Below are 57,671 nucleotides of genomic sequence, written 5' to 3' on the forward strand. Positions count from 1 at the left end.
AGCATTAATTAAAATGCATGATTATGGATCTTTTGTTACTACTCCTATCGATGAACAAATTTTCGAAGGCGAACAGTATCTCAACAATGGGAACGTGAAATTGCATTTCACAATTTCAAAAGAACATGAAGGATTGTTTAACGAATATGTGGAAGAAGCAACTAAGGGAAAAGAACATATTAATATAACTTATTCGTTTCAAAAGCCAGAAACGAATACAATGGCTGTTGATATGGGTAATAAGCCTTTTCTTATAGAAAATGGAGAAGTTTTATACCGTCCAGGTGGACATGGCTCTTTGATTGAAAATTTGAATGACTTAGATGCAGATATTATCTTTATCAAAAATATTGATAATGTGTGTCATAGAAGCCGTATAGAAGAAACCATTGACTCTAAAAAGCAATTAGCAAGTATTGGTCTAGAAATTAAAAAGCAGATTGATCAGTATATTGAGAGTCTATTAACAAATGATTATAATCTTGAAGAAATTAAAGCTTTCATGAATGACACTTTGAATATCACATTAAAAAGTGAGTGGACAAAAGAAAAAGCTTTACGATTTTTAGATAGACCGCTTAGAGTATGTGGAGTCGTTGAAAACTCAGGAGAACCTGGTGGAGGTCCCTTTATAGTGGACAACGGAGATTATCTTGATTTACAAATATGTGAAACTTCAGAGATTGATTTAAACGATGAAGAAAAAGTCGAAATTTTAAACGCTTCTCAATACTTTAATCCAGTTGACTTAGTTTGCTTTGTTAAGGATCATAAAGGTGCTAAGTATGATTTAACAGAATTTGTAAACGAAGATCGATATTTCATTACTGAAAAGACACATAATGGTAGAGAGTTAAAAGCCTTAGAACATCCAGGGCTTTGGAATGGCGCAATGCACCATTGGAATACATTGTTTGTAGAAGTCCCTTCGTCTACCTTTAATCCGGTTAAGACAGTTAATGATTTATTGAGAGAAGGACATAGAGCATGTAATACGTGATATACCTTATTTAAAATTATGAATAGGATCCGATAATAAAAGTGGTATAAAAAAAACGATAACGAGGAGATAACATGAAAATCAAATTAGTAAAATATATTACTGTTGCAGCTTTGTCATTTAATACAATTTCACTACTATCTGAAAATAGTTCGGTCAATGCGGCAGAACAATCTGTAGTTAGAATTAGTGGAGAAACCAGATATCAAACAGCTACCAATATTAGTCAAGCTGGTTTTAAAAAGTCAGGGACAGTCTTTATTGCAAATGCAATGAACTTTGCGGATGCATTATCTGGAGGTCCATTAGCTTTTCAAAAAGATGCTCCTATTTTACTGGCTAATGGAAGTAGCTTGAGACCTGAAACACTTAACGAAATTAAGCGACTAGGAGCTAGTAAAGCCGTTATCTTAGGTGGAGAAGCTGCTATCTCTAAATCAATTGAAAATGAACTGAAAAAATTAGGTTTGAGTACTCAACGCTTAGCAGGAGATACTCGTTTTGAAACTGCGGAAGTTATTGCAGAAGAGTTAAGTAAAAATACTGATTCTACAGAAGCAGTTGTAGTAGATGGTTATAATTTTGCGGATGCAATGTCAGTAGGACCTTTTGCTGCAAGAAAAGGTATGCCAATATTTTTAACTAGACCAGCTAAATTACCTGATGAAGCTCGTTTGAGAAAATACAATAAAACATATATTATCGGCGGAGAAACAGCCGTATCAAAAAGTGTTCAAAATAAATTGAATAGTCCTACTCGTATTTCTGGAAGTAATAGATTTCAGACTAATTTGGAAGTAATGAATTATTTTGGAGTTGAGAAAGAAACGTTATCAATTGCTACAGGTATGAATTTTGCAGATGCATTAACAGGCTCTGTGCTAGCCGCAAAAAATAATGCAGCCGTAATGTTAGTGAGAGATAATGGTAGAGATGGCTTTGATGAATACTTGACTAAAAACAAATTCAAAAGTTTTTCAATTATTGGTGGAGAAACTGCAGTATCCAAAGGTGTTCAGTCAAAATTGTCAGCTTTTATAGAAGAGTTGGAATTAAATAGAGAAATTCCTGAGAATCTTTCTAATATTATAAATAACATTTTGGAAAGCTCAACACTAGATTATAAAGTAACAGACAATAGAAAGTACACCGGATCAGTCAACTTTGAATTTGATACACCTTATGGTTACTCTGATAATGTTGAAGATAATAGTACAATTGATCGATTCACTAAAGAATTAGACAATAGAGGCATTAGATGGGTATTCCCAAGAGACAAAGCTGGAGTAGATGAACTTAGACATTCAGTGGAAGTATTGCTTGAGGATTATACAGCACCACTTAATTTAGAGGCATTTGAAAAGACAGTGAAATCAATGGTAGAGAATGATGTTACTTATACTCCAGCTAAAGATTTTTTAGATGGTCAATTACGCATAAGTGAAGGTCGTTCATCTAGTGATTCTAAATTTTTAGAATTTAAAATAGAAGGTATAACATTTACAGATGGAAATAGAATCTATGATGCAGTTAATAAGATACTTGATAAAAACAAACTGTTTGATAGATATCTAGAAATGGGTGATGAAACAAGCTTTGGTCCATCAACACCTACAATATATGTCCATAAATTTAGGGGTTCACGTTTATTGCCATCTGAAAAACATATAAATAATATTGATCGAATAAGCAAAAATTTTGCGAATGACTCTATATTTTTTGGAGGATATGAAATCGAGAAGTATTCAGACTACATTACTGTAGTATTTGAAGAAGGTATCGCTAATTCCGGTGAAACTTTTCTTAGTAATAGACTTCATACGTATGTATTTTCTCAAAACGATCTAGAGTTTGTTGAGAGACGAATTTTTGGAAAAGAAACATATTTCCATGTTTGGACTAAAAAGTAATAGTTCATATAATTTTCAATTTAGTTCAAATAGGGTTAATGAATTCTCGGTTCATTAATCCTATTTTTTGTGCAAAAAATACTTCGCAAGGTTTTGAAGTGGTTGTACCAAGGTGTTGTTAAAAGTAAGTTATGCTCTTAAAAGTAATACATAAACTCCGATATTAAATATGCATACAAAGAGAAAATACGGAGGAAGAATATGTATAAGACTATCTGGAAATATATAACAATAGCAACGCTATCATTCATTGGAATTATAGGAAGTACTCAAAATGGTGCAGTAAGTGCTACAGAACTTTCAACTGTGCGTATAAGTGGAGAAACAAGGTATCAAACAGCTACGAATATAAGTAAGGCTGGTTTTGATAAATCGGATACTGTTTTTATTGCCAATGCAATGAACTTTGCGGATGCCTTAGCTGGAGGACCTTTAGCCTTTCAAAAGGATGCACCTATTTTATTAGCTCATGGAAGTAGTTTAAGAGCAGAAACCATTAACGAAATCAAACGTCTAGGCGCTCGTAACGTAATTATCTTAGGGGGAGAAGCAGCTATCTCTAAATCCATTGAGAATGAATTGAAGAAATTAGGTTTGAGTACGGAGCGTCTTGCAGGAGAGACACGTTTTGATACCGCTCAAGTCATCGCTGATAAGTTGACTCGTAATAGTAATGTCAAAGAAGCAGTAGTAGTAGATGGATACAACTTTGCGGATGCCTTATCAATCGCTCCCTTTGCGGCGAAAAAAGGCATGCCGATATATTTAACTAGACCAGCTAAATTGCACAGCGAAACCCAGCTGAAGAAATACACCAAAACGTACGTTATTGGTGGAGAAACAGCAGTATCTAAAAATGTTGAAAGCAAATTAAACAATCCAACTCGATTAGCTGGTGCGGACAGATTTCAAACAAATTTAAAAGTACTAAATCACTTTAGTAATGGAACTGAGAAACTATCAATCGCTACCGGAATGAATTTTGCGGATGCATTAACAGGATCTGTTTTAGCAGCGAAAAACAATACAGGAATATTGTTGACAAAGAATTCCGAATTGAGTGATATTCAAAAAGACTCTTTAAATAAAGGTAACTATAAAAAATACACAATACTTGGAGGAGCTATTTCAGTTTCATCAAAAGTAGAATCACAATTACAAGGTGACGAACAACAGACTAGTGCACCCATGCAATTGAAAAAAGAAACTAATAATCGTGTGAAAGAAATTTTGAGTAAAGCGGATAAAGAAGCTTACGATTTAGCGAAAAACATGACAAGAAAAGAAAAAGATCAGTACGTTAACTTATCGCAAGAAGAATTACAACAACTAGCAAATGGAGTAGATTACGGTAAATTAAATGACGAGTTTGCAAAGTTAATTAATGCTCACAGAAAAAAACTAGGGTTAAGTACTTTAAAGCCAGCAGATAATTTTGTAAATGGAACAAAGCAGATTGCAAAAAGTTTAGCGGATTACGGTTACCTTGGTATAAATGGATATAAAGGACATACACTGCCAAATGGAAAACCTACGCACTCAGTTTACAGTAAAGAGTTATTAAACAAAGGTGTAGGCGAAAATATTGCCTTTAAGTACAATGCAAATAATCCCTATGAAATCGTCAGTGAAAAATTTATCGTAGAATACTTTTTTGACCAATGGATGAACTCACCAAGTCATAGAGCCAATATGGAAGATAAACTCTTTAGAGGGTTTACGATAGCGGCCCAACCAGTCACTAACGGTAAAACGAGATTAGGAACAAGAGATGCTAATGGTATTTATACAATTAACGGTCTAGCATATCCGCATTATGGAGTAGGAATTATATCGGTACTAACACTCGTCGATAATTTATAATAGAATTGGGAGCACTCTAGTAGTAATGGAGTGCTACTTTTTTATATTAAATATTATTTAAAGGTCATAAAGTGCATAACTCTAAAAGATTTCGTTTTGATATGACAATTAAATGTGTCTAAGAATCAAAAGTATATTGAAAAACTACACTTTATCATTTATTTTCAAACATAAATATCCGATAATAGTAAAGGTATAAAGAATTTGGAGGAACATTATGAAAAACCAATTATTAAAATACATAACAGTGATAGGATTGTCACTAGGAACGGTTGCAACATTGAATCAGAATACCGTTGTAAATGCTACAGAAGGAACTATTACTAGGGTTAGTGGAGAAACCAGGTATCAAACGGCTACTAATATCAGTAAAGCTGGCTTTGAAAAATCCAATACGGTTTTTATTGCGAATGTAATGAATTTTGCGGATGCACTATCTGGTGGACCATTAGCGTATCAAAATGACGCGCCCATATTACTTGCTCACGGTGGGGGCTTAAGAGAAGAGACGATAAAAGAAATTAAAAGATTAGGTGCTAAGAAAGCCGTCATTTTAGGTGGCGAAGCAGCAATCTCCCAATCGATTGAAAGTGAATTAAAAGGACTTGGCATAAGCACTGAACGTCTAGCTGGGAAAACGCGTTTTGAAACAGCTGAAGTGATTGCAACTCGAATGAATCTAAAGGTTACTTCTACTAAAGCAGTTGTTGTAGATGGTTATAATTTTGCGGATGCGTTGTCTGTAGCCCCCTTTGCAGCTAAAGAGGGTATGCCCATTTATTTGACTAGGCCATCTGCACTACCAAATGAATCTGCTTTAAAGCAATACAAAGAGACGTTTATCATTGGTGGAGACATAGCAGTCTCTAAAGATGTGGAAAATAAATTGAATAAACCAACTCGTTTAGCAGGTAAAGATCGATTCCAAACAAATTTAAAAGTTCTTAATTACTTTGGTATAGAAGGAAATCATTTATCTGTAGCTACAGGAATGACTTTCGCTGATGCATTAACAGGATCTGTACTAGCAGCGAAAAACAATACTGGGATTTTATTAACGAGAAATCCTAGTTTAAGTACTACCCAAAAAGATTACTTAGAAAACAGTCAGTATACGCATATGACAATACTAGGAGGATCCATTTCTGTTTCAACTGAAATAGAAATGCAACTAGGAAACTATCTAAAGCAACCTAGTATTAATAAGCCAGTGGATTATGTATCTGCTTCTTCAAGCGAATCCATTATCAATATTGCAAATGATCTGAAAGAGTCACCTTATTTGTATGGAGGTGCAACGCCTGTAGGATTTGATTGTTCAGGGTTTGTACAATATGTGTTCCGTCAAGCAGGGCTTAATATCACCAGAACAACGACTACTCAATTTAATCAAGTAACTAAAATCCCTCAGTCAGAAGCCAAACCCGGAGATTTGGTTTTCTTCAGTCAATCCGGATCCGTTGACCACGTAGGAATCTATCTCGGAGACGGAAAATTCATCGGTGCGCAAACTTCCACCGGAGTTGCGGAAGCTTCATTCACAACAGGATACTGGTCTAGATATCTTGCTGGATTTGGACGCTTGTAAGTTACAGTAAATAAAAAAAGGGAGGAATAACATTGGAAACACAAGATGTAAGTTTTATTATATTGTTGCTAACAACATACGCAGGGGTCGTCAATTTTTTATCCAATAATAGATTTAATTTTATACTTTTGTACTTTAAGTCTATGAATAAGGATGAGTTAAGATTTTTTAGAGATACGTTAACAATTGAAGATGAAAACACTTCGAATTTTTTAGTTATACTTGTTATAGCTTTGACAAGTTTTTTGGGTGGTCTACTATATGTAATAATTAAAGTGGATAGCAGTATAATGACTATGTTAACGGGATTCTTTTTTTCTGCAACTTTACAGCTTATTATTATATTTAGTAGAAAATATATTACAGATAAGCAGAAAAATAAAAGAGTGCTAGCTATCGTTGATAATGGGGAGACCTATTATTTTCATGCAAAATTAAAAGAAGGACAATTCTTATTTAGAAACAATTTAAATTCTAAAGAATATTATTGTAATAGCCAATATAGCAGAAATAAACTTTTTGAAAAGAAAGATGTCCTTGAGAAAGCGAACGGTTATGTAGATAGGGAAAGTTTTGAAAGAAACCACGTTATATTAATTGATAAAATGCTAGGAGACGATGTAGAAAAACTGTTTGCCGAATTAGATAAGGATATGTCAATCGTTGTAACAAATTACCTGAAATACTGTCTGGAAAATAAAGAAATACCTTCAAACGCTCAAAAGGATCAGTGAGCTCTAATTGATTGTAGCCTTTTCTCAATACGGAAGACTTTTTTGTTATTCATATTTTAGTTCTAATGGTAGGCTATCCGTTCAATATTATTTTGATATCACTTATCAAATGTTGCTTCAAGCTGACCAAAGGTAGAATGTCACGAATATGATTCAAATTGTATCGATAATACTTAATGCGGCTCTGGTTGTACTACTGTTTACATTAGGAGCTAACATTCTTATCGTTGAATCGTTTAGTTTAACGATATCCTTTATTAGACCTTTAGCTTAAACTATTATGTGAAGAGGAATTATGATATCGATAGAAGCGTTAAACCGGATGAAAATACTATTTCGCAAAAAAAGAGTGGAATTTGAAGCAGCTTTTGGGAATAGATTAGTAACTACAAGTCAGATAATTCAAAAAAGTATAAAATACATTTTTGTCCTTAATCTAATAAAAAATTTTGAATACTACTTTTAATTAAAAGATCAACTAATTAAAGATATGAATTAACCATAGGAGTGTTATTTATTAATAATTCAAGTTCTTGGATATACCAACAAGTTGTTTACGGCATAACAGAAAAATATGGTAAAGCTAATTCAAAGCTAAAATACTTAAGTTTTTTAAAGAAGAAAAGAAAATCAACCGGGCTATTACTATTATATTTTCTGTTAGTATTTGCTGCTGTTTTTTTCCTGTATTCTTGGGAAGCTTGGAAAATTGTGTTTATAGATAATGGATGGAGTATTTCAAGAGCTGTTACTTTATTTGTAATAATAGAGTTAATCTTAATCGCAATGACTTTCATTACTTTAATATTGGCTAAAAAAACCTCAGACTTGGAGCCTACTTTAATTTCTAGGGATGATATAAGTATAGTTACTACTACAAAAGAAATTTTTGACAATTTAAATATTAATAATGAAGCTAATATACAAAAAATATTAAAAGAGTGTGATAAAGTTATTGAATCTAGTAACTACAAGTTTGAAGTGAGTGTGAAATATTTTAATAATTTTTTACTATTGTTTTTCTTAACTCCAGTTGGTTTTTTGCTATCTATTGCAATATCTCAAGCTACTGACTCGGATTTAACGGATAACTTATTACCTTTGAGTACGTTCTTAGACTTCGTAGTATTGATAGCATACGTAATGCTTATAATTACTTTTCTTATACAATTTCTATTGGTTGTTGCTTATAGCGAAGCTTTTATCAATTTTTTCTATTTAGATCGTAAAAATGCAATAATAGTCAAAAAATTTGTTGGGGTTTTAGAATACAAAGGAAATGCCATCATAGAACCTAAGATGGAAAACCAAATCCAAACTCTAATCAATAAATAACCTATAAAGTTGTATGAAAAGAGTGGGAAATAACTGCATACCCGGTTCATTGCTTATATCTGCCATAATTTAATAAAGATATGGAGAGCTCATCATAATTTACGTAATCAGAAAAGAAATTAATTACAATGCAAAATTAAAATATTTTATATGGAATTACCCCATAATTTAGAGAAGAATCTAACTTTTGGGGTTTTCTCATATTTGAAATGTATATTTTTGAAATTTATAAAACCTTCGAAAACTCCCCAGGTGAATACCCCACATGTTTCTTGAACGTTCGAATAAAAGTATTTACATGCTTATAACCTACCATTTCACTAATTTCAGTCACGTTGTATTTTCCTTCTAGTAACAATTCTTTTGATTTGGCGATTTTAAGTTCTGTGATGTAGGCTTTGAAGTTTATATCTGAATTCTTTTTCAGTAATCGACTGATGTAGTTTTCCGATAATTCAAATTCAATAGATAAGTCTGTTAACGACAAGTCTTTCATGAAATTTTGATCAATATATTCTATGATACTCAAAGTAGTCGGATCAGTAGTAATTGCATGGCTAAAAATACAATCGTTAAAAAGTACTTTGAAAATTTTCTGAAAGGTACTGTAAATAACAGGAATAGATGAAGTACTTAACTGGTTAAAAAGATCGCGATTTTTATCATAGAATGTATGAAAAGATTGATCTTGATGACTCAGTATTCTTTTAATAGTATTAAAAAGTACAATTTTATATTCAGTAATCTTGAAGCTATTCAATTGTTCATCACGAAATAAGTGATCAAGAATTGATTGGCTATACGAAATGGCTTTTTCCAAATCATTATCGATCACTGCGTTAAAGAGTTTACGTTCTTCTTCAAAAGTATAAGGAAGCAATTGGCTGTCGGTGATTTCTTCTGTATCGGGAAAAATCAATTGAGTATTTGTGTATTTGAACTTATCTTGCATCATTTTAGTGACCTCAGCAAAGGCATCCTTGAATTGATTAATTGACGGAACTTCTGTGGCGACCGAAAAGGTCAAATTACGACTTAATTGACTTTCAATACTGGGAATAATAGCGTTCAACATTTTAGCAACTTTTACTTTATTTTTCTCTGAGAAAAGAATACAGAAATTTTGAAAGTCTAAAGGAATGAGTTTGTAAGTTAGAGTAGGTTTACTACTAGCGATAGCGTTCAGCATTTTACTTCTAAAGGTAAGCAAATTATCTCTAGTGAATTTAGTTTCTTCTAAAGTAATCCCTTCAATAGTTAGCAATGCTAATGTGCCACCTTCAAAATAGTCATCTAATTGAATTTCTTTTAATTGTTCGTGGAGAATAGGACTATCCAGTTCACCAGAAAATAACTCTATGAGAAAGTCAGACTGCAAAGTGTTTATCGTACTTTCCTTCGATGCTTTTAGCTCCAGATTTTCAGAATACAATTCATCGATATTTTGTTCGATAAAAGATAGCTCATTGAAACGTTCATTTTTAAGAATTTCTGGTTCGTTCTTTTTTGAATTGATCATACTTAAGATGATCTTGATAGGTCCGTAAACTTTTCGGATGGCGTAAAAACAGATCACTGCCCCCTAAAACGATTAATATAAAGATAATAAGGATAAAGCAATTCATGAAATCTTGAGTAAATAGATCAAACAAAGTCATTGATGACAATTGAATATAGTTCATGTCGCTGACTGAATCAGAAGCAATGACATAAGCTGTAAGGGAATTCTCGTCATATGAACTCAAAGACCTTTGTTCTTTATTTTCCGATGAATATTCAATCGAGTTGATCAGTGAATTCAAATCATTATCAGATCGATCAATATGCCCAACATGAATAGGTATTGTTTGGCTACCATAATGGATATAGAGATCACTATTCATTAATAAACTAGACCCGACGAGTTCATCAACTGGAAAAGTCAAAAAAGTAAGAAGTTCATTTTCAATTTGGGTATAAACTTTTCTTTCCAGTAAAGTTAAATAGTGTTCATCTTGAATTTGATGAGCCACGATCGTATAACGATATTGCTCTTCCAAATCATTGGCTAAAAAAGTTCGATACGCATTTATGTCGATATTCATCAATTTTAAATAATCAAGTATGGTGTAATAGCCATCATGTGAGACAATTTTAGAATCATCGGATTTTGTAATACCGATTTTTAGATCTGATTGAAAATTAATTTGCTGAGTATTGACCAATTCATCATAGACTGCCGGGAAATTTGCGTAAGATGAGCCGCTTTTAGTTAAATATTCTTGGATTAAAGGTTTGCTGGTCAAATTCGAAGAAAACTGCATCAAGTTGTTAAACCATTTATCTATATTATCAGCATTTGAAGTAAGCGAAATTTCATTGTCATAAGAAACTTTCTGGGCAAAATTCTGATAGTTGAAATAAGTTACACTTGCTATAATCGAAAATGTGTACATAAAAACAATTAGCGAAACAATCAATACATGCATATTGAATAGCTTTCGTTTCATACTATCCAGCTCCTTTGTATACGCTCTCATTATAAGGGAGTGTTAAAGTGAATTCAATAAATCTTTATTTCGCTATATACAATACCTATTATAGTATTCAAAATTAGCATTGGAAGTAAAAAACTAGCTATAAATGATGATTTAGACGATTTAAAAGAGAAAATGTAAGCGTTATTATTCAGTTGTGGAAATACTTTAAAGGAGGATAGGACGATTCACTATTGATGTCAATAAGCCATTATTATAGAAAAGGAGAGAGTAATATGTTGAAGAAAAAGTATGTATACTGTTCTTTACTTGTTGGTTCTATCTTATTAGCAGCGTGTGGATCTGATAATGATACTGAAACAGGAGACCAAGGTACAAGTGATTCAGGGAAAACGGAAATTGAAATAGCTTGGAGAGGTACCGGAGAAGGCGATAATGTTAGAAGGTATTTAGAAAAGTTCCAAGAAGAGTTTGAAGCAGAGAATGATGACATTGATATCGTGCTTGCCCCAGTAACGGCTAGTGAGGGAGATTACTTCTCTCGAATGGCTTTAACTATGCAGTCTTCTGAAACTGCACCAGATATTGTTTCTGAAGATACCTTTATGCTGAGTTCTGATGCGAATGCTGGTTATCTGAAAAATTTAGATGATCATGTAGCGGAGTGGGAAGAGTGGGACAATTTTATTGAAAACATTAAAGAGGGTACGACTGGTGAAGATGGAAGCACCTATGGGATTCCAACCACTACAGATTCAAGAGGAATCTGGTACAGCAAAGAAGTCTTTGAAGAAGCTGGACTTCCAGAGGATTGGCAGCCTACATCATGGGATGACATCTATGATGCGGCTGAGCAAATTGCTGATTCTGGATCAGAAGCTATACCTTTTTCAATGAACGTTGCGAAGGTTAATGGTGAAGCGACTTCAATGCAGACATTTGAAATGTTGCTTTATGGTACGGGTGAAACTCTATATGACAGTGAAACGCAAGTGTGGAATGTGAACGGGCAAGGTCTGGTTGATTCTTTAACCTTTATTGATGAAATTATGAATCAGCGTAATTTAGGTCCTTCTTTATCCATCGCACTAAATTCTAATTATGGATCTACTTTGATGCAAGATTTACTGCCTAATGCGGGAGTCGGTATGGTGTTAGATGGTAGTTGGAATATTGGTAATTATTTAGAAGGTGGCGTGGCGGAACTAGATGACCCTGAATCTGTTCTGGGATTTGCGTTGTTCCCGGGAAATGGAGCAAGCGATGATGAGTTTATAACAATGGCTGGTGGCTGGTCTTGGGCTATACCAGAGAACTCACAAAATCATGAAGAATCTTGGAGAGTGATTCAGGCTATGAGTACAATGGAATCACAAGCGAGAAGAGCGGTATTAGAAGGAACTTTAACCGTTAGAAATGATTCGGCTGAAGATGAAGCTTATCTTGAACGTCCAATGATTGAAACAGCTACTGAGGCTTTAGAGTATTCTCACTTCAGACCGAAAAGCGATTTATATCCAAATATCTCAATCGCTATCCAAGATGCTGTTGAATCCGTAGCAACTGGATCCGCTACACCAGAAGAAGCTGCTGAAAATTATAGAAATGCAGTCATCAGTAATGTAGGGGAAGAAAATACAAATTAAATCAAAAGAAAGGGCGATAGATTCTAATCGCCCTTTATCTTTAGTAAAGGAGAGAGAACAATGGCTCAAGCGAGTGTCGCTCGTAAAAACAAGAAAATTTCCGACAACATGAAAACCAGCGCATTTTTATCACCAGCTTTAATTGTCTTATTGATTTTCTTTATCACTCCAATGATATTGACTATCGTTTTTTCATTTACAAATTTGGCGCTAACGGGTAGCCAAGCTAGTAACTTAGAATTTATCGGCTTTGAAAATTTTGTTCGAATGTTTCAAGACTCAAACCTCTATAATGCTATTGCTCTTACATTAGTATTCGTACTATTCTCTGCTATATTAGGCCAGTGTTTACTGGGATTTCTCTTGGCTTTTTTTATGAAAGGGAAACATCCTTCAGTTAGAAGATTTGTAGGTATCAGTGTCATTGCAGCCTGGGTAACTCCAGAAATCGTTGTTGCATTTTGTTGGGTCGTTTTCTTAGGGGATAGTGGAACCTTAAACAATATTATCGCTTATTTTTCAAGTATTCCACCAATTGCATTTTTATTTGAATATCCCATGGTGAGTGTCGTCGTAGCGAATATATGGAGAGGAACAGCTTTCTCCATGATGGCTTTTCAAACAGCGTTAGACGACATTCCAGTAGAGATTGAAGAAGCAGCGACGATAGATGGTGCTTCTCGATGGAAAAGCGTTACTAGCATAACCATTCCTATGGTTAAAGGAACTTTTACCACTAATCTCATGTTAGTGACACTGCAAACACTTGGCGTATTTACCTTGATTTTTGCAATGACTGGAGGAGGTCCGGGTAATAGAACAATGGCGTTACCCGTATATATGTATCAACAAGCCTTTGTTAGTTATCAACTAGGTTATGGTACAGCAATATCATTAGTCATATTGCTGATAGGAGCAGTGTTCAGTTTGATCTATATGAAGTTTCTTAGAGTGAAAATATAGGAGGTAGAATAGAATGAATATCAGTAAAACAGAGAAAATTATTCATCATGTCGTCTTATTCATAACCGCTTTACTATTTATTCTACCGTTACTATGGATGCTTGTAGCATCGGTAGATACAAATGCTATACAAGCCCTTAAAATTCCGGAGCAAATTACAATGGATAATTATATGAATGTCTTTAATGATCCTATGATTCTAAGATCCTTTTTAAATGGCTTCATCCTTTCTGGTGGTCAGTCAGTGATTGTCGTTATTCTTAGCGTACTGGCAGCCTATCCTTTATCGAGGTATAGAGCAAGCTATAAAAAATCATTTTTATACTCAATTTTATTTTTAACATCCCTACCCATGACAGCAGTAATCGTACCGGTTTTTCAATTATTTCTTGTGTTGAACTTTGTCGATAAAATCTGGGCAGTTATGTTGTTTCTAGTTGGAACATCATTACCCTATGCGATTTGGATGATGAAAAATTTTATGGATTCTGTTCCAATCAGTCTTGAAGAGTCAGCTTGGATAGATGGGGCATCCGTTTATACGGGACTTAGAAAAGTTGTCGCACCCTTAATGATTCCTGGAATATTCACAGTATTTATCTTTACGTATACCGGAAGTTGGGGAAACTTTTTCATTCCTTACATCCTACTTCAATCACCAGATAAATTACCAGCATCCGTAACGATTTTTCAATTCTTTGGAAACTATGGCTTGATTGATTACGGTCAGCTAGCTGCATTCTCAGTTGTTTACACAACACCGGTTGTCGTGCTGTATTACTTGTCGCAAAGATACATGTCTAAAGGCTTCAGTTTCGGTGGGGCAGCAAAAGGATAACTATAAAGGAGTGGTCGAATGTTTTTTATTGAAGAAAAACTTAAACAAAGAGTAGAAGAGTTAAAATCCTATGTTTATTTGGATAGAAAACCGATTGAGAATTTAAAAATAAAAGAAGATTTAACAAAACAAGAAAAGTATCCTATAGAAGTAGATGAAACATGGTCTGACATTTCAACACAAGCGCATTGGGAAGGACGGGATCGTTATTTTTGGATTCAAGGAGAAGTAACCGTTCCTGAACAATCAGATGATGGGGATTTTGTCTTGTTATTTGATTTCGGGAAGTTCAATCCTGGTAATACTTCAGGTTTTGAAGCGCTGTTCTTTATCAATGGAGAACTCTATCAAGGCGTAGACGGAAATCATAAGGAAGTATTTATTGATTCAAAATTTTCCAATCAGACTATACAAATAGCCCTTAAACTATGGGGTGGATTAGAAGGGGGAGGTGCAAAAACAGAAATATACCATTTCTTTAAATACGCGGACTCAGCTATTCTTTCTAAAGATGCAGATGATTTATACTATACTTCAAAAGTTATATTGGAAACGATCGCTGTTTTAGATGAGCATAATTCTGATCGCCACAAGTTACTCAATTTACTGAATCAGACTTTTAACCAATTAAACTGGAGCGAACCAGGTCAGGGTGAATTTTACAGTTCCGTCAATCATGCAGTAGGATATTTGAATCAAGAAATATCCAAGCTTGAAAAGCACTCAGATGTAACGGTCACAGCGATTGGTCATACGCATATAGACGTTGCTTGGTTATGGAGTCTTAAACATACGAGAGAAAAATCAGCGCGTTCTTTTTCAACCGTTCTAAAACTGATGGAACAATATCCTGAATATATTTTCTTACAGACTCAACCTCAGTTGTATGAGTATGTAAAAAATGATTATCCTGAGTTATATGAAAAAATCAAAGAGAAGATTGATGAAGGTAGATGGGAAGTAGACGGTGCCATGTGGCTAGAATCAGATGCCAATATACCATCCGGAGAATCACTAGTCAGACAAATTTTATTTGGTAGTCGGTTCATCAAAAAAGAATTCAATCGAGACACAAAATATTTATGGTTACCGGATGTATTTGGCTATTCATGGGCACTACCTCAAATCCTGAAAAAATCAGGGATAGATATGTTTATGACGACTAAAATCAGTTGGAATCAGTTTAACCGGATGCCTAATGATACGTTTAAATGGAAAGGGATAGATGGAAGTGAAGTGTTAACCCATTTCATTACAACACCAGATCCTAATAACGAACAAGGCCCATTTTTCTACACTTATAATGGACTAATTGAACCTTATACGGTAAAAGGAATTTATGATGGTTACCAGGACAAGAATATTAATCAGAATCTGTTGCTAGCGTATGGATACGGAGATGGTGGTGGTGGGGTTAACAGGGAAATGTTAGAAAAAGCCAGAAGAATCAAGAAACTTCCTGGGACGCCTCATTTAAAAATGGGAAGAGCGGATGAATATTTTGAAGAACTTAAAGAGACATTTGAAAATACTGACCAATACGTGCACACTTGGGATGGAGAACTTTATCTTGAATATCATCGTGGAACGTATACTTCTCAAGCCAGCAATAAAGACTGGAATAGAAAACTTGAACTGAGTTTTAGAAATATTGAGTTTTTAAGTACGATGTTAATGACTATGAGTAATTTTGAATATCCACAAGCAACAATCAATGAAGGCTGGAAGACCATTTTACGTAACCAATTTCATGATATTATACCCGGATCATCTATCAAAGAAGTGTATAAGGATTCTGAAAAAGAATATGCAGAAGTCAATACTCATTTAGAAGAGATGACTCAACGAATTCAAAATGAAGCAACGGATACCGCCAATACGTGGACAATTTTTAACAGTGCGGCTTGGAAAAGAGATAGTGTTGTCTTTGTTGAACATGATGATACTAATAAAGGATACTTTACAGATGGGAAGGGAAATAAATTAGAATCTGTTCATACAAGTAATGGATTTGATGTTCTCGTAAAAGATATACCCGGACTTGGAAGCATGAAAATAGAATTTATTGAAACTGATGATAAAAAGGCAACCGAAAAAGGGTTTGAGTTCAGTGATCAAAAGGTCGAGAGTCCTTATTACCTAATAGAATGGAATCAATCTGGTCACTTAACTCGTGTTTATGATAAGCGATATAAGAGAGAAGTTCTCAAAGAAAGTGGTAAAGGAAATGTCCTTCAATTATTTGAGGACAAACCAATGAACTGGGACGCCTGGGACATCGATATCTTCTATAATGAGAAAAAAGAAGAATTGGTTGCGGACAAAGTCGAAGTTATCGAACACAACCATTTATATATCGATATTCTATTTACGTATACTTTTGGACAATCGAAAATCGAGCAAACGATGAGACTCTATTCTCATCAAGCAAGAATTGACTTCGATACAACAGTTGATTGGAAAGAAAGACAAAAATTATTGAAAACAGCTTTTGAAGTGGATATTCGAGCGAATGAAGCAACGTATGATATCCAGTATGGTAATGTGAAGCGGACTACACATTGGAATACGAGCTGGGATATGGCAAGGTTCGAATCTGTTGGTCACCAGTGGGTCGATTTATCAGAATTTGGCTACGGAGTCAGTTTAATGAACAACAGTAAATATGGTCATGACATTAAAGAAAATACCATGAGAATCTCTTTACTAAAAGGCGCAATCTATCCTGATCCGGAAGCAGATTTAGGTGTTCATCACTTCACTTATAGTTTATTACCTCATAAAGGAGACTTTGTAGAAGGTGAAGTTGTGAAAGAAGCTTGGGAATTAAACAATCCGTTAGATGCTTTCAAAGGAAGTTATACTTTAGCAGATCCACTGTTTGAAGTAGAAAGCGAGTATCCAGTCATGATTGATGCAATTAAAAAGACAGAAGACGGAAATGGAATCATTGTTAGACTCCATGATTATACAGGTGGGAAACAAAGAATTGTCCTAACACCAAAATTTAAATTCAAAGAAGTCGTAGAAACGAATCTGATGGAAAAAGAAGAAGAGAAGTTGGGGAGTAATCAGGGAATCATTTTAGAACTAGCTCCTTATGAAATCAAAACATTTCTATTTAAATAACTCATTCGTTAAAACCTCTCACTAATTGTGAGGGTTTTTTTTTAATAAACTACTATGCAACCTGAAAATTAAGTAGAAAGGTCAATTAATCCTAATTACTATTATATTAAGAAGTTTATCCATTTTTTCAAGTCTAGTAAATAACAATTAAACCTTGACTTATTTATGATAACGCTTTATTATGACTATAACGTAGTAACGTTATAACGTTACTACGTTATAGTCATTGTTCGCGACGGTGACACTAATATATTAAGGAGGAGTGCATTTTGGAATCTTTAGGATTAAAGATTGTTGAATTGCTTGGCGGAGAACAAAATATAGAATCAATAACCCACTGTGCAACTAGACTCAGACCTACCGTAAAAGATCAAAGTTTGGTTGATTCTAAGAAGTTAGATGACTTATCCGGGGTTATGGGTGTAATTAATACAGATTCGAGTGTTCAAATTATCATTGGAACTAATGTAGGGGAAGTTTACGAGGAAATTTTAAACAATACAGATTTGAACAGAGAAAAATCAGTAGATAAAGTTCACCAAGAAGACGTTCAAAAAGATAAGAATAATGCTAGCAAACCTCGAAATTATTTCAATCGTTTTATTGAAGTTGTAGTTAGCATTTTTTCTCCATTATTACCTTTATTTGCCGGTTCCGGATTGCTTAGAGGGTTTACAATTCTTGCTACACAAATTGGCATATTAGACCCAGAAAGTTCTACTAACTTAATCTTGACTCTGGCAGGTACAGCTGTTTTTCATTTTCTTCCTATACTAGTAGCCATTACTACAGCTAAGAAGTTCAAAACGAGTCCCTATCTTGCTGTAGCAATAATGGGTGCTCTGATTATGCCGGATTTCTTATCATTAGTAGGAGAATCTGGAACCAACTCTATAACCTTTTTAGGGCTGCAAGCACCCCTATTTGATTATACAGGCCAAGTTATCCCTGCGATTGCAACAATCTGGATTCAATCTAGAATGGAACATTTCATGAAAGACAAATTACCTTCAAGTCTACACATGGTCATTATTCCGACTGTATTATTGCTATTACTTGTTCCTTTGGTTGCAGTTGCTATTGGTCCAGTTGGAAACTACATTAGTATATGGGCAGCTAATGGTGTGAATTATATTCTTTCGCTAAACAGTATTATATCTGGAGCCATCATAGGTGGTATCTGGAACATTCTAATTTTATTAGGCGTTCACTGGGCACCAAATACAACTGTCGTTATACCAAATATAGCTTTGACTGGAGAATCCAGTATCATAGCCTATGCTGCGAATGCCAATTTTGGCATGGCAGGTGCTGCTTTAGCAGTATTTATTAGAAGTAAGAATAAGAGTCTTAGAAACTTTTCAATAACGTCTATTACTGCTGTCTTCCTGTCTGGCATTGTTGAACCCGCAATATATGGGTTAGGAGTTAAATTAAAAACACCACTAATTGCGGGTTGTGCTGGCGCTGCAATAGGTGGAGCTTTTATGGGACTATTTAACGTAGTTGGTTACGCTTTTGTATTCGGCGGGATCACAACCATACCTGCTTTTGCTGGACCAACATTATGGGCTTATGTTGCTGGGTTAATTATTTCCTTTATATCAGCATTAATCATTACATTATTGATTGGTTTTAAAGATCCAATAGAAGAAAAATTAGAAGGAGAAGATTAAAATGGAAAAACGTATTTTAGGAAGTCTAGCATATGCTGCAATGGGAGACGCTATGGGAGCAGTGACAGAAAATTTAACGTTTGAACAAATAAGAAAAAGATATAACGGTGGCATAACGACTTTCGAAAAGCCAAGTGATACAGCCTTTGCCTTGGGTAATGAACCAGGACAAGTAACGGATGATTTTTCACAAATCTATCTTATCTTAAAAGAGGTACTAGCTTCAGATAAAAAAAGTATTTCAACAGATAATATTAAGCGAGCCATTATAAAGTGGTCAGATATGCCAGTTTACTTTAATCGTTTTGCTGGTCCAACAACAAGAAGTGCAATTGCGATGTATAAAGGTGAATCAAAAGAGATGAAACCACTAGAAGGTGCGGTAACGGTTGATTATGCCTCAAAAGCTACAAATGGTGCAGCAATGAAAATAGCACCAGCAGGCTTATTAAATCCTGGGAACAAAGATAAAGCTATTCGCGATGCAATCATTATAACTCGTGTGACTCACGACAACCATTTAGCGATATCAGGAGCATCAGCCGTTGCTTCAGCGGTTAGTGAGTCACTTAAAGAAAATACTGATTTTAATGCAATTTTAGATGCTGGAGTGTATGGAGCAACAGAAGGCGAACGTTTAGGTAAAGAACTATCAAGAACAGTTGCAGGTCCTAGCGTAGTTGAAAGAATTAAGCTGGCATTTAATATTGCAGACGGAAAAGATTCAAAAGAAGAAAAACTACTCAAACTCTACCAATTGATTGGTACAGGGCTGCATGTTTCCGAAGCCGTTCCTTGCGCATTTGGAATTATCAAACTGAACATGAATGATTCCAAGCAGGCTGTATTAGATGCGGTTAATATAGGATACGATACTGATACTATAGCTACTATTGTCGGTTCAATGGTTGGCTCAATGGCGGAGAAAAATTCTGATTTTTATGATATGATTAAATTTATAGAAGAAGCGAATCAGTTTGAGATAACTAGATTGGCGAAAGAACTATCTATTCAAGTAGATTAATCATAGAAAGAGGATTTGTATGCGCGATTTATCAGATACTCAAGAACCTTTATACAAACAAGTATATAAAGAAATATTGAAGCAGATAACAGATAATCAATACAAGGAAGGGGATATTCTTCCGTCAGAAAAAGAATTTCAAGATATATACAGCGTAAGTCGAGTAACCATTAGAAGAGCAATGGAAATTCTTCAAACTAATGGTTACGTAAAAAAGAGTTCGGGAATTGGAACAGTTGTGATAAACAACAAGCATGCACTTCAATTAAAAAAAATCTCTAGCTTTAGTGAAGACAATTCAAATAGAAGTACGCTATCAAAGTTGGTATCATTTGAAATCATTGATGCACCGGCCAATGTTCAATCCAAATTATTTTTGAACAAAGAGACTAGCGTATATAAAATTGAACGTTTGAGGTACACCAATGGAGAAAAGGTAGGCTTTCAAAGATCCTACATTCCGACTAGTGAAGTAAAAATAGACCAAGAAAAATTATCTGCTTCAGATGCTTCACTCTATAAAATTTTTAAAGAAAATGACATCAAGTTAACTACTGCCAATGAAACGATTGAAGCTATGCTAGTTACACCTTTTCTTGAAGAACACTTGAACTTGGTTCCCGCCTCACCCTTACTTTATATAGAAAGAACAGCGTTTGACGAAAAAAAGGGGATCGAATTGGCAGAAATTTATTACAGAGCCGATAGGTATAAGTATCAAATACAGCTTGAAGGCTAAGTGGATTCAAAGTACAGAGACAAGTTTATAGAGCTATATCTTCTTGTTTAGAGTTTTGTCATGGCAGATGCTTGATAATACAAATTTGCAGTCAATACTAGATAGTAAACATCAAGAGAAGTTAAATGAAAGTACTCTAGCTTGCGATTTTTTATTTCGATTGTTATTTACTAAAAGATAACGGACAATTAAAAAGTGTTGGAAAGAATAGATTGTTCATTCTTTCCAACACTTTTTTTAGAATCTAATAATTCAAAAGCACAATGGCTCGTTTTTAGAGAAGAAGTTATGTTTGTAAAACTAACAAAGTTATAAAATGACTTTTAGGACCTGATTTAGATGATTACTAGCTACTTGATAACGAGCTGAGAAATACAATCGATTTGAAATTCACTTTAGACTTCAGTTCAATTAACTATTCTGTTTTTTATAAATTCCATACAACTGTGTCAAAGCCATTGGATCTTTGATGGTCGTATCTAAAAAGTGAAGAATAGCATCAACGACTTTAGTATCGTCATTGCTTTCAATCATGTCTTTCAAGGCACTGTTGTAATCGTAAAGATTATCCAGCATCCGGTGGTAATCATCAACAAACATTCTAAACTGTTCATAATCTTTCAAGGCTTCTTTTGTCATTTCATTTTTCTTATGAAGATTCATGACGTATGTTTCTTTCGATACGTTTAACTGTTTAACAAGAGATTCTATATCGCGCTTCTCTTCCTCAGTAAATTGTAAATGCATGAGTGATTCCTCCATTTTTACGATTCATTTTTCATCGTTTATATACTACAATGTGGATATCCAATAGTAAATATGAGAATCGTTATTTTATTTAAAAAAGCGAAAAAATAATGGTTCGCTAATACAAACTTCATGGATACTAAAAGTGTCTATCACGATTTTTTAAGAAAGCGAAATTTTTTACTGAGATTATATAATTTGAAGCTGCACAATCAATTACGTGATTTATTCTTTTATAAGAAGCATACTTAGTTTAAAAGGATACTATGATATACTAAACCTAAGAAAGGAGAGGTTACCTTATGGTGAAAGTAAAGATAAAAACGGTGAATTCTAATAATTCAACCCCAACAAAAACATCTGACGTTGCGGTCATGATTCGGAAAAAACGTTTTGGTCTAAGAACGGTAACTGATCTTGAACGAAAACGACCACGAAATATCAATGAAAAACGCCAATTAAAACAATGGGAAAAAGAACGTGGCGACAAAAAAAAGGAACCATTTAATTGAATAATGGGGCGCTCAGTCATCTAGGCTGAGCGTTTTTTTGACGGAACAAGTATGTAATGCAAATGCTGAACCATTTATTAGTTTGTAGATTACAGTTGTTTGAATATCTTTGTAAATCGGAATAAACTCTATCCTCAGCTGATTTACTCTGGATAAAATACACGGTACAATGGTATTTAATAATAACCAGATAAGGATGGCGATTAGATGAGATTTCATTGTTCAAAAAAATTACTAGATCTGTTAGAAAAAAGTCACAGTATGAATAATACTATGCCATTACCCATTCATCCGGTCAAAGAATCAGATGATCAAGATACGTTGTATGATTGGCATGCATCTGTTGCTGAACTTCAAGGTGCGCATGTTGCTACGTTTACAAATGATTTGACAAACTTTCCAGTGGTTGTTGGAGTGGTTGATATATATGATATACATGATATTTTCAAACAGTTTAAGATGGTTTTGTTTGAAGTGATGGATCGTCAGAAGATAGATAGAGAATTGATTCAAGAATACATAATCAAAATAGATCCACCTTTCCTGACTAAAACGGTTAGCAGGAAGAAGGCAGGTCCTTTAAGTTCTGTTACAATAGATACTACGAATAGATTATACGAAGGGTTTTGGGAAGAGTTTAATCCAGTTGACTTTACTATACATCTGTCGAACATGATAAGAGTTAAACAAGGAAAAGCGTTCGATCCAGCTGAACAGTGGCTGAGTGAGTGGAGCGAGCAGTCTGCTCAATTTTCAAAGAGTGGTGAATCCTCATCCGATTCTACGGTTATATCTCATAAAGATGAATGGATAGCATTTTATGCGGTGGTTGCAAAAATAAGAAAAGCAGCCTTTTGGCGTAAAATAGCGGATGATGAGATAATTGCTATACAAAATCCTGATACGAAAGAAGTTACTTATTGTTCTGTGACGGGTGGTGTTGGAGCGTTTTATGGCGTTGGTCTATATCAAGGAGATGCTGGTCTGAAAAGTTTGCTGAAACTTTTTGGAAGAAATGGTGCCCTTCCACGTTATAAACTAAGAACTGTTTCAAATTGCTTGTTGCTCTCTTTTATCAATCGAGCAGAAATAGATGAACATAACTTTGAAAGACTATCACAACTGGGTTTGTTCCAAAATGAGTATCATATGTTGCCAGAGTTAATGGACCAGACTCCGGGGCTTATTCCATGGCACGAAGTCAGTATTGAAGAAGTAAAATGGATGACTACAGTACTAGATCAAGTAGTAAAGGTTGCGAATAAGCTTAGAATGGGTGAACCACTTCCAAGTCTTTTGGATATGGAAGCAATTTGCCGATCGAAGCAAAAAGTAAACTGGAAAAGCGAAATCCTAACGCTTCCTGATCCTTTTGGTGAAGTAGACGAGAAAAACGACTATCCCTTTAAAAATGATATTGTGCTCTATCAGCTTAAACATACATCTAAATCAAAACTAGCGATACAAGTAGACGCTGTATCTGCACCGGCTGTTATACAAGAAACCGCAGAGCAACGACCCTATCATCCTATGATGGTCTTATGCGTGGATGAGGCTGATGCAAAAGTGGTCAATGCTCAAAGCTACGCAGATCATGAAGTAGATCCTAAAGCCATTTTAATGTGATTATCGATACTTGTTTACAAGGAAAACCTAAAAAACTTATCGTGAGAAAAGATACGATTGAATGGATCGTAAGAGAGTTTTGTAAGAAGACTGGTATTAAGTTAGTTGTTAAAGATAACCTTTATGAACTAGATGAGGTAATGGAGCACATGGAGATAGAGTTCGGATAGTAACGCTAGAAAGTTTGGCTCAAATAAGCTAGCCTTTTTTGGTATAGAGGAAAACAAAGAATCAAGACTTGCGAACCAATCAATGTATATACTGTCTAGAATATCGAACTTAGCTCAATCCGCTTCTGATTTCATCTGCTTGAATAATGAGTACTTCTTAGTTTGGATTTTGTAGAATTCTATAAATGCTATTTTTGTAATATTATGAAACTTCTTTTTAAAAGAAGTTGTATTTTAATAAGAAATTTGTAAAGAAAATCCAGAATATTATAACTAGATTATCGAAATTTATTTTGGAGGAAGAGTTATTAAGATTAATGATAGTACTGCATACAAGGCAAAATCAAGGATGTTCGTACTCTCTAGTGGATTGCTATTGGTGGCGTGCAGCACGGATGATGGAACGGTTGAAGATGCAACGAATGATGAGCCTTCAGAATCCTTAGTGTATATAGAGTAGGAAGAGTCTGAAGAGCCATCAGGTGTTCAGGGTGCAATGTTGGGACAGATATTGCACCAGGTAGGTACGAAGTAACCATCACTGGGTCCGAAATCATTGACGGTGGAGTAAGAAGAGGGACAGCAAGTCATCGTGAGTCCAGAGCTTTTTTTGAAGCAAGTAAATAAAAAATAAAGTTATAAGTGAGAATCATTCGTTAGTGGATAGTTCTTTTTAAGTGAAAGATTTTTTGAATGGAACTAAAAAATATAATTGACAACCTCTGAACTAGATGGTACTATTATTCTTGAATTTAGATAACGGTTACAGATGTTCTGTCAACCAGAGGCGTGTTACTGTAGAAGGCAAACCTCATACTTTACCTACGGGTGGAGTATGAGGTTTTTTAGCGTTTAAGTGTGGAGGAAAAGATGAAAATAAAAAAATTTTTAAACAATAATGTTGTGCTGTTAAAAAAAGGGAGCAACGAAATCATCGGTTTTTCAACAGGCATAAGCTTCAAGAAAAAAGTAGGAGATGATGTACAAGAAAAAGACTTTGAAAAAGTGTTTGTTTTAGATACACATGCAATGTTAGAACATTTCAGTTTTCAGTTGAGTAAATGTGATCCAGTACACGTAAAACTCGTAACTAAAATCGTAGAGTATGCTAAGCAAAATTATAAATTGAATATCAATGACTATATTTATTTGACGTTACTAGATCATATCGAATTCACACTGCACCGAATCGAGCAGAAGATGACATTCCGAAGTCCACTCCAATGGGAAATTAGAAGGTTTTATCCGGATGAATATGCGATTGGGGTATATGCAGTACAGTTACTTGAACAAGAATTAGATATTCAAATACCGACAGAAGAAGCGATTTCTATCGCGCTTCACTTCGTAAATGTTCAATCACAGAAAAAAGATATGACCGTTACGAATGAGATTGCCAAGTTTATTGAAGATGTATTGACAATTGTCAAATATGAATATAAGACAAGTTTTGATGAGCAGAACTTTCACTATTCAAGATTTGTGACACATCTGCATTATTTTGCTCAAAATATTATCAATCACACGATGCCAAGTTACGAAGAAAACGATTTATATGCACATGTTGAAAAAATGTATCCGATATCTTTCCAATGTGTGCAAAAAATCAAAATTTATATTTTCAATACTTACAAGATTACCATTTCTGAAAATGAAGAAATCTATTTAACCTTGCATATTCAAAAATTAACAGAAAATATTGAGAAGAGGTAGAGTATGGACTACAAGAAAACAGCTTCTGACATTTATGATAATGTCGGAGGAAAGACAAATATTCAGCACGTAACCCACTGTGCAACGAGATTGAGATTCACTTTAAATGATGACCAAAAAGCTGATAGCGAAGCGATCAAAGCGATACCAGGTGTGACGGGTCTAGTAAATGGGAATGGACAATTCCAGGTGATTATCGGGCCAGATGTATCTAGTGTTTATGCAGAGTTACCATCAAAAGAACCAAACCAACAAGCGACTAAATCTGATCAGTCTTTAATTTCTAGACTACTTGATTTTATAGCGGGTAGTTTTACACCAATGATTGCCATTATTGCGGCTGGTGGGATGTTACAAGTTCTACTATCTCTACTATCATTATCCGGTATATTAACTGAAACGGATGATACGTATTTAGTGTTATATCAAATTTCTCAAGCGGCGTTTTTCTTCATCCCAGTATTCTTAGGGAATTCTGTGGCGAAACGATTAAATATTGATGCTTTTCTGGGGAGTTATATCGGGGCAATTTTTGTTATGCCAGGATTGACTTCCCTGATTAGCCAAGAAGGAGGAATATCGTTTCTAGGTTTCGCTGTTCCAAACGTCTCCTATAACGCTTCCGTTATTCCGGTCATTTTAACATTATGGTTGATGTCTTATGTTTACAAATTCGTTGACAGAATTTTACCAAATAGCGTGAAGTTTATTCTAAGACCACTTCTTTCTGTTGTAATTATTACACCATTTGCATTGCTTTTAATCGGTCCTTTAGGCGTAATGATTGGAAACTATGTTGCAGAATTTTTAAATTTCCTTTCAAATAATTTTGGTCCAGTAGCTGTTTTATTTATGGGCGCTTTTTCTCAATTATTAGTGATGACAGGAATGCACACTACGTTGACACCGATTTTGCTTGCGAGCCTTGCAACTTATGGATTCGACAATTTAATCGTTCCTGGTATGCTGTTAGGACTTGGGGCTCAAACAGCTATTTGTATCGCAGCGGGCATTAAAGCAAAAGATCCTGTTTTCAAACAATTAAGTTTTTCTTCAGCTATTACAGCTTTTATGGGTGTTTCTGAGCCAGCACTTTACGGAATTACACTTAAGTTGAAAAAACCATTAATTGGTATGGTTCTTGGAGGGGCTGTAGGTGGGTTGTACTTTGGATTGATGCAAATCAATACACCCGTCATCATTGCATCTTTTATTGCATTGCCTTCATACAGTAGCATGCTACATGCATCTATTGGTTCACTAATTACCTTTAGTATTGCTTTTGCGTATACTTGGTTCTTTGTTAAAGATGCTGATTTTCCGAACGAAAATAAAGTGCTTGCTACAGAAGCAGTAGCGCCAGAACCTAGCACTTCGCCGGAAACGTCAACAACTCAAATTTCTATAATGGCTCCTTTGACAGGAAAAGCCGTCAATCTATCTGAGACTAATGACCAAGCATTCTCTTCGTTAGCGCTTGGAAAAGGGATTGCAATCGAGCCAAATGATAATGAAATCAAAGCCCCTTTTAACGGAAAAGTATCTGCGGTTTTTCCCGGTAATCATGCTATTGGATTGACTAGTGATACAGGTGTTGAATTATTGATTCATATCGGAATTGATACAGTTAATATGCAAGGAGAAGGATTTGAGCGTTTGGTGAATGACGGGGATTCAATCGATCAAGATCAGCCACTACTTCGTTTTGATTCAGAAAAAATCAGTGCTGCTGGCTACGAAGATACTGTTATGATCACAGTGACCAATACAGCGAATTACTTGGATGTCATTCCAGTAGTAGAAAACGAAACTGTTTATTCAAGTGACAAATTACTTGTAGTATTATAAGAAAGGATGGATGTATAATGAGTTTTCCAAAAGGATTTTTATGGGGTGGCGCTTCTGCTGCCAATCAATATGAAGGTGGATATAATGAAGGCGGAAAAGGCCTCGCAACAGCTGACTTGATCAGTGGAGGAAGTCACTTGACTTCAAGAAAAATTACTAAAAACGTTCAAGGTAACTTGCTTTATCCTAGTCATGAAGCAACAGATTTTTATCATCATTATAAAGAAGATATTGCATTATTTGCTGAAGCTGGCTTTAAAGCATTTAGACTTTCGATTAACTGGTCTCGGATCTTTCCAAATGGAAATGATGAACAGCCGAACGAAGAAGGCTTACAGTTTTACGATAATGTCTTTGATGAATGTCGAAAACACGATATAGAACCAGTTGTAACGATTGCTCACTTTGATGTTCCTGCTTATTTGAGCCAGAACTTTAATGGTTGGGGAAGTAGAGAAGTTATTGATTTCTATTATCGTTATGCAGAAACAATCTTTAAAAGATATGAGAAGAAAGTCAAATACTGGATTACTTTCAATGAAATTAATACAGCTACTTTAACAATCGGTAACTTCTTGGCATTAGGACTAAATGTTGGAGATTCTGATTTCGTGAAACAACCAGATGATATGAAATTAAGATATCAAGCATTGCACCATCAATTTGTCGCTAGTGCAAGAGTTGTAAAGTTAGCACATGACAATTATCCTCAATTTGAGATAGGTTGTATGATATCTTATATGCCAAGGTATCCATTCACTTGTCATCCAAACGATGTGCTATTGGCGAAACAAGAAGAAAATATGCATTCGAAATTCTGTGGAGATGTTCAAGTACAAGGTAAATATCCTTATTACGCACACAAATACTTCAAAGACAATGGCTTCCAAGTGGACATCACTGAAGAAGACAAGGATATTCTTGCTCAAGGAAAAGTAGACTACTATACATTCAGTTATTATCTGACACTCTGTGTTTCTGCAGACGATGCTGTTGAGAAAAATGGGAATAGTATGATTGGTGGCTCTGGTGTAAATAATCCATACCTTGAACAAACAGAATGGAATGCTATGATTGATCCCGTAGGCTTAAGAATTGCTTTGAATGATATTTATGATCGTTATGAGTTACCTCTTATGATTGTAGAAAACGGAATTGGTGTTTCGGAAGAAATTGCTGATGATGGAAAAATCTATGACGATTATCGTGTGGAGTATCTAAAAAAACATATCGTAGAGATGGAAAAAGCGATTGAAGATGGTGTTGATTTGATTGGATATACCATTTGGAGTGCTGTTGATATTGTCAGTGCATCTACGGGTGAGATGAAAAAGAGATATGGTATTGTGCATGTTGATAAATATGATGACGGTACAGGAACCTTAGAAAGAAGAAAAAAAGAAAGTTTCTACTGGTATAAAAAAGTAATTGAAACTAATGGAGAAAGCTTGAAAGATTAAGTATCGCTCTATGCTAAAAAGACCTATCGGGTTAAATCGATAGGTTTTTTTCATTTTCAGAGTTGAAAGGCTTTTCGTTTTCAAAATCCAGTTCAATACACAGAATTCGCTTTGTAACGAGCTTTGGACTAGTGTAAACTGTACTATAGAAACAGTTTAATGAATATTGATCAATCTTTCGGTATGTTTAGTAATCAATCGCAATCTACTATTGAAGTGAGTATATCGATTTAATTGGAAAAGGATGGCAGTACATGAGATTTCACGGAACAAACAAATTATTAACACTATTAAAGAAGAGTACAAAACTTAAGGGTAAGGATGCCTTTTCTATTGAACCTGTTGAAACAGATGCAAAAGAACTGGACGAACTTTATGACTGGCATACTTCATTGATTGAAGTAGAAGAAGGATACATCGTCACCTTTGTAAATGATCTGACACAATTTCCAGTCATCATCGGGCCACTGTCTTTAGAAGACGTTTCAGACAGTTTTGCTTTGTTCAAAAAACAACTAGAAGCTATGATGAAGAAACAACTATTCAAGGAATCAGAAATCCAAGCTTATTTAGAATCTATTAATAACACTATTGTAACAAAATCCATCAGTCGTGCGAAGCTTGGACCGTTGAGTGCCGTTACGAGTGATACTAATGCACGCATTAAAGAGCTGAGTTTTGAGAATGTGGATACATTTGATTTAACTGAACAATTAAGTGAAGTACCACGCATCAAAGATGGTGAAGTTTCAATACCACTAGAAAACTGGTTTGATGCTTGGGTAGAACGCTCGAGTGATCATACCTTCAGCGATTTCAGTGAAAAATTTGATGAGCAATGGATTCCGGCGCTGAATGATCCTTTACAGGACCACTGGAGTAAGCTTTATGATCAAATCGATCAAGTATCTAAAATGAAACCATGGGAAAGCTATTCGGACAACGAATGGGTTGCGGTACAACATCCAGAAACAAAAGAGTGGACGTACTGCACAATTATGGGGAATGATGGTAGCTTCAAAGGAATCGGTTTGTTTACTGGTCGGGACGGATTAAATAGTTTGTATACCATCTACGACCAACAAAATGAACTTCCGGATTATCTTGCGCATACAAAACAAGACGGGATTATTATATCGTTCCTAGATCAGGAAGAAGACTTGGATCAAGACAATGCAGATAGACTTACCAAGATGGGTAGAATGCAATCAAACGGTTCACTGAACCCAGAATTGATGAAACATACACCGGGATTTGTTCCATGGGCAGTTCTTTCAGACGCTGAAGTACAGTGGACGACTGATGTGATTGAGCAGCTATTAATCGTACTCAATGAATCTGAAGGTAAACTACTTCCAAGTGTTACAAGTGGTCATGTAATGGGTCGTCAACAAGAAGAGAACCATTGGGTCACTAAAGACCATCTTTTACCTGAATGGGCACAAATCAAAGAAGTTAAAGAAAAAGAACGATTCAGAAATGAAATTGTCATTCATAAAATTAAACGAGCGCCAAAGGCTAAGAACACCGTTGTACTAGATGTTGCCTATACAAAATCAGTGATTCAAGAACATCCACATGAAAGACCTTTTTATCCGATGTTAGTCCTTGGAATCGAAAGAAGTAGTGGACTGGTTTTAGACGTCAAGCCTTATTCTAATTCAAGCGAAATGAAGCAGATCGTACAAAAGTGTTTAATTGATATTTGTTCTAAGGGAAAACCCAAAGAAGTTCTGGTTAGAAAAAACAGTATTGAATGGATTATTGAAGATTTTTGTAAGAAAACCAATATCAAATTGAAAACTGTTGATCAGTTAGAAGAAGTTGAAGCTGTTATGAAAGAGATTCATGACGAACAAATATAATTGTAGCTAGAATAGATTCAAGGGTTAATCTTTTCTTAATCAGATCAGTGTATAGTAAACTATACTGAAAGTAGATTAAGTAAGCTATAACACATAAGCAAGTTAACTTTAGAAGGAAGTGATTAGATGATTGATTTACACAGCCACATTTTACCTGGAATAGATGATGGTGCTAAAAACTTAGAAGAGTCTCTGGATATGGCCCGTTTAGCTGTCGAAGAGGGAATCACTCACTTACTGGCAACACCTCATCATATGAACCGCGACTGGATGAATGAAAAAAGTAAAGTTGTGAAAATGGTCGAAGAATTACAAGAAGAGATTGACCGTGAAGGTATACCATTGACGTTGTTCCCTGGACAAGAAATTCGGATTTATGGTGATATCTTGGATGATATTGAAAAAGATCAGTTATTATTCACGGATGAACTGCAACAATATATACTGATTGAATTTCCAACTTCTTCGATTCCAACCTATACGGAGCGCTTGTTCTATGACTTACAGTCAAACGGGAAAACGCCAGTGATCGTTCACCCTGAACGTAATCGTATGGTTTTAGAAGATCCGGATAAATTAAAAGAATTGGTAGAACATGGAGCATTAGCACAATTGACAGCTGCTAGTTATACAGGTGGATTCGGAAAAGAAATCAAGAAGCTCAGCAAGCAACTGATTGACGCCAATCTTGTTCATTTTATCGCTTCCGACGCGCATAATACCACAAATAGAGCCTTCCATATGAAAGAAGCTCATGACTTAATCATCAAAGATTATGGTCGCCGCAAGTGGCACGAATTTCATCAAACTACAAAAGACTTGATCAATGGCGATGTCATTATTCCAGCAACGCCAACAAGTGTTTCGAAAAAGAAATTTTTTGGATTGTTTTAGTGATTGCTAGAGATTAACACATAAGTGTACTCACAAAGTATGCTTATGTGTTCTTTTGTTTTATTGAAAAGATCGTTTTTGAAAGGGTTATCATGGTATGATATTGTAAATCCTATACATATTATTTCAAATAAGAAAAGAGGTTAAACATGGATCGATATTTATTTGTTCATTTTGTAGGAGAACAGAACAATCAGGAGCAAGTATTCTTTAGTGTCAGCGAAGATGGCTTACACTGGAATGATTTAAATGAAGGTCAACCTGTTTTAGAATCAAAGATTGGTGAAAAAGGCGTTCGTGATCCCTTTATCGTCAAAGATGAAAAACAGGAGAAGTATTATTTGATTGCAACAGACTTAAAAATGGAAACCAAAAAAGACTGGAGAAAGGCTGAATTTGAAGGTAGTCAGAGTATCATCGTTTGGGAAAGTAAAGACTTACTGAAATGGTCAGAAGAGCGAGCAGTCAAAGTAGGGATAGATACTGCTGGGTGTGTTTGGGCGCCGGAAGCGATTTACGATGCTAAGAAAGAAGTCTTTTTAGTATTTTTTGCTTCAATGGTACAGGAATTAAGTGATTCAGCTCCAAAACAGAAGATCTACGCAAGCTATACAAAAGATTTCAAGACAATAGAAAGAACTGAAATATACATAGAAAGAGAAAATCATATTATTGATACTAACATCGTTGAACAAAACGGCATCTATTATCGATTTTCAAAAGATGAAACCACAAAAACGATCATGATGGAGCGTGGCTTATCTTTAGAAACAGAAGCTTTTCAAAAAGTAGAAACGCCTATACTAGATCAGTTATACGGCTTAGAAGGACCTGAATGTTACCAGCTACCTAATGGAGAATGGTGTTTGATTGCAGATCAGTTCAGCAAAGGGCTAGGATATCTACCCATATTGATTCCAGATCTAGAGCATCCTGAAATGACTGTCTTGAAAGCGGACGATTATGATATGGGAGAAACTCGAAAGAGACATGGAGGCGTTATCAAGATAACGGATGAAGAGTATAGAGGATTGATCGAAAAGTATTAATCAGGTGATGTTGGTTGATCTGAATTCCTCTATCATGGTAAAGAGGTAGTAGAATAGATCTAGACTAAGAAATATGGATTTTTTTAGAGGTGATCGGCTAATGGAACTTGAAAACTACAAAGAAATTTTAACTCATTAAAACATAGACCTTTTAGAGAAAAACAAATACGCACTGCAGGTGTCATCTCGGAATATGTCAGATTGAAATACGAAATTGAATTAATTGTCGTTGGAGGATTGTCAGTTGAGATTTATACGGATGGAGGTTACACTACTCAAGATATAGACTTCGTAGGTGTTGGTCATGAGAAAGTTACTACTGCTCTAAAAGATTTAGGGTTTATATCTCATGGAAAAGATAGTATTCATGAAGAATTAAAAATTTATGTAGAGATACCCGACTCAGTTTCAAAAGATTCAAATTCAAAATATATTAAAACAATGGATACACAAGATGGTTTTGCGTTATCTATAATCGGTATTGAAGACATAATCAAAGATCGTATTAGAGCATTACTCTATTTTAAAGAATATCACCAAGGTAAATGGATTTACCTATTAATTAAAATCCACTTGAATGATTTAGATTTAGCTATATAGAAAGAACTTTAGACAGTTCAGAAAGAAATGTATTTAAAGAATTTCTAATAATAGCCCGGGAAGTGAACAGGAATAAGTTATCGCACTTTAAGTTTATTCAATTTCTCGATGAACAAGAAATACCCTATACTCTTGTAAATAAGACCATTATATCCTTGGCAACTGGAGATAGTTATTACGGTATATCTCTCTTTCCGTTCAATATGATCTATCATTATGAGCATGATGTTGAAGAATATTTTGTCCCCGCCAAAGAAGAACCGATGGAGTTCAATGAATTAGTGAAATTCTTAAAGCAGATTAAAGTTAGTGAGATTAAGAAAATCAATGAACTGATTGAATTTATAAGTTTAATAGAGGATAGCGAATAAGTAGATTGATAGAATCTGTGTTATAATGAATAAAAGGAGGCCTAGAAAATGAAAAAAATTAAGATTGATACGAGCAATAAAACTATAGAAAATAGTATCAGTGAACTAGAAATGTCTATGTTAGCCAAAAGAATCAATTCAAAAATTTCAACTGATTCTAGGCGTAAACGTCCTAGAAATCCTCAAGAAAAAGAAATACTTCTGCGCTGGGAAAAAGAGCGTGATGGTATAAAAATCGGTATAATTTAAAATAAACCAATTTAAAAGGATTCAATCATCCATATCGGGTGATTGAATCCTTTTTATGTTCGATAGTTAACTGTTTCATTTTTAATGTCTACTTATTAAACTTATTTCACCAAGCCTAATGCTGTATCCAGTACAGCTTCGCCATCCATCTGTTCAAAGTCACGCATATCAATGATTTCAACAGGAACATTCTTACTGGCAACTTTCTCTTGTAGTTGATCTTTTAAAAATTTAACCTGAGGTCCGAGTAGTAAGACATCGATCTCTTTAGCGGATAAGTAACCGTCTGCTTCGTTAGGGGATACTGCGAAAATATCTGCTTCTAAACCTTTCTTTTCTGCAGCTTTCTGCATATTCGATACCAACATACTTGTGCTTACACCAGCTGTACAAACTAACATGATCGTTTTCATAAGACATCTCTCCCTTTAAGTTAAATGAGTAGCAAGTTTTGAAATAGATAGTAGACACTTTATTTGAAAGCGGTTGCTACCTATACTTTATTTATACACTATTTAATAACGAATATCAATAAATGTCCCTTTTTGATTCTACAATTCATTGTGTTAATATCAACCACAAAATCATCTTTAATTTTAAAATTGCGTATAAGAAAAGATTCCGATACAATTTCAGTCTAAAGTTAAAAACAGCTTTCATATAAACTAAACGAACGACTTAGGTGAAAGAGTTTAGTATCAAAGAATGGTATTGCTTTTCTAGAAGACAGATATAGACCGTTGGAAAAGAAAGCCTTCTCATAAAAATGTCCGTTGCAGTGGACAGTTCTCTGTGAAGCGTTTTCTTGAATGTCCGGTAAACTATAGATAACAAAGGAGGAGATAGCGGTGAGTTCAAAGAAAATACGTGAACAAAAACTGTTGCTGTTTCTCTCAGAACACCCCGGTTACACAACTTCTGAGGAATTAGCGAGTCAATTGGCTATTTCTAGAAAGACTGTGTACCGAACAATCAAAGATATTAATGAAGGTTTTCCAGAAGGCGAACTGATTATATCCGAGAAAGGGAGAGGATACACGTTAGATTACGAGAAATATATACGATCAAACAAGGAAGTCTCTCGAAACACGAGTGATTTCACCCCGGCAGAGCGTCGCGGCCGAATTATGGAAGAGTTACTTCTCTATTCTCCTAAAGCCAGAAATGTAAGCGAATTATACGCTGATTATTTCATTAGCGAGACAGTAATCTTCAATGATGAGCAACTGATCGCAGATGCATTAAAGCAATATAAATTAAAACTTGTAAGAAAAAGTAGAACGGTTTCGATTACTGGAGAGGAAGAAGATATCCGAAGAGCCATTACGGACCGAATTCAGCGAATGAATATCGTGAATGTGAATGATTTGAAGAACAATAAAGAGTTGAACTTCAATCATTACGATGTGCTCTACATTTTAGATCAAATCAAAACGATTGAAAAGAAACTAGATATTACCATCCATTATCCATACGATATCAATATTTTTTCTCATTTATATATCTTGATTAGTCGAATCAGAAAAGTTGGTTTAAAGCATATCACTGGTAGAGAATTAGAGACCGAATCTATTGAAAATAAAATCCAACAAAATGACCAAGCCCTTTATCAAGCGGCAGATTCAACCATTCGGAACTTATCGAATTACTTGACAGTAGAGCTGCCAGAATCAGAAATTATTTATCTTTATCAATATCTGATGTCTTCTAGAATGGGCAGTTCGACGACCATTGCAACCTTTTCAAGTACCGTTACAGAACTCACTCAACTATATTTGAATGAAATGAGTAAGCGAATGAATATTGTTATTCAGAGCGAATCAATTTTTCTAGATTTGGCGAATCATATCAAGCCGATGTTAAATCGCTTGAGACACAGTATAAGAGTCAAGAATAGTTTGCTGGATCAAATACAGTTGACCTATCAGTCCATTTACAACGAAGTCGTTGAAGTTTCTAAGGAAGTCAGTGAAACATTTTCATTACCGAGTATCAATGCGGATGAGAATGGATTTCTAACATTATACTTTGCGCGTATTATTGAAACGAATCAGTTACCGATTCGAACGATCATTATGTGTACGACCGGTGTTGGGACTTCAGAATTATTGAAGGTGAAAATCGATAAAAAATTTCCGGAACTAGAAATCGTTGATGTTATTGCGTACCGAGATTTGAGAGAGGTCTCTCAAAATTATCCTGGTACTGAACTCATTATCACCACGTTAAGAATTGAAGAAGATGTACCGGTAAAAACATTGTTAGTCAGTGCTATGTTCACTGAAGATGACAAGAATAGACTTCAGAACAAAATTAAGGAGATCTACAATGGACGCTAACCGATTTGTCGTGAAGCTGGATGTACCGATTCATTCGCGGGCTGAGTTGTTTCAATATGTATCAAATACATTGATGGATGGAGAACAACTTGACTTGGCCAGTTTGATGGCCGAGCGTGAAGAGAACGGTAGTGTAGAAATCGCTGAAGAAATCGTCCTACCACATGTAGAAAGTGATGTGTTGGACAAAAGTCAGATCTTTATTGTTCGACCAGAAAACAAAATGACCTGGAACGAACAGATCAAACAAGTCAAACTAGTCATCATGATTCTTCTTCGTAAAGAAGAAACAGATGATGTTAAAAGAGAAATTAGTCAGTTTACAAGAAAATTGGCGGATGATGCATTTTTAGAGTATTTAATGGAAACCAATCAACTAGAAATTTAAAAAAACTAAAACTAAGAGGAGAAATTAATTATGAAAATCGTTGGAGTAGCAGCTTGTACAGTAGGAATCGCACACACATATATCGCACAAGAAAAACTAGAGAATGCAGCAAAAAAAGCGGGACATGAAATTCATGTTGAAACACAAGGAACCATTGGAATCGAAAATAAATTATCCCAAGAACAAATCGATGCCGCGGATGCAGTAATCTTAGCCGTTGATGTGAAAATTTCCGGTCGAGAACGTTTCGAAGGGAAAAGAGTCATACAAGTACCAACGGAAGTAGCGGTCAAATCACCAAATAAATTGATTCAAAAAGTAACAGAAGTTGTAGAAGCTAAATAAAAAATAAAGGGGTATGTAGCAGATGGAAGTAAAAGAGATTTTAGATGTCAATCTGATCAAGTCAGATATGAAGGTCGAAACAAAAGAAGAAGCACTGAACGCTTTATGCCAAGAGTTACTAAATTATGGCTATATTTCAGATATTGAAGGATTCAAAAAAGATGTCTACGCACGTGAACAAGAAGGGAAAACCGGTATTGGAAACTTTATTGCGATTCCCCACGGAAAAAGTGCACACGTAGATAATATCGGTGTAGCGATTGGAATCAATGATACAGAGATTCCGTGGGAGTCACTAGATGACCGCGGTGTTAAAGGCATCATTCTTTTCGCAGTAGGCAATGATAATGAAGATGCGAACCAGCACTTGAAATTGTTATCGCTGTTTGCACGTAAATTGGGCAATGATGAAGTCGTAGAAGAACTACTCAAATCGACGAGTCCAGAGGAAGTTGTTCACGCTTTTTCATAAAAAAGAATAAACATTTAAAAATGGGGGTTTATCATGCAAAAGATTAAACAGTTAAATTTAAAAGGTCATTTATTGACCGCAATTTCGTATCTGATCCCAATCGTCTGTGGGGCAGGATTTATGATCGCTATCGGGATGGCATTTGGTGGAGAACCAGGTACAGATTTACTCGCAGGTAATTATTCGATCTGGGACGTACTAGCTGTTATAGGAGGACTTGGACTGGGCATGTTGCCAGTTGTCATTTCAACAGGGATTGCTTACTCCATCGCTGAAAAGCCCGGTATTGCACCAGGTTTTATCGTTGGTTTAATTGCGAACACGATTGAAGCTGGATTTATTGGTGGTATCTTGGGTGGTTTCGTAGCCGGATACTTAGTCATTGGTATTTTAAGATTCTTGAAAGTGCCTGCTTGGGCAAAAGGGTTAATGCCGACATTAATCATTCCATTATTATCTACTTTCCTTGGTGGATTGATCATGATTTATGTAATTGGGACACCAATCGCTTTGTTCACAGACACTTTGACAAATTTACTCAACGGTTTAGGTTCTTCTTCCCTACTGATCTTCGGAGCGGTTGTTGGACTATTAAGTGGTGTTGACTACGGTGGACCCATCAACAAAACCGTTTTTGCTTTTGTTTTAACACTTCAAGCGGAAGGGTTAAACGGACCAATTACTGCGCTACAACTTGTGAATACGGCAACACCAATTGGATTTGGACTTGCATTCTTTGTGGCAAAACTATTTGGCAAAACGATCTATTCTCCAGTGGAAATTGAAACCTTGAAAACAGCTGTACCGATGGGTGTGGTTAATATCGTCGAAGGCGTTATCCCAATCGTAATGAATGATATTATCCGTGGCGTATTCGCTACTGCAGTCGGAGGTGCTGTTGGGGGAGCGGTCTCAATGACCCTTGGCGCAGATGCGACTGTACCGTTTGGTGGCGTCTTAATGATTCCTACGATGTCTAGACCCATGGCAGGCATTTTAGCCTTACTGGCAAATATTGTCGTAACAGCCGTTGTTCTCGCACTCGTTAAGAAAAATGTGACAGAAGAATCGATCAATGCGCAACTAGACGCTGAAGAAGAAGATATCGATTTAGGCGATATTCAAATTAGCTAAAAAAGATTGAAGAAGGATGGTTTTAAAATGAATAATGTAGAAATTTCACCCTCACTGATGACAATGGATTTAGATAAATTCAAAGAACAAATCACTTTTTTAAATGATCACGCGGATTCTTATCATATTGATATTATGGATGGACATTATGTTCCAAACATCACGCTATCGCCATGGTTTATTGAAGAAGTGCGTAAAATCAGTGACTTACCAATGTCCGTTCACTTAATGGTTACAGAACCAAGTTTCTGGGTCCCTCAGTTGATCGACTTGAAATGCGAATGGATCTGTATGCATGCGGAAGTTTTAGATGGCTTAGCCTTCAGATTGATCGATGATATTCATAACGCTGGACTAAAAGCCGGAATCGTATTAAATCCAGAAACACCAATCGAAACGATTTTTCCGTATATCGATTTACTAGACAAAATCACAATCATGACAGTTGATCCAGGCTTTGCCGGCCAACGATTCATCGATAATACATTAGATAAAATTGTTGCTTTAAGAGAATTAAGAGAAGAAAAAGGCTATAACTACCAGATTGAAATGGATGGATCATCCAATCGTAAAACATTCAAGAAAATCGATGCAGCGGGTCCTGATATTTATATTGTTGGAAGAAGCGGTTTATTCGGTCTAACAGAAAATATTGATACGTCATGGGAAACGATGGTTAAAGATTATGAAGAAACAACAGAGAAATCATTTAGTAAATAAGTTGTTGGAGGTAAGATAATTGTTTGACAAAATAGATGAATTAGCTGTAAATACCTTAAGAACACTCAGTATCGATGCCGTTCAAAAGGCAAACTCTGGTCACCCGGGTTTGCCAATGGGCGCTGCCCCAATGGCCTATACCTTGTGGACAAAACAGATGAAAGTCAATCCGAAACATTCGAAATGGTTCGATCGTGATCGTTTCATTCTATCTGCTGGTCATGGATCCGCCTTACTCTATAGTTTATTACATGTTTCAGGATATGACGTTTCTATCGAAGACGTGAAAAATTTCCGCCAAATCGGAAGCAAAACACCTGGTCACCCAGAAGTGCATATGACAGATGGCGTCGAAGCAACCACTGGCCCGCTTGGACAAGGAATCGCAAATGCAGTTGGCTTTGCGATGGCTGAAGCTCATCTTGCCGCACGTTTCAATCAAGATGATTTCAATGTCGTGGACCATTATACCTACGCCTTATGTGGAGATGGTGACCTTCAAGAAGGGGTTTCTCAAGAAGCCGCATCATTAGCAGGTCATTTAAAACTTGGTAAACTTGTTGTTTTGTATGATTCAAATGATATTCAGTTAGATGGACCCATCGAGAAAGCTTTCACAGAAAATGTTGGCCAACGCTTTGAAGCTTATGGCTGGGAACACATTCGCGTTGAAGATGGTAATGACTTAAGTGCAATCAATGAAGCAATCGAAAAAGCAAAAAACAATCTTGATCAACCGACTTTGATTGAAGTGAAAACCACCATTGGATTTGGTGCACCAAATGCTGGAACATCAGCTGTTCATGGAGCGCCACTTGGAGCTGAAGGGATTTTAGCTTCTAAGAAAGCCTACTTGTGGGAAGGCGAAGACTTTTATGTTCCTGAAAGCGTTCAAGAACGATTCAATGAAACCATGATTGAAGAAGGTCAAAAAGCAGAATCTGATTGGAAGCAATTAGTGGAAGACTACAAAAATGCCTATCCGGAGTTATCAGAAGATTTCCAAGCTATGATGGATGGACAACTACCTGAAGGCTGGCAAGACCAGTTACCGGTTTACAGTAGAGAAAGCGGCACAAAAGCAACGCGCGTATCGAGTGGAGAAGTACTGAACGCAATTGCCGGAGCCGTACCGACTTTCTGGGGTGGTTCTGCTGACTTGTCTGGATCAAACAAATCCATGATTGATGGTCAAGCGGACTTTTCAGCTGATCAATATGACGGACGCAATATTTGGTATGGTGTGAGAGAGTTCGCTATGGCCGCTGCCTTGAATGGTATTTTACTACACGGAGGAACGCAATCTTATGTCAGTACATTCTTTGTATTTTCAGATTACTTGCGCCCAGCTGTTCGTTTAGCTGCTTTGTCCGAAATACCCGCAATCTATGTAATGACGCATGATTCTATTGCAGTCGGAGAAGATGGACCAACACATGAGCCGGTAGAACAGTTATCGAGTTTCCGTGGTATGCACAACTTATCTGTTATCCGTCCAGCAGATGGGAATGAGGTTGTTGCCGCTTGGGAATTAGCCGTTGAATCTACAAAAACACCGACGATGCTCGTTTTGACGCGACAAGACTTACCCGTTTTACCTGGTACAGAAACACATGCAAGAGAGAATGTACGCAAAGGTGCGTATGTCATTTCGCCATCTGTTGATGAAACGCCGGAAGGAATCTTGATTGCGACTGGATCAGAAGTAGCGCTCGCTATTGAGGCACAAAAACAATTAAAAGCAGCCGGAGAAGACGTTTCAGTCGTCTCTATGCCGAGTATGGATCTGTTTGAAAAACAAGGTAAAGCATACAAGGATTCCGTTCTTCCAGCAGCTGTCACTAAAAGAGTGGCGATTGAAATGGGCTCATCATTTGGGTGGGATCGCTATACAGGAACACATGGAACAAGCTTAACCATAGATCGCTTTGGTCAAAGTGGAGAGGGTTCAAAAGTAGTGGAAGCTTACGGATTCACTGCGGAGAATATTGTAAAAATCTATAAAGAACTTCAGTAAATTCAAAGACCCGATAGGCTAATTAAGCTTATCGGGTCTCTTAGTCTTTTATTTAAAACTTACCGCTAGAAATCTAAATCTTCTCTCCCGTTATACATTTTCTGAGCAAAGGATGTCATTAGTCTTTCATTTTCAACTCGTACCATTCCCGCTACCAAGAATAAATCTATGAATAACCAAATACCACCTATAAACAAGAACAAAAAGCCAATTAAAATCACAGAAGTAATCCATCCAGTAACAAATAATGCCAATAACGCAATAGCGGAACCTTTTCTGTTCAAATAAAATCTATGTATTCCAAAAACACCTAGAAAAAACCAAAGTAAATATGCCATACCCGTACTCTTTTTATGATTGGCCACCTCAGAATTTACAACCATTTTTTCCTCATTTGTTAATCTTTCGTACATACTTTCGCCTCCAAATCACTAACTACTTCTTATCATCGGACTCTTTAATAGAACATTAAGAGAACAGATGGTAATTCAAAGAAAAGTCTAAAGGCTATTAAAATGCCTTTACCGCTTAAGGGGGGCTAATTCAGCTTTTGTGTTAAGAGATGGGGATCGTGACTAGTTACTCTGAGTAAATAAAGAGGCATCTAGTTCATTCCCTCTCGAAATGGTTGGAGCCAGCGAGAGGGAATGAAACGGCAAGATAGTGCCTCTCGAAGTAGCTGGAGCCGACGAGAGGGAATGAAAAGCCAAGATAGTGCCTCTCAAAGTAACTGGAGCCAGCGAGAGGGAATGAAACGGCAAGATAGTGCCTCTCGAAGTAGCTGTAGCCGACGAGAGGGAATGAAACAACGAGATAGTGCCTCTCGAAGTAGCTGGAGTCAGCGAGAGGGAATGAAAAGCCAAGATAGTGCCTCTCAAAGTAGCTGGAGCCGACGAGAGGGAATGAAACGGCAAGATAGTCCCTCTCAAAGTAACTGGAGCCAGCGAGAGGGAATGAAACGGCAAGATAGTGCCTCTCGAAGTAGCTGTAGCCGACGAGAGGGAATGAAAAGCCAAGATAGTGCCTCTCGAAGTAGCTGGAGTCAACGAGAGGGAATGAAACGGCAAGATAGTCCCTCTCGAAGTGGTTGGAGTCAACGAGAGGGAATGAAACGGAACAACTGAATGCATAAAAAGGACCATTTTACCCCCTAGGGTAAAATTTCATAATAATATCTATAAAGTACAACAACTTTTAAATAAGAATTCAATGAAATTCAGTTGAATGGCTGAACGATTAATAGGAATTTTGATCCATTATTTAATGACTCACTATTTTGGCAGGAATTAGTCCGTTTTTGTCTCTTTGAATGATAGCTCGTAACTTAGTAAAGTAAGGTCATACAAGGCCTTGTATAGATTAAAAGAAGATCTTCGGAAAACGAGGAGAAGATGAAACGAGTACTAGAAGAAAAGTTAGAACACGATTTTTTCTTTGTACATGACTCGATTGTGTTTGGGGCGATAAAGAAAATCGGTATTCGCTATGACCACGCTAACTATGATGATTTTGTGCAGATTGGTCGATTAAAGCTAGTGGATGCTTATCAGGAATTCCCAGAAGACTTACATGAAGAAGCCTATTTTTATCAATTCACAGGTTATGCTTACCGGAAAGTTTATTGGGGACTGATGGATCAAATTAGAAAAGATCAGCGGATTATGGAAAGAGAAGATGGGATGCCCGAATCCTTTGAAGAATGGGGAACCGATGAACATCAAATCTTTGATCAGGATGTCGTGATCTGGCAGTTGTTTTATTCTATGTTGAAATGTCTAACAAAGAAAGAGCAGCGGTACTTAAAAGATCTCGTCTTCGAGCAATTATCGATTACAGAGATTGCCGCAAAATATGGTGTAAGTAGAAAAACAGTCTATGTATGGAAAAAACGAGTTGCAAAAAAACTGGCTCACTACGAGACAGTATTAAAAAATAGATAAGGAGAATGAGTATGAGTAAATCCATTATTATTGACGCAGGACATGGTGGAAAAGATCCGGGAGCCATTGGATTCAGTGAAAAGGAAAAAGATTGGGCACTAGAAATGAGTCGCTACCAGTTTCATCGCTTAAAAGCTTTAGGAGCGAAAGTAGCGCTGACGAGAAAAGAAGATACCACTTTGACACCTACCGAGCGTGTTGCAAGAATCAAAAATCAATATGATATTTGTCTATCGAACCACTGGAATGCGTTTGATGGTAGTGCAAGGGGAATTGAAACCATTCATTCGGTCAAGGCGAATCCAAGGTTTGCGAAAGACTTGGCTGATCGGTTAGCTCGTTCCACTCAGTTACCCTTTAGAAGAGTCTTTAGTAGAGCCATCAGCCCTGGTGTTGATTACTATTTTCTGCATAGATTGACTGGCAAAACAGAGACGGTGATTATTGAATACGGCTTTATCGATCATCCAATGGATCATGCTTACTATAAAGACCAAAAGTCATTTTATATAGCGGCTGAAGCGGTAATCGCAGGTGTTTGTCAGAAAATTGGTATCCCATACAAAGAACCAGGCGAAAGATTTGTAAAAAAGCCAACAAACAGTTCGCAGCAAATGAAATTAGAAAGCATTTATGATGGAAAACTTCGGTTTTATAATCAGCCGAGCTGGAAAGATGCGGATGTCTTTGGATACCTCGAAATTGGTCAAGGCTTTCCTAAAATTATTGAAAAAATGACTGTCGGTAAAGGGGAACAATTTAAAGTAGAAAATTCCAAAGGAGAAACTTTTTATATTACGGCGCATCCTAAGTATGTAAAAGTCAAGTAAGAATAAGCCAGCACTCACACCGTTCTGTAGTGAGTGCTGGCTATTTGATTATTCGTCTTCTTCGTTTTCTTCTTCATTGAGCATATAATCAAGCTCATAATCCTCATGAACCGATCCTTCAACTCCTAAAGATTTTGAAACGATATTAAAGGCTAATGTATGAATCAATTTTATGAACCAAGGAAGTGGATAAATGTTTTCATATTTTTTTACGTTAGATTCAACGATCCTTGAGATCAAGCTGTCTGGATTGAGGTTAGTGGATGAACCAAATATGCGCTGCATATCTAAAGTGAGTTGTTGCTGTATGTAAACCATCGCCGCTGCATTATCCATCATACTTTTAATTGGGCCCACTTTCATATCGATAATCAATTCATGATCTGGATGAATATGTATAAATGTTTGATCTCCAACAGTTTCCATATTACGAATATGATGTAGCCCAATCCAACTAACATGATCTTTGGATGGACCTTTCTCAGGTCCAAATTGAATATTGCCTAGTACATAAGGAACTTTCTTTTTTATACCAATCATTTTTCCTAGAATACTAATCACATCATAGGACGTATTGATTCTAAAAAAACGATTGATGATCTTTGTGGTGGTTTCTTCTGATTTGAAAATCAAACCGCTATTTTGAAAAATCATGCTATTATAGGGTGTTTCTACATTCTTGGAAAGATCATATAAGTAATAGCTATCATCATCAATCCATATTTTCTTTCTCAGGATAGCTTCATCTATGTATTTAGGGAGCGTTTCTTTACTTACGGAATGAGGCAAATACGTAGTCTGGTAATATGTAAAATCCTCGTTAACCATATATTGAGATTGACTAAAATCAGTATTAAATACTTTTCTTAACTTTTCAAAAGCTTTTTCTTTCTGATGCATGGGCACAAACCCTTCCTATTGAGACCGTTATCATTTTGTGAAACGAACAATTCGGCCTGTTTTATTTTGATAAATTTAGTATACAATAAGTCCCTTAAGAAATTTACGAGATTTACAAAATTTACTTTTTTAATATGAATTCGTAATAAAATACGCATAGAATTAATATATCTCTGTATCGAACTATCCGATTTAAAGGATTAATGAAGGTTAAAAATAGCAATACACGATTAAAACAGGATTGTTTTAATCGTGTATTGCTTACTTAAATTAGCGGCTTTAAACAGAATCGGCTTCGGAGTTTCAGAAAGTCCCACGGGTCCATTCGTTAAAAGTGAGACCAATCCAATACTGTCTAAAGATATGGAAAATGGCGTTTCAGGTCCTGGACATAATAGTGTGACTGTTGGTTTGGATGATGAAACGCTATATGTCGTTTATCATGTACACACATTTCCAGACGAACCTAGTGGGGATCGACGACCTGCAATAGACCGATTATACTTTGAAGACAGTGAAATGAAAATCGACGGACCAACCACTGACGAACAAGAGCTTAAATAATAAAAAATAGGTAAGATTGAGCGTTGATACGATTCAGTGTCGACGCTTCTATATGCCGAGAATAGAGATGCATACTTAAGGTATTCAAATATAAAAACAACTTTGTATTTTAAAATATTGAACCAAACCGCTTCATATCAAATGATTGTTGTAATGTAGAGACAATAGATAAAGTTTTTATTTGAATTATTCACAATTTTTTTGACTCTCTATACTTAAGCTTGTTACACTCTATAAGACTTAATTTGAGAGGAAGAATGTCATGAAACGAACATTTCAATCACTATTAACTTTATCACTAGGCAGCAGTCTGTTACTAGCAGCTTGTTCAGATGACTCTAATGATTCAACTGAAGAAACAGCAACTACAACGGCGGAAGATACTTCTTGGAACGATATCCAAGAAGCTGGCATTTTGAGAGCAGCGACTTCAGGCACGTATTTTCCTAATTCTTACCATGAAGAAGGTACGAATGTCTTAACAGGTTTTGAGGTAGAAATCTTACGAGAAATCGGTGAGCGACTAGATGTTGAGGTGGAATTCACCGAAATGAACGTTGATGGGATGCTGACGTCACTAAACAGCGAACAAATCGACATTGCAGCATTAAGTATTAGCCACGCTGGAGAGAACGCGGATAAATTTAATTATTCAGAACCATACAAATACACTTATATGTCGATGATCGTTAGAGAAGAAGACAATTCTGGTATCGAAACGATGGAAGACCTTGAAGGTAAACGAGCTGCCGGAGCGGCCACAACTTCTTATATGAAAATTGCTGAACAGTTCGGCGCTGAACTCGTCATTTACGACAACGCGACAAACGACCAGTACCTACAAGACGTTGCTAACGGACGAACTGATTTGATCATCAATGACTATTACGGCCAAACGATGGCATTGACAGCCTTCCCGGAAATTCCGATCAAAATTCAGGAAAATTTGTTTTTTAATCCAAGCTATACGAACTTTTCTATGAAACTTGGAAAAGACGCGTTAACTGAAGAAGTTGATAAAGCTTTAGAAGAAATGCATTCTGATGGGACTCTAAGTGCATTGTCTGAAGAATTTTATCAAGGAGAAGACGTATCTGTAGAAGTGGATATGGATATTCCAACGTATGAGATTGAGGAGTAGGTATGGGAAACATTGAATGGCAATACATCTTTGATCCTGAGCTTGCTTGGGAATCTCTACCTTTCTTGATTAGTGGTATTCCCAATACCTTACTCATCGCGATTATTAGTACGTTTTTGGGATTGATCATCGGTTTAGGATTGACGGTTATGCGTCTGTCGGAGATGAAACTGTTAAACTTTTTAGCTAAGGTATATGTGTCATTTATGCGTGGAACCCCAGCGCTCGTCTTTCTTTTTCTAATCTATTTTGGGCTGCCATTCGTCAATATACAATTTCCAGCCATGACAGCTGCGATAATCTGCTTCAGTTTGAATTCAGCGGCCTATATTTCTGAAATTTTAAGATCTGCTGTATCCTCCGTTGATCACGGACAGTGGGAAGCTGCAAAAGCGTTAGGGCTAGGCAAAGGCATCACGTTTCGAGCAATTATTATCCCACAGGCCACTCGAATCGCTCTGCCACCACTTGGTAACGTATTAATAGACGTAATCAAGGGAACCTCTCTAGCGGCGATGATTACCGTCAATGAGATTTTCCAGAACGCTCGAATCGTCGGCGGTAGGGAATTTGATTATATGACCATGTACATTATGGTCGCCCTGATTTACTGGCTGATCTGTAGCATTTTCAGCTACTTCCAGACGTACCTCGAAGTGATTTCTTCAAGATACGTTATCCAAAAATAAACTTTGCCAACCCTTAATCTGGATAAAGTATCTGGTAAAAGGGTTGGTTTTTTAATACACTTAAATAGAAGGAGTGATCATGTCATGAAAGGTAAAAAAAATTTTCTTACATTAGCTGGAGCTGTTTCAATGCTCTTGAGTACAACTGGTTGCGCAGATTCAACGGATGAAGAAACCACCCAACCAAATGAAACGGAACAAGCAGAGTCAATAGAAGAATTCATTGAGGATACAGAACAAATAGAGTCAGATGAGTCAGAAACTTCAGAAGGAAAAACCTATTCAGAATTTGAGGAGGATCAGGAAGAAACTGAAAAGTCAAAAGACATTTTAGCAGAGTACTCTAACGACGAAATTGAATACGCTCGTATTTGGTTACAGCTCGGGCCAAATCAAGAAATTAGTGAATTGAACGTACAGCACTTTCCAGCTGGAACGCCGGTGAACCCGAAGGACGAAAATAGCGCAGTCTACCCAGACGATGTTGTGCAATTATCTGGAAGTAGACTGGTTGACGGGTCTGTGACCTATTCAAGTAACGGAAATGGCACAATCAATGTTTATGAAGTTCCTTACCGTTGGGAAACAACGATGTCTGAAGTAGAAGTCGTCGATGGTGTGAGTGTTTATACTCAGAATTTACTCGATGAGACTGAAGTGGTCAGTGTGGATGTTGGAGAAGATGCGTCTGTAGTTGAGTTGATTGAACTAGAAAGAATGACTGAAAATAATTAAGATTATTTGAACCTGTTCTGATATACTCCTCTTATAGAGGAGGTGAATGTTATGACTTGGGTCAAATCAATACCATCAAGTATAAAGTGGATTGTTGCGGGGGCGCTAATGCTTTTGCTTAGCTATGTGATCACCATGTCTACAGAGTTTGAGTTCAGTGTCCTAGTTAACTATATGGCATTTGGCTTAACTGCGCTGGCCATTATTTTATCCGGAACAGCAGTGAGTGGCGACCGAATGCGCGCGAATAACAATAGCCGTGCAGGTAGAACGCTTGATACACTGAAGTATTCTAAATTCGTTTTACTATTTGCAGTACCGTTTTACATAACGTTTGTAATCTTAGAAGTCATGTAATCTTCATCAAAAAAGACTTTCGCTTATTAAAACGGAAGTCTTTAAAGGATACCATTAAAAATAACTTATTGGTTTAGATAGTATTCTGAAGTGATTACATTGCTGATTAACGTATAAGGGATAAGTTCCTGATCTTTGCAATTCACAAAATCAAATGTCTGCTTTGTCCCGTATTCTTTTAAGTTATAAATAAAATCCGGACTTTGATTCAATACGTCAAGATCCATAATGTCTTTTTCAGAAGACTCAGCTAATTGAAGTAAAAAAGCAAAAAGTAAACTACCGTTATTAACTACGTTAACAATAGACTTATGATTATTTTCCCAAAAGGGATATAAGACTTTCTCTTGTTTAAGAACCGACTCATTATGAATCTTACCATCCTTAAAAATCTCTAGATTGTAATCATATCGTATTGTTTTACTTCTAAGTACAAAATCGCCAGTATACAACTTATCACCCATTTTAAACAATAGCTGATAGTCGTCTGTTATATGTCTAGGATAAGCATCATTTATATCTTTAATTAAATAATCTAGACAGCGCATCTGATTTAAATTCATCTTCGTCACACTCCTTTATTTCATCATATCAGAATTTAAAATATGCGTCTCTGAATAATACTTAGTTTATTGGATAAATAGGTAAAGACCTCAAGAAAGTTTAAATGAAAAGGAGCTTATAATGAAAGCCTATGTCATTCGTGTCGAATTTGAGGATTCTAATCCACTGATCTGGAGAAAAGTGATTATGCCAGCAGATGCAACATTTAAAAGATTAAATGAAGTGATTCAGGCGGTCACTAATTTCAATCAAAATAATGTTACGCTTGAGGGACATTTGTATGAATTTCAATTAATTGAAGAAAATAAAATTGTGACCAACAATGAAGAGGTTTATGAGGAGCATCAATATTATAAAAAAAATAGAAAGTTCTTCGATAATCGGTTGAAAACAATCGATCCAGATATGCTAGAATTTGAACAACGGTATCAGGATCGGTTGAAAAAAGAAATTCGTAAGCCTTCAGGTTTGAAAATCGATGCATATCTAGAAAAGGATGAATATATCGATTACTTTTATGATTACGGGGATAATTGGCGAATCAAAGTTAAGCTTGAAGAAACAGTTGAAGATTACTATTTTGGTTATCCGACTCTATTAGATGGAGCAGAAACAGCCCCACTTGAAGATGTTGGAGGAATGACTAGGTTCTATGAATTTCTAGAAGGTTATCATAATCCTTCACACCCGAATCATCATGAACTGTATATTTGGGCAAATTCGCAAAGGTTCAAAGAATATGACCTTAAGCATATCAATAGTATGCTGAAATTTATTGCTTACAAAAAAACAGAGTGGAGTCAGATTAAGCACGAAAATTATGATGTTATTGAAGATAAGTACCGAAAATGAAATTAGGGTAATTAAAATAAATTTCAGAGAAAGCTTGCAATCGATTTCAAGTCGTGATATTATTTTGATACAATCAAATGGATGGTTACTGACAGCGAACTGATCAGGCTATACCTTAGTATATTCTTAGAGAACACTCTCTAGGTATATTAAGGTATTTTTCTTTCTATTGGGGGTGAATGCATGCATGTAAAAAAAGTTTTGAACAACAGCGCGATCCTAGTTCGTGATGATGATGGTAAAGAAGTAAAAGACTTCATCTGGGTCGGCGGAGGAATTGGATTTGGGAAAAAGCCAGGTGATGAACCTGATGCAAGTAAAATCGAAAAAATCTTTGTTTTACAACAAAAGAATTTAACGAATCGTTTTTCCGAGCTGGTTGAGAATATACCAGTCGAGTACGTTTCGATTGCAGATGATGTGATCAGTTATGCAAAAGAAGAATTACAACAGGAATTGAGTGACACGATTTATATCTCTTTAACCGATCATATTGCTAATTTACTGAAGATGCATGAAGAAGGCATCGAAGTAGAAAATGCTTTGTTTTGGGAAATTAAAAAGTTTTATCCTAAAGAATTTGAGATTGGTCAGAAATCAGTTGAAATGATTAGTGAGAAGACTGGCAAGAAAATTGAGGACGCTGAAGCAGGAAATTTAGCCCTACATTTTATTAATTCTCAATTATCTGCTGGAATCAGTGAATTGTCTGCGAGTCAGAATTCACCAAAAAAAATCAGAGATATTTTATCGCTCATTCGATATCAAAATAAAATTGAACTGGACGAATCTTCCATTGCGTATGATCGATTCGTTACACATCTAAGATTTTTCTTTAAAAGATTAGATTTGAGATCTGAACCTACAGCCAAAAATCCTTTGTTAGAACAGATCAAAACTAGATATCCAGCTGCCTTTACAACAATGAAAAAAGTAGAACAATATTTAGAAGTTACACTAGATGAAGATGAACAACTATATCTTACATTACACATTCAAAAACTAATAGAATAAGCCACATTGGAGTGTTACTGGTAAAGCAGGCAAGACCGAATGGGTGAGTCGTAATGGGCTCACTGTATTCAGTCATGCCTGTTTTTTGTTTTAGTAGACAATGGAGAGAGGAAGAAAAATAATGAAATATGAAGAACTAGTCAAAACAATTGTAAGCAATGTCGGAGGGAAAGAAAATATCAATAGTGTTACTCACTGTGTGACACGCTTGAGATTTAAGTTGAAAGATGAAGAGAAAGCAAATACAGATACATTAAAAAATACGGATGGCGTCATAACAGTGATGCAAAGTGGTGGACAATACCAGGTGGTTATAGGAAACCATGTTCCAGATGTCTATAAAGACTTAACAGAATATGCACAGATTTCTAGCGATTCAAACGTTGAAGAAGACAGTTCTTCTAAAGATAAGAATTTATTCAATGCGTTTATTGATACGGTGTCTAGTATTTTCACACCAATTTTAAGTGTACTTGCTGCAACAGGTATGATTAAAGGACTTAATGCCATCCTAATGTCAACCGGTATAATCGCTAATACTTCTGGAACTTACTTGATTTTACAAGCGGCAGGAGATACGTTGTTTTACTTTTTCCCTATCTTTTTGGGGTATACAGCAGCTAAGAAATTCGGAGTTAAACCGTTTGTCGGAATGGTAATCGGTGGTTCGCTTGTTTATCCAAATATATCACCGGCGGCTGTTACAGGTATTTCGGATCCACTTTACTCTGTTTTCCAAGGAACATTATTTGAATCTGCGGTTCATATAGAGTTTCTGGGAATACCGGTCATTTTAATGAGTTATGCTCAAAGTGTTATCCCTGTTATCGTTGCAGTATATTTTGCATCAAAAATAGAAAAACCGCTAGAAAAGTTTATACCAGATGTTGTTAAAACATTTTTAGTGCCATTTTTCACGATTCTTATTGTGGTTCCCTCAACATTTTTAGTTATCGGACCTCTAGCAACATGGGTTGGAAGTCTTTTAGGAACCATCACTACTTTAGCATATGATGTAAGCCCAGTTTTAGCAGGAATTTTAATTGGTGGATTATGGCAAGTATTGGTTATGTTCGGACTTCACTGGGGACTAATCCCTATTGCATTAAACAACCTTTCAGTGGTTGGTTATGATACGCTTTTAGTTTTAGGCCAAGCAACACCGTTTGCGACTGCTGGTGTTGTCCTTGGAGTTATCATCAAAACAAGAAATACTAAGGTTCGTGCTCTAGCAATTCCAGCTTTTATCTCCAGTTTATTTGGTATATCAGAACCATCATTATATGGGATTACTCTACCGCGTAAGAAAACATTCTTTGCAACGTTACTAGCTTCAGCAGTTGGTGGAATGATTATGGGAATTGCAGGTACTAGAGGTTATATAGTAGGTGGATTGGGTCTTTTCGCTTTTCCTTCGTATATCCATCCTGAAAATGGAATCGGTATGGGATTCTATGGAGCAGTCATTGGTATAGCGGCAGCTTTCATATTAGGTCTAGTTTTAACATTAACCATTGCTTATGATCCAAAAATCGATTCAGAACCTGAAAAAGAAGATAATTTAAAACCAGATACAATTGTAGAAGATTTTGAAATTGCTAGTCCGATTGAAGGAGAAGTTATGCCGTTAGAATCCATTTCTGATACTGCTTTTGCATCAGGATTATTAGGTAAAGGTGTAGCGATTTATCCTACTGTAGGGGAAGTTTACGCTATTGGGGATGGTGTTGTTACGACCTTGTTCCCTTCAAAACATGCAATCGGCCTAACGCTTGATAACGGAATTGAACTGTTGATTCATGTCGGTATGGATACAGTTAATTTGAACGGTAAATATTTCGACGCCAAAGTAGCGCAAGGAGATTCAGTTAAAAAGGGACAATTACTATTAACCTTTGATATCGAAGGTATTAAAAGTGAAGGGTATTCTGTTGAGACGCCCGTTATTATTACGAACAGTGATCAATATCTGGATGTAGTAGAATCGGAAGTTACCTTAGCTAAGAATGATTTCACATTATTAACCATCGTCAATTAGTTGAACTAAATAATAAGAAACCTCAATCATCTTTGCTGATTGAGGTTTCTTATTTCTTTTATTAGCGTTTATTCTTTTCAAGAATGGTGTTTCTAAGATAATTTTCAAAAGCTATTCGTAAGAAATCAATGGTAGTATGAATGAAGGTGGAAGTATATTCACTTACTAAGTCATGACTCTCTTGAATTCCAAGACTGAAGAAATAGCTTGAATGTTCCGTTAACCAATTATTGTTTGAAATCGTTAAGGAGAATATCGGTACATCTTTGAGTAGAGGAATCGTAAGCATTTCTTTGATGTCTTTATTTTCTCCAGAACTAGATAGGACAATCAATAAGTCATCCTTTTTTAATTTTTCTACAACAGCATTGGTCAAGTCATTGTTCGATCCAGCAGGTAACATATTCATTGGCACACCGATTTTTAAAAAATCTCTTTGAATGGTCTGACACTGTAACCGTTGACTGACCCCTGTACTGATTAGGTAAATATTATGACTATGATTGATTTTCTTGAATAGAGGATCAAAATCATTATTTGTGAGTCGCTCAAGTAAATTCTGTTGCATTTGAAGAATATTTTCTAGATTCGTAATTGAAGGGTTTTCTTTGTATTCGTTACGGTCGATCATAAATTTGAACTCTGTAAAACCGGAGAATCCGAGTTTTTGGACAAATCTTAAGACCGAGGATTTTGAAGTGAACGTTTTTTCTGCTAGAGAAGTAATACTAAGACTTGCGACGTCTTGGCTATTAGCAAGTATGAACTTGCTGATTTCTTTGTCTGTTTCACTGAATTGACTGGATTTGTTTTTGATAAGATCGAAAATAAACATACACTGTCTCCTTAGCTCGAAATCGTACCAGATAGATGGGAACATTCCCATCTATGCTGATAGCGCTTTAAACAATAGTAAGGTAGTCTATAATTAAAGTCAAGGACAGACAAACTAATTAATAGGAGGATTTACATGGATTATAAAAAGATGGCCCAGAATATCATAGATATTTCAGGTGGTAAAGAAAACTTTTCTAGCGTAATCAACTGTATGACTAGAGTTAGAATTAAATACCACGATCGATCGAAAGTTGATAAGGAAAGTATTGAACAAATTCCAGGAGTTTTGGGTATCAAAGAAGCTGAAACGTTCCAGATTATCGTTGGGCCAGGGAAAAGTACCAAATTACAAGAAGCGATTAATGAAGAATTAGGAATGGAAAGTTCTGATGTTGCTGGTTCAGTGACTGGTGGAGATGGCGAAAAACAAAATTTCTTGAAAATACTTGCAAGTATATTTGTACCGATTATTCCAGCAATCATTGCATCAGGTATTTTACAAGGATTGAACAATGTTTTAATCAGTATAGCAACGAACAGAGCCGCTGAAATCGGAGCACAGCCTACTGAGGCATTGACAAGTGTTCAAGTTGTGTTAAGCCAATGGAATATGTTGGAAGTCAGCACGATTCTAGGCATACTCGGACAGGCAGCATTCGGTTTCCTAGCGATTTATATCGGTATCACATCAGCAAGAATTTTTAAAGCGGATATGATTATGGGTGGTCTAATTGGAGCAATGACGTTATCTACGGCTCTCCCTCTAATCGGATTAACACCTGGACAGGGCGGATTGTTTGGCGTTATATTAGGTGTCTGGATTTTCTCTAAAATTGACAGAGCGTTAGAGAAATTTATACCGGATCTAATTACAGTTGTTGTAAAACCTACATTATCTTTACTGATAACAGGAGTAATATTCTTCTTTATCATTATGCCGATTACAGGTATTTTAACAGATGGGATTACAGATGGCATTATCTACCTAATTGAAAATACAGGTATTTTTGGTGGCTTTGTTTTAGCAGCAATCTCTCCGGTAATTATTTCAACTGGGTTACATCACGGGCTTCTACCTGTTAATATCGAGATTATTAATGCTACAGGCAGCACACCAATCAATGCTGTACAAATTATGAGTAATGCTGGATTAGTTGGAGCTGGTTTAGGACTTTACTTTTTAACGAAGAGACCCATTATTAAAGAAACTGCTAGAGGCGTATTACCGACTACTTTTTTAGCTGTTGGTGAACCAACAATGTTTGGGTTAGTGATTCCTTCAGGTTTTGGATTTATTACAGCAAGTCTAGGTGCCGGTTTTGGCGGGGCAATGATTCGTCTCTTTGATGTTCAGATGTCTGCCTTAGGAGCTGCGGGAATGTCTGCTATACCATTGATTGCTGATGGGAAATATCTGCAGTATCTAATCAGTTATGCAGTTGGCCTGGTGGCAGCATTCGGATTAACAATGGTAGCAGGGAAATTTTTCAAATATGAATAAGAATTAAAGGAGTAAATTATGAAAACAGTTATGATCATGTTCGACACATTGTCGAGAAATTATTTACCAGCGTATAAAGATATTGATATTGAGGTACCTAACTTTAAAAGGTTACAAGAACATTGTGTTACTTTCGATCAGTTTTATGGTGGAAGTATGCCTTGTATGCCTGCTCGAAGAGAACTTCATACAGGGAAATACAATTTCGTGCATAGATCATGGGGCCCGTTAGAGCCTTTTGACTTCTCTGTATTTGAAACGTTGAACCAGAATGGCGTATATACTCATTTGATTACGGATCATTCTCACTACTGGGAGGATGGAGGAGCAACATATCACAATCGCTATAGTAGCTGGGAAGGATTTAGAGGACAGGAAGGTGACCGCTGGATTTCCAGAAACGAAGCTTTACCTAATCATAACGAGCATCCAATGAATAAAAAAGGCTTATCCGTCACACAGCATTTTGCCAATCGTACGAGACAACAAACGGAAGAAGAAATGTCTACAGTTAAAACGATTCACGCAGGAATCGACTTTTTAAAGCATCATCAAGACAAAGATGATTGGTTCTTACAAGTCGAGTGTTTTGATCCACATGAACCATTCTACGTACCTGAACGCTACCGTGAAAATGGTTCGCAAGAAAAAGACTTTGTCTACTGGCCTAAATATCAAAAAGTAGATGGTCAAGCTCAAGAAGAAGGCATCAACGAATCAAGAGAAGAATACAAAGCGCTTGTAAGAATGTGTGATTACCATTTAGGAAAAGTGTTAGACTTTTTAGATGAATCTAATATGTGGGAAGACACAATGGTCATAGTCAATACAGACCATGGATTTTTACTAGGTGAACACGATTGGATGGGTAAAAATAGCTCGCCACTGTATGAAGAAATCATCCATATTCCGTTTTACATGCATGTACCAGGAGTGAGAACGGATGAACGCTGTGCAGGAATCGCACAAACAATTGATATCGCACCCACGTTATTGGATTATTACAATCTCGAAATTCCTGAAAACATGGAAGGTAAATCTCTTTTAAGGTTATTAGATAAAGAAACCATTAATCATGAAGCCATTTTATTTGGAACAAATGGTGGACAAGTATGCGTTTATGATGGAAGATATGTTTATATGCGTGCTTCGGTTAATGAAGATAATCAACCATTAATAAATTATACAATGATGCCGACTCAAATTCGTGGGTTTATGACCAGAGAACAGTTAAAAGAAGCAGAACTAGTCCCTGGAAATAAATTTAGTAATGACGTACCTATGTTGAAGATTAAGATGAATAATTATCATAATTCTTATGCTTTCGGTCATCTCTTGTTTGACCTGAAAGAAGATCCAGAACAAAATAATCCAATGGATGATGAATCAGTTGAAGCGATGATGGTTCAAAAACTAATGGACTTGATGAAGCATATTGAAGCACCAGAAGAAGAATATATTCGTCTAGGATTAAAATAAATAAGATTCATGGAGTGGATAGAATGAGTTGTTGCCAGCCAAATGGTTCAAGCAAAGAGAAAATAAAGGCCATCGAAATCATAAGTGAATCACAGAAACACAATCTAGAATCTACATTAGGCACTAGCTGTTGCAGTCCACATGTTGGTCGTGAAAAAGAAGACAACTTGTCTAAAGATTCTTTTTCTGAAAGGAACTTTTATAAAACAGATGATTCTTCAATCCAAAAGATGGTCTTAATAGATAAGGGCCAATTTCTGATGGGTTCAGAGGATAAAGACATCAATATAGGAGATCATGAAGATCCGGTTCGAATGGTTGAAGTAGAAGCTTTTTATGTGGATCCGACGCCTGTAACGAATCAAGAGTTTCAACGGTTCATAGAAGAAACAGGTTATGTTACTGAAGCAAAACAATATGGATGGTCTTTTGTTTTTCACTTATTATTTAATGGGAAAAATTCTCAAGTCAAAGGTACTCCGGCACAAACGCCTTGGTGGCTGGCGGTGGAAGGTGCTGACTGGGCACACCCTGAAGGGCCAGATTCATCTATCCAGGATCGTCTGGATCATCCAGTGGTTCATGTTTCCTGGAATGATGCCAATGCATATTGCGAATGGGCTGGCAAGCGACTACTAACAGAAAAAGAATGGGAATATGCTGCAAGAGGTGGTCTTGTACAAAAAAAATATCCTTGGGGAAATGAGTTAATGCCTGATGGACAGCACATGTGCAATATCTGGCAAGGGCAGTTCCCTTATACAAATTCTGAAGAAGATGGCTTTCTTG

Annotated in this window: 53 protein-coding genes (2 of these 53 running past the window's edge); 45 read left to right on the forward strand and 8 right to left on the reverse strand. The window is 36.0% G+C overall.

Annotated features, from left to right (window positions below):
* The 6 genes from ACFP65_RS09480 to ACFP65_RS09505 form a co-directional block, all read left to right on the forward strand.
* Window positions 1-1,000: the 3' portion of a DUF4301 family protein gene (locus tag ACFP65_RS09480; protein ID WP_379918027.1), read on the forward strand. 362 nt of this gene lie to the left of the window's left edge; 1,000 of the gene's 1,362 nt are visible here — the last part of the coding sequence; the start codon falls outside the window, past its left edge; it ends in the stop codon at window positions 998-1,000.
* A 74-nt stretch (window positions 1,001-1,074) separates the two neighbouring features.
* Window positions 1,075-2,910: a cell wall-binding repeat-containing protein gene (locus tag ACFP65_RS09485; RefSeq protein ID WP_379918029.1), complete on the forward strand. Its 1,836-nt coding sequence runs from the start codon at window positions 1,075-1,077 to the stop codon at window positions 2,908-2,910.
* 201 nt (window positions 2,911-3,111) lie between these two features.
* Window positions 3,112-4,773, forward strand: coding sequence for a cell wall-binding repeat-containing protein (locus ACFP65_RS09490; protein ID WP_379918031.1), 1,662 nt, complete (start codon window positions 3,112-3,114; stop codon window positions 4,771-4,773).
* Window positions 4,774-4,990: 217 nt separating this feature from the next.
* Window positions 4,991-6,361: a cell wall-binding repeat-containing protein gene (locus ACFP65_RS09495; protein ID WP_379918032.1), complete on the forward strand. Its 1,371-nt coding sequence runs from the start codon at window positions 4,991-4,993 to the stop codon at window positions 6,359-6,361.
* A 32-nt stretch (window positions 6,362-6,393) separates the two neighbouring features.
* Complete coding sequence (locus ACFP65_RS09500; protein ID WP_379918034.1) at window positions 6,394-7,095, forward strand: hypothetical protein; 702 nt, start codon at window positions 6,394-6,396, stop codon at window positions 7,093-7,095.
* A gap of 507 nt (window positions 7,096-7,602) precedes the next feature.
* Window positions 7,603-8,430: a hypothetical protein gene (locus ACFP65_RS09505; RefSeq protein ID WP_379918036.1), complete on the forward strand. Its 828-nt coding sequence runs from the start codon at window positions 7,603-7,605 to the stop codon at window positions 8,428-8,430.
* A 226-nt stretch (window positions 8,431-8,656) separates the two neighbouring features.
* Here the strand turns inward: ACFP65_RS09505 and ACFP65_RS09510 are convergent, their stop codons facing one another.
* Both ACFP65_RS09510 and ACFP65_RS09515 read right to left on the reverse strand, forming a co-directional pair.
* Window positions 8,657-9,949: a helix-turn-helix transcriptional regulator gene (locus tag ACFP65_RS09510; RefSeq protein ID WP_379918038.1), complete on the reverse strand. Its 1,293-nt coding sequence runs from the start codon at window positions 9,947-9,949 to the stop codon at window positions 8,657-8,659.
* Window positions 9,912-10,919 carry a hypothetical protein gene (locus ACFP65_RS09515; RefSeq protein ID WP_379918039.1) on the reverse strand — a complete coding sequence of 336 codons (1,008 nt, stop codon included), beginning with the start codon at window positions 10,917-10,919 and terminating at the stop codon, window positions 9,912-9,914. The genes ACFP65_RS09510 and ACFP65_RS09515 overlap by 38 nt, the downstream gene beginning before the upstream one ends.
* A gap of 263 nt (window positions 10,920-11,182) precedes the next feature.
* Here ACFP65_RS09515 and ACFP65_RS09520 point away from each other — a divergent pair, with 263 nt between their 5' ends.
* The 7 genes from ACFP65_RS09520 to ACFP65_RS09550 all read left to right on the forward strand — a co-directional run bounded on the left by ACFP65_RS09520 (window position 11,183) and on the right by ACFP65_RS09550 (window position 20,922).
* Window positions 11,183-12,553 carry an extracellular solute-binding protein gene (locus ACFP65_RS09520; protein WP_379918041.1) on the forward strand — a complete coding sequence of 457 codons (1,371 nt, stop codon included), beginning with the start codon at window positions 11,183-11,185 and terminating at the stop codon, window positions 12,551-12,553.
* Window positions 12,554-12,613: 60 nt separating this feature from the next.
* A complete protein-coding gene (locus ACFP65_RS09525; RefSeq protein ID WP_379918043.1) occupies window positions 12,614-13,516 on the forward strand; it encodes a carbohydrate ABC transporter permease in 903 nt (300 codons plus the stop codon).
* A gap of 13 nt (window positions 13,517-13,529) precedes the next feature.
* Window positions 13,530-14,354, forward strand: coding sequence for a carbohydrate ABC transporter permease (locus tag ACFP65_RS09530; RefSeq protein ID WP_379918045.1), 825 nt, complete (start codon window positions 13,530-13,532; stop codon window positions 14,352-14,354).
* Between the two features lie 18 nt (window positions 14,355-14,372).
* Complete coding sequence (locus ACFP65_RS09535) at window positions 14,373-17,483, forward strand: alpha-mannosidase (protein WP_379918046.1); 3,111 nt, start codon at window positions 14,373-14,375, stop codon at window positions 17,481-17,483.
* Window positions 17,484-17,752: 269 nt separating this feature from the next.
* Entirely contained in the window at window positions 17,753-19,159 is a 1,407-nt protein-coding gene (locus ACFP65_RS09540; RefSeq protein WP_379918048.1) for a PTS transporter subunit EIIC, read from the forward strand.
* Between the two features lies 1 nt (window position 19,160).
* The gene (locus ACFP65_RS09545) at window positions 19,161-20,183 is read left to right on the forward strand and encodes an ADP-ribosylglycohydrolase family protein (RefSeq protein ID WP_379918050.1); all 1,023 of its coding nucleotides are present in this window, start codon (window positions 19,161-19,163) and stop codon (window positions 20,181-20,183) included.
* Window positions 20,184-20,202: 19 nt separating this feature from the next.
* Window positions 20,203-20,922 (forward strand): GntR family transcriptional regulator, encoded by a 720-nt coding sequence (locus ACFP65_RS09550; protein ID WP_379918052.1) that lies wholly within the window; start codon window positions 20,203-20,205, stop codon window positions 20,920-20,922.
* Window positions 20,923-21,333: 411 nt separating this feature from the next.
* Here ACFP65_RS09550 and ACFP65_RS09555 read toward each other — a convergent pair whose 3' ends face one another.
* A complete protein-coding gene (locus ACFP65_RS09555) occupies window positions 21,334-21,669 on the reverse strand; it encodes a hypothetical protein (RefSeq protein ID WP_379918054.1) in 336 nt (111 codons plus the stop codon).
* Between the two features lie 302 nt (window positions 21,670-21,971).
* Between ACFP65_RS09555 and ACFP65_RS09560 the strand changes: the two genes are divergently transcribed.
* The 12 genes from ACFP65_RS09560 (at window position 21,972) to ACFP65_RS09615 (ending at window position 34,026) form a co-directional block, all read left to right on the forward strand.
* Window positions 21,972-22,181: a hypothetical protein gene (locus ACFP65_RS09560; RefSeq protein ID WP_379918055.1), complete on the forward strand. Its 210-nt coding sequence runs from the start codon at window positions 21,972-21,974 to the stop codon at window positions 22,179-22,181.
* A 207-nt stretch (window positions 22,182-22,388) separates the two neighbouring features.
* Window positions 22,389-23,807: a DUF7309 domain-containing protein gene (locus tag ACFP65_RS09565; RefSeq protein ID WP_379918057.1), complete on the forward strand. Its 1,419-nt coding sequence runs from the start codon at window positions 22,389-22,391 to the stop codon at window positions 23,805-23,807.
* Window positions 23,804-23,977: a DUF6930 domain-containing protein gene (locus ACFP65_RS09570; RefSeq protein ID WP_379918059.1), complete on the forward strand. Its 174-nt coding sequence runs from the start codon at window positions 23,804-23,806 to the stop codon at window positions 23,975-23,977. The genes ACFP65_RS09565 and ACFP65_RS09570 overlap by 4 nt, the downstream gene beginning before the upstream one ends.
* A gap of 870 nt (window positions 23,978-24,847) precedes the next feature.
* Entirely contained in the window at window positions 24,848-25,690 is an 843-nt protein-coding gene (locus ACFP65_RS09575) for a PRD domain-containing protein (protein WP_379918061.1), read from the forward strand.
* 3 nt (window positions 25,691-25,693) lie between these two features.
* Window positions 25,694-27,538, forward strand: a complete 1,845-nt coding sequence (locus tag ACFP65_RS09580; protein WP_379918063.1) for a beta-glucoside-specific PTS transporter subunit IIABC — start codon at window positions 25,694-25,696, stop codon at window positions 27,536-27,538.
* A 17-nt stretch (window positions 27,539-27,555) separates the two neighbouring features.
* Window positions 27,556-28,998, forward strand: a complete 1,443-nt coding sequence (locus ACFP65_RS09585) for a glycoside hydrolase family 1 protein (protein WP_379918065.1) — start codon at window positions 27,556-27,558, stop codon at window positions 28,996-28,998.
* A gap of 254 nt (window positions 28,999-29,252) precedes the next feature.
* The gene (locus ACFP65_RS09590) at window positions 29,253-30,863 is read left to right on the forward strand and encodes a DUF7309 domain-containing protein (protein ID WP_379918066.1); all 1,611 of its coding nucleotides are present in this window, start codon (window positions 29,253-29,255) and stop codon (window positions 30,861-30,863) included.
* Window positions 30,864-30,989: 126 nt separating this feature from the next.
* Window positions 30,990-31,757 carry a tyrosine-protein phosphatase gene (locus ACFP65_RS09595; protein WP_379918068.1) on the forward strand — a complete coding sequence of 256 codons (768 nt, stop codon included), beginning with the start codon at window positions 30,990-30,992 and terminating at the stop codon, window positions 31,755-31,757.
* Window positions 31,758-31,906: 149 nt separating this feature from the next.
* Window positions 31,907-32,806, forward strand: coding sequence for a glycoside hydrolase family 43 protein (locus ACFP65_RS09600; RefSeq protein ID WP_379918070.1), 900 nt, complete (start codon window positions 31,907-31,909; stop codon window positions 32,804-32,806).
* A gap of 201 nt (window positions 32,807-33,007) precedes the next feature.
* Window positions 33,008-33,406 (forward strand): hypothetical protein, encoded by a 399-nt coding sequence (locus ACFP65_RS09605; protein WP_379918071.1) that lies wholly within the window; start codon window positions 33,008-33,010, stop codon window positions 33,404-33,406.
* Window positions 33,407-33,561: 155 nt separating this feature from the next.
* Window positions 33,562-33,777: a hypothetical protein gene (locus ACFP65_RS09610; protein ID WP_379918073.1), complete on the forward strand. Its 216-nt coding sequence runs from the start codon at window positions 33,562-33,564 to the stop codon at window positions 33,775-33,777.
* Between the two features lie 48 nt (window positions 33,778-33,825).
* On the forward strand, window positions 33,826-34,026 hold the full coding sequence (locus ACFP65_RS09615; RefSeq protein WP_225743768.1) for a hypothetical protein: 201 nt from the start codon (window positions 33,826-33,828) through the stop codon (window positions 34,024-34,026).
* A 101-nt stretch (window positions 34,027-34,127) separates the two neighbouring features.
* On the opposite strand, the gene ACFP65_RS09620 is transcribed toward ACFP65_RS09615, so the two are convergent.
* A complete protein-coding gene (locus tag ACFP65_RS09620; RefSeq protein ID WP_225743769.1) occupies window positions 34,128-34,439 on the reverse strand; it encodes a PTS sugar transporter subunit IIB in 312 nt (103 codons plus the stop codon).
* A 435-nt stretch (window positions 34,440-34,874) separates the two neighbouring features.
* Here ACFP65_RS09620 and ACFP65_RS09625 point away from each other — a divergent pair, with 435 nt between their 5' ends.
* The 7 genes from ACFP65_RS09625 to tkt are packed head-to-tail and all read left to right on the forward strand — an operon-like array spanning window position 34,875 to window position 41,441.
* Window positions 34,875-36,365 carry a BglG family transcription antiterminator gene (locus ACFP65_RS09625; RefSeq protein ID WP_379918075.1) on the forward strand — a complete coding sequence of 497 codons (1,491 nt, stop codon included), beginning with the start codon at window positions 34,875-34,877 and terminating at the stop codon, window positions 36,363-36,365.
* Window positions 36,355-36,753, forward strand: a complete 399-nt coding sequence (locus ACFP65_RS09630; protein ID WP_379918077.1) for a PTS sugar transporter subunit IIA — start codon at window positions 36,355-36,357, stop codon at window positions 36,751-36,753. The genes ACFP65_RS09625 and ACFP65_RS09630 overlap by 11 nt, the downstream gene beginning before the upstream one ends.
* A 30-nt stretch (window positions 36,754-36,783) precedes the next feature.
* Window positions 36,784-37,098: a PTS fructose transporter subunit IIB gene (locus tag ACFP65_RS09635; RefSeq protein ID WP_225743772.1), complete on the forward strand. Its 315-nt coding sequence runs from the start codon at window positions 36,784-36,786 to the stop codon at window positions 37,096-37,098.
* A gap of 22 nt (window positions 37,099-37,120) precedes the next feature.
* Window positions 37,121-37,570 (forward strand): PTS sugar transporter subunit IIA, encoded by a 450-nt coding sequence (locus tag ACFP65_RS09640; protein ID WP_379918079.1) that lies wholly within the window; start codon window positions 37,121-37,123, stop codon window positions 37,568-37,570.
* Window positions 37,571-37,603: 33 nt separating this feature from the next.
* On the forward strand, window positions 37,604-38,704 hold the full coding sequence (locus ACFP65_RS09645; RefSeq protein ID WP_379918081.1) for a PTS fructose transporter subunit IIC: 1,101 nt from the start codon (window positions 37,604-37,606) through the stop codon (window positions 38,702-38,704).
* Window positions 38,705-38,731: 27 nt separating this feature from the next.
* Window positions 38,732-39,424 carry a D-allulose 6-phosphate 3-epimerase gene (gene alsE / locus ACFP65_RS09650; RefSeq protein WP_379918082.1) on the forward strand — a complete coding sequence of 231 codons (693 nt, stop codon included), beginning with the start codon at window positions 38,732-38,734 and terminating at the stop codon, window positions 39,422-39,424.
* Between the two features lie 19 nt (window positions 39,425-39,443).
* Window positions 39,444-41,441: a transketolase gene (gene tkt, locus ACFP65_RS09655; protein WP_379918084.1), complete on the forward strand. Its 1,998-nt coding sequence runs from the start codon at window positions 39,444-39,446 to the stop codon at window positions 41,439-41,441.
* 65 nt (window positions 41,442-41,506) lie between these two features.
* On the opposite strand, the gene ACFP65_RS09660 is transcribed toward tkt, so the two are convergent.
* Entirely contained in the window at window positions 41,507-41,854 is a 348-nt protein-coding gene (locus ACFP65_RS09660) for a TM2 domain-containing protein (protein WP_379918086.1), read from the reverse strand.
* Between the two features lie 978 nt (window positions 41,855-42,832).
* On the opposite strand from ACFP65_RS09660, the gene ACFP65_RS09665 reads away from it, so the two are divergent.
* Both ACFP65_RS09665 and ACFP65_RS09670 read left to right on the forward strand, forming a co-directional pair.
* Entirely contained in the window at window positions 42,833-43,381 is a 549-nt protein-coding gene (locus tag ACFP65_RS09665; protein WP_379918088.1) for a sigma-70 family RNA polymerase sigma factor, read from the forward strand.
* Between the two features lie 11 nt (window positions 43,382-43,392).
* Window positions 43,393-44,211 carry an N-acetylmuramoyl-L-alanine amidase family protein gene (locus ACFP65_RS09670; protein WP_379918090.1) on the forward strand — a complete coding sequence of 273 codons (819 nt, stop codon included), beginning with the start codon at window positions 43,393-43,395 and terminating at the stop codon, window positions 44,209-44,211.
* 48 nt (window positions 44,212-44,259) lie between these two features.
* Here ACFP65_RS09670 and ACFP65_RS09675 read toward each other — a convergent pair whose 3' ends face one another.
* Window positions 44,260-45,111: a competence protein ComK gene (locus ACFP65_RS09675; RefSeq protein WP_379918092.1), complete on the reverse strand. Its 852-nt coding sequence runs from the start codon at window positions 45,109-45,111 to the stop codon at window positions 44,260-44,262.
* 252 nt (window positions 45,112-45,363) lie between these two features.
* Between ACFP65_RS09675 and ACFP65_RS09680 the strand changes: the two genes are divergently transcribed.
* From ACFP65_RS09680 to ACFP65_RS09700, 5 genes are all read left to right on the forward strand, one after another.
* Complete coding sequence (locus tag ACFP65_RS09680) at window positions 45,364-45,675, forward strand: family 43 glycosylhydrolase (RefSeq protein WP_379918094.1); 312 nt, start codon at window positions 45,364-45,366, stop codon at window positions 45,673-45,675.
* Between the two features lie 262 nt (window positions 45,676-45,937).
* Window positions 45,938-46,816 carry a transporter substrate-binding domain-containing protein gene (locus ACFP65_RS09685; RefSeq protein ID WP_379918095.1) on the forward strand — a complete coding sequence of 293 codons (879 nt, stop codon included), beginning with the start codon at window positions 45,938-45,940 and terminating at the stop codon, window positions 46,814-46,816.
* Window positions 46,817-46,818: 2 nt separating this feature from the next.
* Window positions 46,819-47,505, forward strand: coding sequence for an amino acid ABC transporter permease (locus tag ACFP65_RS09690; RefSeq protein WP_379918097.1), 687 nt, complete (start codon window positions 46,819-46,821; stop codon window positions 47,503-47,505).
* Window positions 47,506-47,589: 84 nt separating this feature from the next.
* Window positions 47,590-48,240 carry a hypothetical protein gene (locus tag ACFP65_RS09695; protein ID WP_379918099.1) on the forward strand — a complete coding sequence of 217 codons (651 nt, stop codon included), beginning with the start codon at window positions 47,590-47,592 and terminating at the stop codon, window positions 48,238-48,240.
* 51 nt (window positions 48,241-48,291) lie between these two features.
* Window positions 48,292-48,597, forward strand: a complete 306-nt coding sequence (locus tag ACFP65_RS09700; protein ID WP_379918101.1) for a hypothetical protein — start codon at window positions 48,292-48,294, stop codon at window positions 48,595-48,597.
* Window positions 48,598-48,662: 65 nt separating this feature from the next.
* On the opposite strand, the gene ACFP65_RS09705 is transcribed toward ACFP65_RS09700, so the two are convergent.
* Window positions 48,663-49,169, reverse strand: a complete 507-nt coding sequence (locus ACFP65_RS09705) for a hypothetical protein (RefSeq protein WP_379918103.1) — start codon at window positions 49,167-49,169, stop codon at window positions 48,663-48,665.
* Window positions 49,170-49,281: 112 nt separating this feature from the next.
* On the opposite strand from ACFP65_RS09705, the gene ACFP65_RS09710 reads away from it, so the two are divergent.
* From ACFP65_RS09710 to ACFP65_RS09720, 3 genes are all read left to right on the forward strand, one after another.
* Window positions 49,282-50,013 carry a plasmid pRiA4b ORF-3 family protein gene (locus ACFP65_RS09710; protein ID WP_379918104.1) on the forward strand — a complete coding sequence of 244 codons (732 nt, stop codon included), beginning with the start codon at window positions 49,282-49,284 and terminating at the stop codon, window positions 50,011-50,013.
* A 183-nt stretch (window positions 50,014-50,196) separates the two neighbouring features.
* Window positions 50,197-51,027 (forward strand): PRD domain-containing protein, encoded by an 831-nt coding sequence (locus ACFP65_RS09715; RefSeq protein WP_379918106.1) that lies wholly within the window; start codon window positions 50,197-50,199, stop codon window positions 51,025-51,027.
* A gap of 121 nt (window positions 51,028-51,148) precedes the next feature.
* Window positions 51,149-53,065, forward strand: a complete 1,917-nt coding sequence (locus ACFP65_RS09720; RefSeq protein WP_379918108.1) for a beta-glucoside-specific PTS transporter subunit IIABC — start codon at window positions 51,149-51,151, stop codon at window positions 53,063-53,065.
* Window positions 53,066-53,126: 61 nt separating this feature from the next.
* Here the strand turns inward: ACFP65_RS09720 and ACFP65_RS09725 are convergent, their stop codons facing one another.
* Window positions 53,127-53,900 carry a MurR/RpiR family transcriptional regulator gene (locus ACFP65_RS09725; protein WP_379918110.1) on the reverse strand — a complete coding sequence of 258 codons (774 nt, stop codon included), beginning with the start codon at window positions 53,898-53,900 and terminating at the stop codon, window positions 53,127-53,129.
* A gap of 135 nt (window positions 53,901-54,035) precedes the next feature.
* Here ACFP65_RS09725 and ACFP65_RS09730 point away from each other — a divergent pair, with 135 nt between their 5' ends.
* The 3 genes in view from ACFP65_RS09730 to ACFP65_RS09740 are tightly spaced (at most 23 nt apart) and all read left to right on the forward strand, a layout consistent with a single transcriptional unit that may run on beyond the window.
* Window positions 54,036-55,403 carry a PTS transporter subunit EIIC gene (locus ACFP65_RS09730; RefSeq protein WP_379918112.1) on the forward strand — a complete coding sequence of 456 codons (1,368 nt, stop codon included), beginning with the start codon at window positions 54,036-54,038 and terminating at the stop codon, window positions 55,401-55,403.
* A gap of 18 nt (window positions 55,404-55,421) precedes the next feature.
* The gene (locus tag ACFP65_RS09735) at window positions 55,422-56,882 is read left to right on the forward strand and encodes a sulfatase-like hydrolase/transferase (protein WP_379918114.1); all 1,461 of its coding nucleotides are present in this window, start codon (window positions 55,422-55,424) and stop codon (window positions 56,880-56,882) included.
* A 23-nt stretch (window positions 56,883-56,905) separates the two neighbouring features.
* Window positions 56,906-57,671, forward strand: the 5' portion of a protein-coding gene (locus tag ACFP65_RS09740; protein ID WP_379918117.1) for a formylglycine-generating enzyme family protein. 260 nt of this gene lie beyond the right edge of the window; only the first 766 of its 1,026 coding nucleotides appear in the window; it begins with the start codon at window positions 56,906-56,908; its stop codon lies beyond the right edge, outside the window.

Source organism: Marinilactibacillus sp. GCM10026970, from assembly GCF_042660675.1.
Taxonomy (GTDB): Bacteria; Bacillota; Bacilli; order Lactobacillales; family Carnobacteriaceae_A; genus Marinilactibacillus.

Excerpts from the sequence above, each read along its gene's own strand:
- ACFP65_RS09485 (WP_379918029.1), top strand. The coding sequence starts at position 1,075 with ATGAAAATCAAATTAGTAAAATATATTACTGTTGCAGCTTTGTCATTT.
- ACFP65_RS09490 (WP_379918031.1), top strand. The coding sequence starts at position 3,112 with ATGTATAAGACTATCTGGAAATATATAACAATAGCAACGCTATCATTC.
- ACFP65_RS09495 (WP_379918032.1), top strand. The coding sequence starts at position 4,991 with ATGAAAAACCAATTATTAAAATACATAACAGTGATAGGATTGTCACTA.
- ACFP65_RS09510 (WP_379918038.1), bottom strand. The coding sequence starts at position 9,949 with ATGATCAATTCAAAAAAGAACGAACCAGAAATTCTTAAAAATGAACGT.
- ACFP65_RS09515 (WP_379918039.1), bottom strand. The coding sequence starts at position 10,919 with ATGAAACGAAAGCTATTCAATATGCATGTATTGATTGTTTCGCTAATT.
- ACFP65_RS09520 (WP_379918041.1), top strand. The coding sequence starts at position 11,183 with ATGTTGAAGAAAAAGTATGTATACTGTTCTTTACTTGTTGGTTCTATC.
- ACFP65_RS09525 (WP_379918043.1), top strand. The coding sequence starts at position 12,614 with ATGGCTCAAGCGAGTGTCGCTCGTAAAAACAAGAAAATTTCCGACAAC.
- ACFP65_RS09530 (WP_379918045.1), top strand. The coding sequence starts at position 13,530 with ATGAATATCAGTAAAACAGAGAAAATTATTCATCATGTCGTCTTATTC.
- ACFP65_RS09535 (WP_379918046.1), top strand. The coding sequence starts at position 14,373 with ATGTTTTTTATTGAAGAAAAACTTAAACAAAGAGTAGAAGAGTTAAAA.
- ACFP65_RS09545 (WP_379918050.1), top strand. The coding sequence starts at position 19,161 with ATGGAAAAACGTATTTTAGGAAGTCTAGCATATGCTGCAATGGGAGAC.
- ACFP65_RS09550 (WP_379918052.1), top strand. The coding sequence starts at position 20,203 with ATGCGCGATTTATCAGATACTCAAGAACCTTTATACAAACAAGTATAT.
- ACFP65_RS09555 (WP_379918054.1), bottom strand. The coding sequence starts at position 21,669 with ATGCATTTACAATTTACTGAGGAAGAGAAGCGCGATATAGAATCTCTT.
- ACFP65_RS09560 (WP_379918055.1), top strand. The coding sequence starts at position 21,972 with ATGGTGAAAGTAAAGATAAAAACGGTGAATTCTAATAATTCAACCCCA.
- ACFP65_RS09565 (WP_379918057.1), top strand. The coding sequence starts at position 22,389 with ATGAGATTTCATTGTTCAAAAAAATTACTAGATCTGTTAGAAAAAAGT.
- ACFP65_RS09575 (WP_379918061.1), top strand. The coding sequence starts at position 24,848 with ATGAAAATAAAAAAATTTTTAAACAATAATGTTGTGCTGTTAAAAAAA.
- ACFP65_RS09580 (WP_379918063.1), top strand. The coding sequence starts at position 25,694 with ATGGACTACAAGAAAACAGCTTCTGACATTTATGATAATGTCGGAGGA.
- ACFP65_RS09585 (WP_379918065.1), top strand. The coding sequence starts at position 27,556 with ATGAGTTTTCCAAAAGGATTTTTATGGGGTGGCGCTTCTGCTGCCAAT.
- ACFP65_RS09590 (WP_379918066.1), top strand. The coding sequence starts at position 29,253 with ATGAGATTTCACGGAACAAACAAATTATTAACACTATTAAAGAAGAGT.
- ACFP65_RS09595 (WP_379918068.1), top strand. The coding sequence starts at position 30,990 with ATGATTGATTTACACAGCCACATTTTACCTGGAATAGATGATGGTGCT.
- ACFP65_RS09600 (WP_379918070.1), top strand. The coding sequence starts at position 31,907 with ATGGATCGATATTTATTTGTTCATTTTGTAGGAGAACAGAACAATCAG.
- ACFP65_RS09615 (WP_225743768.1), top strand. The coding sequence starts at position 33,826 with ATGAAAAAAATTAAGATTGATACGAGCAATAAAACTATAGAAAATAGT.
- ACFP65_RS09620 (WP_225743769.1), bottom strand. The coding sequence starts at position 34,439 with ATGAAAACGATCATGTTAGTTTGTACAGCTGGTGTAAGCACAAGTATG.
- ACFP65_RS09630 (WP_379918077.1), top strand. The coding sequence starts at position 36,355 with ATGGACGCTAACCGATTTGTCGTGAAGCTGGATGTACCGATTCATTCG.
- ACFP65_RS09635 (WP_225743772.1), top strand. The coding sequence starts at position 36,784 with ATGAAAATCGTTGGAGTAGCAGCTTGTACAGTAGGAATCGCACACACA.
- ACFP65_RS09640 (WP_379918079.1), top strand. The coding sequence starts at position 37,121 with ATGGAAGTAAAAGAGATTTTAGATGTCAATCTGATCAAGTCAGATATG.
- ACFP65_RS09645 (WP_379918081.1), top strand. The coding sequence starts at position 37,604 with ATGCAAAAGATTAAACAGTTAAATTTAAAAGGTCATTTATTGACCGCA.
- alsE (WP_379918082.1), top strand. The coding sequence starts at position 38,732 with ATGAATAATGTAGAAATTTCACCCTCACTGATGACAATGGATTTAGAT.
- ACFP65_RS09660 (WP_379918086.1), bottom strand. The coding sequence starts at position 41,854 with ATGTACGAAAGATTAACAAATGAGGAAAAAATGGTTGTAAATTCTGAG.
- ACFP65_RS09665 (WP_379918088.1), top strand. The coding sequence starts at position 42,833 with ATGAAACGAGTACTAGAAGAAAAGTTAGAACACGATTTTTTCTTTGTA.
- ACFP65_RS09670 (WP_379918090.1), top strand. The coding sequence starts at position 43,393 with ATGAGTAAATCCATTATTATTGACGCAGGACATGGTGGAAAAGATCCG.
- ACFP65_RS09675 (WP_379918092.1), bottom strand. The coding sequence starts at position 45,111 with ATGCATCAGAAAGAAAAAGCTTTTGAAAAGTTAAGAAAAGTATTTAAT.
- ACFP65_RS09685 (WP_379918095.1), top strand. The coding sequence starts at position 45,938 with ATGAAACGAACATTTCAATCACTATTAACTTTATCACTAGGCAGCAGT.
- ACFP65_RS09690 (WP_379918097.1), top strand. The coding sequence starts at position 46,819 with ATGGGAAACATTGAATGGCAATACATCTTTGATCCTGAGCTTGCTTGG.
- ACFP65_RS09695 (WP_379918099.1), top strand. The coding sequence starts at position 47,590 with ATGAAAGGTAAAAAAAATTTTCTTACATTAGCTGGAGCTGTTTCAATG.
- ACFP65_RS09700 (WP_379918101.1), top strand. The coding sequence starts at position 48,292 with ATGACTTGGGTCAAATCAATACCATCAAGTATAAAGTGGATTGTTGCG.
- ACFP65_RS09710 (WP_379918104.1), top strand. The coding sequence starts at position 49,282 with ATGAAAGCCTATGTCATTCGTGTCGAATTTGAGGATTCTAATCCACTG.
- ACFP65_RS09715 (WP_379918106.1), top strand. The coding sequence starts at position 50,197 with ATGCATGTAAAAAAAGTTTTGAACAACAGCGCGATCCTAGTTCGTGAT.
- ACFP65_RS09720 (WP_379918108.1), top strand. The coding sequence starts at position 51,149 with ATGAAATATGAAGAACTAGTCAAAACAATTGTAAGCAATGTCGGAGGG.
- ACFP65_RS09725 (WP_379918110.1), bottom strand. The coding sequence starts at position 53,900 with ATGTTTATTTTCGATCTTATCAAAAACAAATCCAGTCAATTCAGTGAA.
- ACFP65_RS09730 (WP_379918112.1), top strand. The coding sequence starts at position 54,036 with ATGGATTATAAAAAGATGGCCCAGAATATCATAGATATTTCAGGTGGT.
- ACFP65_RS09735 (WP_379918114.1), top strand. The coding sequence starts at position 55,422 with ATGAAAACAGTTATGATCATGTTCGACACATTGTCGAGAAATTATTTA.